Genomic DNA, 54530 nt, shown 5'->3' with positions numbered 1-54530 from the left:
CGCCACGCGCTGGTAGTCGAACATCAGCTTCGCCCGCTGTTTGGCTTTTACTCCGCCCTGACGGTGCCGAGCGCCGTCTATGGCAGTGACAGCGACTTTGCCGACGGCAAGCTCGTAGATTCGCTGGTTCTGGCGCGGGCCGGGCAGGCCGTGGATCAATTCGTTGCCCTGCTTTCAGCGCGCCAGCCGAAGAGCCAACCGGTCCGGGCGGCTTCGGGCTGACGGATAAAGTGCCAAGGCAAGTGCCTGATAGGCGATATATGGCCAAGGCGCGGCCCGTAAGCACTCCGCATTTTGCGCCTGAATAATCCCGCGGGCGACAGCGTGCCGTCTAAATCCGAATTCTTTTTTAAGCGCGAGCTGATTTTAAGAATTCCATTGCTATCTAAGTCTATAATATCAGTGAACTTTAATCCAACGCTCTTTGAATAGGGCGGGCAGTCGAGGGGTTTGCCCTCTGTTCAAAAGGATTAAGGCTCCATGCGAAAACTTATTTCCGCCGCCCTTGTCGGGCTTGCCATAGCGGCCACATCCGCTGCAGCGCATGCCGACGACAAGAAAGTCGTCATCGCCTACCAGACCGGTGCCAATCCCTACAATCTCGGCATTGCCAATGGCGATCTTGCCAAGAAAACCGGCTGGAACATCGAATACCGCCGCTTCAATTCCGGTGCTGACATCTTTGCTGCCATCGCATCCGGCGACGTCCAGATCGGCGATGTCGGATCAAGCCCGTTCGCCGCAGCCGTCAGCAGGGGCATCGACGTGAAGGCCTTCTACATCTCCTCGGTCTCCCGTGACGGAGAAGCCCTGGTGGTGCGGCCCGATATCAAGTCGCCAGCCGACCTGCGGGGCAAGAAGCTCGCGGCCGCGCCGGTATCGACGGATCATTACCAGCTTCTCGCCGTCCTCAAGCAGGAAGGCATTTCGGAGAAGGAAACCCAGGTCATCGCCATTCCGCAGCCCGAAATCGTCGCTGCCTGGAAGCGCGGCGACATTGACGGGGCCTTCGTCTGGGATCCGGCACTCTCTGAACTCAAAAAGGACGGCAAGGTTCTGCTCACAGCCGGCCAGGTCGCCGACCGTGGAGCGCCGACCTTCAGCGCGCTGGTCGTGACCGGCGATTTCGCCAAGGCCAATCCCGACTTCCTCGGCCAGTATGTCCGGCTGATCGACGGCTACAACACCGCCTACCTGAGCAACCCGGCCGCATGGGGACCGGACTCCGAGAGCGCCAAGCTGATCGCCAAATTGCAGGGCGGCACGGCGGCCGAGAATTCGGAGCAGTTGAAGACAACAGTGGTTCCGCCGCTCGACGAGCAGGTGTCCGACAAATGGCTGGGCGGTGGTGAGAAGAGCGCCGTTGCGAAAATCCTCAAGGACACTGCGGGCTTCCTGAAGGACCAGCACAAGATCACCGCCATCAAGGACAGCTACGCCGCGTTCGCCGATCCGGAATACGCAGACGCTGCCAAGGCCTCCAACTAGAAATCACCTGACGACATTCAGGTTCTGGCTGGCGGAATTCTCGCCAGCCAGACTGCTTGGAGGCCCACCATGCTTCGAATCCGCGATGCCAGCGTGACTTTTCCGGCCTCGGATGGCCAGGACGTACACGCGCTTGATCACGTCTCGCTCGATATCGCTCCAGATTCCATCGTTGTCGCGGTTGGTGCTTCCGGATGCGGCAAGTCGACATTGCTCAACGCGATCGCCGGCTTCCTGCCGCTCACCGAAGGCACGATCACACTGGACGGAAAAGAAATTGTCGCGCCCGGCGGCGATCGTGGCGTCGTCTTCCAGAAAGATACCTTGCTGCCCTGGGCCAATGTGCTGGACAATGTCGCTCTCGGCCTGAAATACCGGGGCGTGCGGCGCGGCGAACGCCATGAGCGATCGAGGCGTCTGCTGGAACTGGTCGGGCTCGCCGATTTCGCCGAAAAGCCGCCCTATGAACTGTCCGGCGGCATGCGCCAGCGAGTCGGCATCGCGCGGGCGCTGGCCACCGATCCGAAGATCCTGCTGATGGACGAGCCGTTCGGCGCCCTCGACAGCCTGACGCGCGAGACGATGCAGCAGCTTCTGGCCTCGGTCTGGGCCAAGACCGGCAAGCAGATCCTGTTCATTACCCATTCGATCGAGGAAGCCCTCACGCTCGGCACCACCATCGTTGTGATGTCGCCTCGACCAGGCCGCATCGTTGCCCGGTTCGACGCCGACTTCGTTCGCGACTTCGCTGAGAGCGGCGACATCGGGCCGATCCAGTCCCACCCGCGTTTCATCGAACTGCGGCAGGAAATCCGCTCGCTCATCCACCAGCCGGAAGGCGCCCGCACAGGAACCTTGCAATGACGCTCGCCGCCAATTCCGGAACCTCTTTTTCGTCTTCGATAGCTCAGCGCGCGCCGTCTCCCAAGACACGCCGGTCCGCTTCGACAAGCACGCTCGGCATCAGCCTGGTCACCCTGGCGTCGCTCATCGCCTTGTGGTTTTTGGCCACGCGCTTCGGCTGGGCGTCGCCGCTGTTCCTGCCGTCGCCCGCCGAGGTACTGACCCAGTTCAGCGCCGTCTGGGCCGATGGGTATGCCAACGGTACGCTCCTCGAGCACACACTCGCCAGCCTCGGCCGCATCGCCGCGGCGCTCGGTGTCGGCATTTTCCTGGGCATTCCGCTCGGCCTGCTGATGGGACTCAATCGCTGGGTCAAGGGCATCTTCAGCGTTCCGATCGATCTCTACTGGGGTCTGCCGCCTTTGGCCTACCTGCCGCTGCTGATCATCTGGCTGGGCATCGGCGAAACGTCCAAGATCGTGCTCCTGTCGCTGTCGACCTTCGCCCCGATCTGTTTTGCCGCACAGGCCGGCGTCCGGTCGGTGCCGGCCGAACGCATTAATGCCGCGCTGTCGCTCGGTGCGAGCCGGCTGCAACTTTTCACCAGCATCATCCTGCCGTCCGCGTTGCCGGAAATCATGACCGGCCTGAAGATTGCCATCGGCGCCGGATTGTCCACGCTGGTAGCGGCCGAGCTGATCGCGGCCCAGTCGGGCCTCGGCTACATGATCATGTCGGCGGCCAATTTCCTCGCCACCGACGTCGTCTTCGTCGGCCTCATCGTCATCGCCATTCTTGCCTTCGCCTTTACCAGCGGCATGCGCTGGCTGGAGCATCGCCTCATCCCCTGGAAGGGCAAGATCTGACGCTTGCCTAGACATTCCGCAATCGCTGAAGGAAACAATCCGATGTCCAGCAACACCCGTCCGCTCGACCTCTACTGGTATCTGCCGACCCATGGCGATGGACCGTATCTCGGCACGGACGAGCGGCACCGCCCGGCAACCTTCGGCTATCTCAGGGAGATCGCCCAGGCTGCGGACCGGCTTGGCTTCAAGGGCGTGCTCCTGCCGACAGGAACGCATTGCGAAGACGCCTGGATCGTGGCGGCCGGGCTGATCCCGCTCACCGAACGGCTGAGGTTCCTCGTGGCACTTCGGCCGGGCAGCGGAACACCGGCGCTGTTTGCGCGTCATGCGGCCACTCTGGACCGCATTTCCGGTGGTCGTGTCCTGCTCAATGTCGTCACTGGAGCCGACCCGGCCGATCTCGCCGGCGACGGCAACAAGCTCAGTCATGACGAGCGCTATGCACAGACCGACGAGTTCCTGACGATCTGGCGGCGGATCCTTTCGGGTGAGCCGGCGGATTTCGACGGCAAATATCTTTCCGCCCACGGCACCGACATTTCCTTCCCGCCGGTTCAGCGGCCGCATCCGCCACTCTGGTTCGGAGGCTCTTCGGATGCCGGCATCGCGATCGCCGCCAAGCACGTGGATACCTATCTGAGCTGGGGTGAACCGGTGGACCAGCTTGCCGAAAAGATCGCCCGCGTCAGGGAAGCCGCAGCGGCGCAAGGCCGCATGATGCGCTTCGGGCTTCGCGTTCACCTGATCGTACGCGAAACGGAGGATGAGGCGTGGGCGGCGGCCGACCGGCTGATCAGCCACGTCACCGACGACCTGATCGCCGAAGCCCAGAAGGGATTTGTCCACATTTCGGAATCCGTCGGCCAAAAGCGCATGTCGGCGCTCCATCAGGGCCGACGCGACCGGCTGGTCGTCGGCCCGAACCTGTGGGCGGGACCGGGGCTGGTGCGCGGCGGTGCGGGGACGGCCCTGGTCGGCAATCCCGACAATGTTGCCGCGCGCATTCGCGAGTATCAGGAGATCGGCATCGAAACCATCATCGCGTCCGGCTATCCGCATCTGGAAGAGGCGTTCAACGTCGCTGAATTGCTTTTCCCCAAACTCGGCCTGAATGGCGAAGCCGCACCCCAGGAGCGCAGCTGGGACGTCGAGTTCGGACGCCCCAAAGTCACCGCGTCCGCTTCGTGACGACCTGCCGACAGCGTCGGCCAGGGCGATGTCATGTGGCTTCGCGGCGGCGATCGGAGCGAGGCTGCGGCCAGGTCCAATGACACGGCTTTCGGGAAGTCGACCGAGAGCAAGTAGCGTCCTGGCTAACCGCCGGATAAAGTTAGGATAGGCCATATCCGGCCGCTCAAGCGAGCTCGGCTGGCGTTATCCCAGGGAGCCCTCCTGGGATAACTGCTATTGGGGCCGCGGCCGGCCCTCCGACGGCCTCAGGCGGTAACGAGATCGCTCACATCGGCCCCGGCACCATCTTGGTCGGCTGCTCCGGCATCGGGAATGCATAATTGTCGCATTTCACGTCCGGGTTCGTCGGGCTGAACATTCCGAGCGGGTTGTCCTTGAACAGCCAGGCGTGAAGGTCGTAGTGGTGGAACTCCTTCGGGATGAGCGGATAATGCCCCTCCATCGGCCCCTGGAATGTCTGGCCGAAGAGCTTCGGCGGCTCCTTGGTGTCGGGCGTCAAGGGCACGAGCCATTCCGCGCCGACCAGGCGCAATTCGCCGCCGACCGGCTCATAGATCAGCACATTGGGGCGCGTCGGATCCGCGGTCGGGCCGACAGTCGTGACGTTGACGAAATGGATGCCCATCGCGCCCTTCGGGTAGTCCATCGCCCCCTCTACCTTTTCGCCGCTGTAGAAGACGCATCCTACCGTCGATAGATAAAGCTCGCGAATGGCAACCTTGTAGTCTTCATACCTGGACAGCGATTTACGCAGGGCATCGATCTCGGCTTTGTCGGGTTCGGCCGCCCGAGGAGTGGCGGCGTTCAGACACGCGCCAACGAGACCTGCCAAGGTGAGGATACCGACACGCCTGAGGTGAGTTGTTTTCATCATGCATTCCTCCCAGATTTTTTTCTTCTGGCCGTGCAGGACCGAGGCGGCAGTGATGCTGGACGCGCGGCCGTAATTGATCGCCTCATCCCGGTTGGGACTGCGCCGATGCTAATCCTTTCCGCTGATCGGGAGAATTAACCCTGACGACCTAGGCCCGAGAGAGCCGACGGTGCGGAGACGGACGGTCGGGCCCACTTTGGACCCCATGCACTAGCGCCGGCGCAGCAGGCTCCTCATCCGGTTGCGCAGCAGGCGCGCCATGTTGCGGGTTTCGCGGTAGAGGTGAAGCTGCGACGCCGCCTGGCGGGCGGGGCGGTCGGCGTCCGGCGTCAGCCCGATCACCAGCGTGCCCATCGGCTTGCGTTCGCTCCACAGCCGGCTCATCACCGGATGGTCGGGCACCGCGCAGGAATCGGTCATCATGATGTTGGGGTCGTCGAGATGCTGCCTGGTCACCTCGATCATCAGCAGCGTGCCCGGCGAATAGGCAGCGAGCGTCTCGTCATAGGCGGTCTTCCAGGTGTAGGCGACGCCGGCCTCGACGAAGACGACCAGGCAGGCGATGGTGCGGCCGTCGAGCGTCAGCGAATGGATGCGGCAGAGATCCTGCTCGGCCAGCCGGTGCACCGCCTCGCGGGCGAAGGCGGCGCGGTAGCGGTCGATGGCCATGGCGGTGCGTTCGCGGCCTTTCCAGCCGGCAGCCTCCAGCGTCAGGAAATTTTCGATGGCGTGGCGGATCTCGTCAGGCCCGCGCGCCACGACATGCTCCAGCCGGCCGAGGTCGGCGAGGCGGCGTTTCAGGCGGCGGAACTCGCGATAATGGTGCGCGCGCAGCGAAGCTTTCAAATATTCCTCGCCATCGAGCTCGCTTTCGAGCACCTGGCGCTCGGCCTTGCCGGTGGTGACCAGCGTTAGGCCGCGCATTTCGGCGACGCTGGCGAGCAGGCTCGCCACCGGGCCATCCAGCCTTATGTCGGGCAGGACGAAGACCTTCGGCAGCTTGAGATGAGGCCTCGACAGCATCGCGAAGAAATCCTCGATGACGCCGATCGGATCGTCGCGGTCGACCAGGGGCGTGCCGATCGGGCCGAACGGGCTCGACCAGGTGCGCATGACTGGAACCCCGAGCGGCACCACCGGCCGCTCGACCGAGAACGGCACCAGCAGGCGCAGCCGGTTGCGATACTGGTCACCGTCGCGGATGACGGCCAGCCGCACCTCGCGGTCCTCCAGCCTGGGCATGGCCGGCGCCAGGAAGCGCGGATTGAAGAAGACGTTGGGCTCGATCGTGCGGGTGCAGAGATAGTCGAGCTCCTCGACCAGGTCGAAGCCGGCGGAGGCCGGATAGATGGCAAGCTTGCGCTCGGGCCGGTTGTTGGCGAGGATCTCGACATGGGCGGGGTCGGCTTCGCGGGCAAGCCCGGCAAGGCCGGACACCATGGCGCCGGCCGGGCCGCCGCTGGTTTCCTCGAGCAAGGGGACGGCAGCCATCAGGCGGCTCCTTTGGCGGGCACGAAAATGACCATGACGATGCCGAGCTTGCGCCAGACCGTGAAGGACAGCGCGCCGGCCTCGAAGATCATGGCGAAGACGGTGGCCATCGCTGCGCCCCACAGACCGAAAAGCGGGATCAGCACGACGCTAAGCGCGATGTTGAAGGCCAGCGTCATGGCATAGACAGCGGCACAGATATTCTGGTTGCCGCTCATGGTGAGCAGGCTTTCGCAAGGGCCGACGGCGGCCCGCGCGACGACGCCGAGCACCAGCAGGAACAGCAGCGGATAGCCGGCGGAAAATTCCGGGCCGAACAGGGTCAGCATCGGCTCGCCCAAGGCCAGCACCAGCAGCGCCATCGCCAGCGACGGCCAGAAAGTCCACGACACGGTTTCGCGGGCGAAGGCGGCGAGCTTTTGCGGCTCGCCATGGGTGAACTGCGCATAGCGCTGGGCGACGCCGGCCTTGACCGCGAAATAGACGAAATGCACCAGCGCCAGCGTCTTGACCGTGGCGAAATAGACGGCGACGTCGTTGGGATCGAGATAGGCGCCGACCATCAGCACGTCGGCATTGGTGAGCAGGAAGAAGAAGCTCTCGACCAGGAAGATCGGCAGCGAGACGATGAACCATTGGCCGAAATGCAATTTCATCGGTCCGGCTGGAATTCTTTTGTCGATGCGCGACGTCACGCCGATAAGCTGGCCGAGCGTGGTGGCGTAGGTGGCGGCGATGGCGGCGAAGATCGCCGTTCTGGCGTCCGGCGCATAGCCCGCCAGCAGCATCAGCGCCATGAACGCCAGGATCAGCAGCGGCCGCACCAGAAAGGTCGGCGACAGCGCAAACAGCGCCCAGGAATTGGCCCGCGCCAGCCCTTGCAGAAGGTCGGACATGGCGATCATCGGCAGGCAGATGATGCCGAGGATGAATGGCACGACATAGTAGTCTTCGATAAAGGGCGACAGTAGCCAGACGCCGAGCGCGCCGAGGCCGGCGATCAGCGTCGAGGCAACCAGCACGAACAGCCGGCTGGCCCGCACGATGCCGCGCAGTTCGGCCAGCATGCCGCGCTCGCGATATTCGGGAATGAAGCGGATGATCGAGGTGTGGAAGCCGAGGCAGGCGAGATTGCCGACGATGACCATCGTCACCCACACGAGCACGAAAATGCCGTATTCGAACGACCCCATCCAGCGCGCCATCAAAACCTGGCTGACGAAGGCGATGACGGCGCTGACGATGCGGACCGAAAAGGCGATCAGCGACATGCGACCGGCCTCGCCGCGCGCGCCGGCGCTGAACAGGACGGCATCGATCAGGCCAAGCAGCGGCCTGATGCGCAGCGCAAGGCGCTGCGGCAGGAACCGCCCGGCTGTCGTCGCCGCGGAAAAGCGCACCCCGATCAAACTCCGTTTTCCGCCAATTTACAGGATGTTGGTGTAGCGGAGACACATTAAGAAACGGTTGGGTGAGCTTTCCTTCGCCCCGTCTCTATACGGGGAGAAGGTGCCGGCAGGCGGATGAGGGGCGGCGCGCTGCTCATATTCATCATTCGCGCAACCCTTTACCCCGCTCGGTAGTGTCTCAGTTTGAAATACGCGGAAGCGCCTATCCCGTTTGCCCCATATGCGAAAACGCCTATATGCTTAGCGGAAAGCATGGCAGCAACAATGGTCTACACTGTCATCTGGTATGGAAGACAGGGCATCGTCGACAAGGTGATCTTCGACGACGAGAAGGCCGCGAAAGATCATGCAACCTCCATGTTCCAAACCCGAAAGGGTGACGATGGAATCGTGTCCGTTGAAGTTCGTAAGGACAACGGCGCTGTCGTTTTTAGCCATGCGGAGAACTAGGAGTGCCCACCGGACCTAAGGCCAGAAGCGCCCCGCCGACGTGATCGGCAACGCCGTCCGCGTCCTGCGCATTGCGACAGGCGAGAAAGCTGACGATGTGATTGACGACGGCAAGGACCCCACTGCCAAGGCCCTTGGCGCAGAGCGGAAAGAAGCGGCCGAGAATATGACGCCAGAGCGTCGCGCTGAGATCGCCAAAAAGGCTGCGGAAAAGCGTTGGGCAATCAGAAATAGCGCTTGCGTGTTAATAATTTAAACCATACGGTATGGTAAGATTCGTTAACACGGAGCTATCCACATGCCCCAAATGATTCCGACGCGCGTTCTCCGGGAAGAATGGGAGGTTCTACCGCGCCTTGAGTACCTGCAGCTTGAAAGGGCCAAGCTTCTCGTTGCTCGGAACATAGCCGTCGGCCCGGCGGCTGATGCGACCCTATTTTTCCCAGCCAATGCAGCCGGGACGTTCTCTTATCACTATGGCACCTTCTCGCTTCGGAATGAGTTTGTCGGAGCCGATTGGGTTCTTGACCGGACAAATGGTGTCGAAACAATCCGGAATGAGGCAAGGCGCATCAAGATCGTCTTTGCGAACGTCGACATCGCCTGCAGCGATCACCATGACCCGAAGCCGCGTTCCAGCAAGGGAGCTGGCGCGGAGCGCCTTTGCGCGGGCAATGACCTGTTTGGTGGCCTGCCTAGCTATGCTCCGGTCCATCAAGCCGACGAGAAAGGCTGGACTGTATACTACTTGATGGTTGCTCCGGACGGGGCGGCCGAATTGAGTTGTCCCGTTGTGAAGGGCGGTCGATTTACGCATTTTGTGGAGCGGCTTTTCCTCTCGGATGGCAGTGATCTGGATGCAGAGCCGAAGCTGTCGTTTGATAGCGATGATGTCGCCGATGATTTCGACCCGAAGGTTGCTCGCAAGAAGTAATCGTCATGGCATTCAATCCGAAAAGGCTCGTCCTCGCTCGGAAACGACGGCGGATGACAGGTAAAGGACTCGCTGAAGCTGCGGGGTTGTCCCCGATTACCGTTTCGCGCATCGAAAACGGAGAAAACGAACCCGACGAGATGAGCATCGGCAAGCTTGCCACCGCGCTGGACTACCCGGCAACCTTTTTCCACCTGGATGACCCTGACGAGCTTGATACGACAGCCGTTAGCTTTCGCAGTCTTTCAAAAATGAGCGCGAAGGAACGGGATGCGGCGATCAACGCAGGACGCCTGGGTTTGGAACTTAGTGATTGGCTTGAAGAGCAATTCAGCCTGCCCGACACCAACCTTCTCGACTTAAGCTATGAAACAGACCCGGAAGTGGCCGCCCGCGCTCTGCGCGGGTATTGGAATCTCGGCGAGAAACCAATCGGCAATATGCTTGGCCTGCTAGAGGTCCACGGCGTGAGGGTTTTCTCTCTGTCGGAAGCAACTAGCTCTGTCGATGCCTTTTCGTTCTGGCGCGACGAGAGGCCTTATATCTTTTTGAACAATTACAAGACGCCAGAGCATAGCATTTTCGATTCTGCCCATGAGCTATGTCATCTGGTGATGCACAGGCACGCTGGTGCGCAACGGTCACGTCTTGCCGAACGCGAGGCAAACCAATTCGCTTCGGCATTCTTGATGCCGGAACACGACGTGCGTTCACGTGTGCCCCGATTCATTACCGTAGATATTATCCTCCGTGCGAAAGCCCGCTGGCGCGTATCTGCGATGGCGATGGCGTATAGGCTTCATTCATTGAGCCTGCTCACGGAGTGGCAATACAAATCAGCCTGCATTGAACTAGGCCGCCGTGGCTATCGAACCGGTGAGCCGAACGGCATCGAGCGCGAAACGTCGGCGGTTTGGCGAAAGATTCTCGCTCATCTTTGGAGCGAGCGCATGACGAAACATGAGATCGCAGCATTGCTGCATCTGCCGCCAGACGAACTAGAGGGATTGATTTGGGGTTTGGCAGGACCGGTCGTTCGACCAGACCGCGACGATATTCTCGCGCCGCTGCGCATCATATGATGTGAGCGCCCGGCGCGAGGCTGTGCGCGACGAAACTCCCGGCCATCGACCTGATCGATGGCGACGGACTATGCGACCTGCTGAAGGACCAGAAGATCGGCGTGCAGGTGAAGATGGTTGAGGAAATGACTGTGGACGAAGCCGCCTTCGCGGGATTTTGGCGGGTCAAGCCTGCGGGACAGCGCCCCCTCTCTGGCCTGGCCTTCGAAGCCCTACAAGCCAAGCAATTGGCTTTTTGTCCGCTGCGCGGACCGCTTCTCACTCCGCTCGGGTGGGTAGGGAGATTGGCCAACCGCGGACGTCCCCGCTGCCCCTCATCCGCCCGTCGGGCACCTTCTCCCCGTAGAACGGGGAGAAGGAAGAGCCCCGTTTACATCCCCTTCATCGCATCACATGAAACATTCGGGTTCATGTCCGCGAACGCGCCGGTCGGGTTGCCCTTCCAGGCCCAGACATGCAGCTCGTAGAACGGGCCGAGGCCATAGCGGTTGGGCGCGCTGTTGAAGTTGAACAGATGTCCGTCGAGCGAGGCCGGGCCTTTCGAGGTGATGTATTCGACCGCCACCAGCTGCAATTTGCCGTCGGCCATCGGCTCGTACATCACGGCTTCGGGCTTGGCGACATCGACCACGTCATCCTTGAGGTAGCCGGGATTGACGTAGTGGATGCCCATGGCGCCGCCGGTGATGCCGCTGGCGCAGGGAATGGGCGCATAGCCCTCGGCGGTTGCCGCCGCCACATTCTCGAAGCGGCTGTTGGCCGCGCGTACCATGTCGGCCACGGATTGCCGTCCTTTGCCTGGGCCGCGGTGGCGGCGATCGACAGGATGGCCAGGGCGGCAAGGCGCCCGGTGCAAAGATTGATGTTCATGTTCTCTCCGGTTGTTTGAGGACGCGCACCGATCGGGTCTGCTCAACGCTGCGGCGTCCGTTGGAATTTTGCGAAACAGGTCGCTCGTCCTGTTTTCATGTCGGCCGCAATGATGCGGCCGGTTGCACGGCTTGTTTCAGCCCGTCCAAACGGCGCGGCGGCCTAATGGTCCCACCAATAATATTCCCAGTATTCGCGCCGCTGCTCACGGTCCGGCAGTCCCATGTCCTGCCTCAGATAATCGTCTTGCGGGGGCAGCCGGCGCCGCCTGCCCAGCAGACGCGAAGGCAGCGCCGCGGCGATCCGCCATAGACGGCCAAGCAGGGAACCGCCGGGGTTTCCCACGACAGGCGCCGGTTCGCCGACCGGCATGCTATCAGGCATGTCGCAATTGCCGCGGATGGCAGTTTGATACTCACCCTTTTGTCCGCCACTTGGGGTTTGCCTGCCATCAACGGTAAAAGTAGGGGTCAAGAACCCGCACCTCCGTGATCTTGTCGACAGGCAGCGAATTCTTCTGGGCGGTGCTGCGGATCGCCTCGGGCGAGGGCGCGTCGTAGATGCAGAAGCTGCGCTTCTTGTCCGGCGACACGTAGGACTGCAGCCAGGTAACGCCCTTTTCGGCATTGCGCATGATGACACCGCCCAGCGCGTCGGCGCCGGCTTCGTTCATCGGCACGTTGAGGCCGTCCGGGAATGTGCGTTCAATCAGATAGCGAGGCATGGAAGCCTTCCTTTCTCCAGTGGGTCACGCCCGGTTTGAGCGCGGCTCGACATTGATCACGCCCGGCAAGAGCGCACATCGGAGCCTTTCCCCATTTTTGGCGGGACGATTCCCTATGTTGGCAGCGTTATGAGCGGGGGATATGTTGGCGGGTCCATCGCGGGTCCGCCTTTTCGGCGAACTCGATCTGCGTGAGCGAATGATGCTTCTGGAACGGCAGAAACAGCTGGAGCGACTCGACGGGCTGCTGGCCGATGCCGGGCGCGGCCGTGGCTGCGTCGCGGTGCTTGCTGGCGAGGCCGGGGCCGGCAAGACCGCGCTTGTAGAGGCCTTCATCGACCGGACTGCGCAAGCCACGCGCATATTCCGCAGCGCCTGCGAGGATCTGTCGATACCCGATCCGCTCGGGCCGCTTTACGATCTGGCGCGGGACGCGCAATGGGCGCTGCCGCAGGCGATCGATCATCGGCAAGGACAGAGGCTGCCGCTGTTTTCGGATGCACTCGACATCTTCGAGACAAAGGCGCAGCCGACCCTGCTGGTGATCGAGGACTTGCACTGGGCCGATGATGCGACGCTCGATTTCGTCCGCTTTCTCGGCCGGCGCATCGCCAACAGGCATCTCTTGCTGCTGCTGACGGCGCGCACCGATCGCAGCGAGGGACAGATGCGGGTGCGCCGCGCGCTCGGCGAGATACCGGCAGGCAGCGTCGCGCGCATCGACGTGCCGCTGCTCAGCGAGTCGGCGGTGCTGTCGCTGGCCGAGGCGGCGGGGCGCGATGGCGATGCCATCTACCGGGCGACGGCGGGCAACGCCTTTTTCGTCACCGAACTGTTGTGCAGCGGATGCGAGGAAAAAACGGCGCTGCCGGCAAGCGTGCGCGACGCGGTTCTGGCGCGGGCCGAGCGCCTGTCGGCCGGCGCCCGCGCGATGCTCGACGCGGTGTCGGTGTTTCCACGCCGGGCCGATGCCTGGGCGTTGCAGGGCCTGTGCGGCGTCGCCAGCGCCGGCCAGCTTGCCGAATGCGTCGCCAACGGCTTGCTGGAGGATCAGGGCGATGGCTATGCGTTCCGGCACGAGATCGCCCGCCGCGCCATCGAGGCGATGCTGACGACGAGCCACCGGCGGCAGTTCAACCAGCGCGCCCTGGCCGCCCTGCTCGAAAACAATGAGGTCTCCACCGGCCGCCTGGTGCATCACGCGGTGGAGGCGCACAATCTGCAGGCAGTGCGCGAGCTGGCCCCGGTTGCGGCGCGCGAGGCCTCCCGCGTCGGCGCCCATCGCGATGCGGCCGGCTTCTATGAAGCCGTGTTGCGGCAGGCCGACGGCCTGCCGGTGGAGGAGCGCACGGCGCTCCATGAGAAATATGCCTTCGAGTGCCACCTCATCGGCAAGATCGACGAGGCCATCGCCGCGCAGGACCAGGCGCGCCGGCTGCATCAGGCCCAGGGGAATACGGCGAAGGAAGGGGATTGCCTCAGATGGCTGTCGCGCTTTGCTTACCTGCTTGGCGACCGCATGGCTGCCGATGCCCTTGGCGAGCAGGCGGTTCAGCTGCTGGAGACCGCGCCGGCCGGGCCGGAGCTCGCCATGGCCTATTCCAACCTCTCGCAACTGGCGATGCTGGCCGAAAGGCTCGACGACACGCTGCGGCTCGGCAACAAGGCGATTGCGCTCGCCGAACAACTGAACCGGCCCGACATCGTCTGCCACGCGCTCAACAATGTCGGCAGCGCCGAGCAGTGGCTGGATCTGGGAAACGGACGGCTGCACCTTGCTCGCAGCCTGGAGATCGCGCTGGAGCAGAATTTTCAGGAACATGCGGCGCGCGCCTTCACCAACAGCGCCTGCAGCGAGATGAACCAGCTCGGCTTCGCTGAGGCGCGGTCGTTCCTCGATCGCGGCATCAACTATTGCGTCGAAAACGACCTCGTCACCTGGCGCGACTATATGCGCGGCGTGCTGGCCCAGTTGCTGCTGCGCCAGGGGCAATGGGAAGAGGCTGCCGGCGAGGCGCTCGAGGTGATCGCCAACGACCAGGCGACGATGCTGGTCCGCTATCCCGCCGTGGTGGCCCTGGCAAAGCTGCGGATACGGCGCGGCGACCCGTCCGCCGAGCCGCTTTTTGCCGAAATGACGCAGTTCCTGGACAAGGGATTGGAATTGCAGCGGCTGGCGCCCTATGCGGCGCTGATGGCCGAACGGGCGTGGCTCGGCCAGGCTGACAAGGATGAGGCGCTCGGCCTGATCGCACTGGCTGAGAGCTTGTCGACGACGCGGGCGGTTTTCGGCGAGCTGGCGACGTGGCGGCAGAAGCTGGCGCCGGACATGGATCCAGGCGATACCGTCGGCATGGCTGCGCCCTACCGGCTGTTGCTCGCCGGCGACTGGCGGGCGGCGGCAGAACTATGGGCCGAGATGAACGCGCCCTACGAACGCGGGCTGGCGTTGGCAGAGGGCGACGAGACCGCGCAGCGCCTGGCGCTGGAGATTTTCGAAAGCCTCGGCGCCAGGCCGGTCGCCGTTCACCTGCGCGATATCATGCGCCGCAACGGCGTCAACGGCATCGCAAGGGGGCCGCGCCAAACCACGCGCGCCAATCGCGCCGGCCTGACCCAGCGCCAGATGGAGGTGCTGCAACTGATCGAGCGCGGCTTTTCCAACAAGCGGATCGCCGAGCACCTGACCATCTCGCCGAAGACGGTCGATCACCACGTCTCGGCGGTTCTGGGCAAGCTGGACGCGGTTTCGCGGGGTGAGGCGACGGCCGCGGCGCGCGATTCGGGGTTGATTTGAGCCTGTCTTCTTCGGGTCGCGATCCTTCGCGCCCCCCTCTGGCCTGCCGGCCATCTCCCCCTCAGGTGGGGAGATTGGCTAATCGCAAACGCTGGCTCTGCCCTTCGGGCACCTACTCCCCGTGAACGGGGCGAAGGAAAGCAGTGCCTTACGCAAACGCCCCATGACAATGCTTGTATTTTTTCCCTGACCCGCACGGGCAAGCCTCGTTGCGGCCGACCTTGCCCCAGGTGGCCGGGTTCTTCGGGTCGCGGTCTTCGGGGGCGACGACGGCGTTGGTCTCCTGGCGGACCAGCACGGCCGTCTCGCCACCTTCGAAATCGTCCTCGCCGGTGAAGCCGTCGATGTGGCTGCCGAACATGTCGGGGGCCTCGGGCGGCGGCGCTTCCGCCGCCTGGCGGACCAGCTCGACGCGCATCAATTGCGCGGTGACGGCCTGGCGCAGATTGCCCAGCATCGCCTGGAACAGCTCGAACGCTTCGCCCTTGTACTCCTGCAGCGGATCGCGCTGCGCATAGCCGCGGAAGCCGACGACCGAGCGCAGATGGTCGAGATTGACGATGTGCTCGCGCCACAGATGATCGAGCGTCTGCAGCACCACGGAGCGTTCGACATAGGTCATCACGTCGGGACCGAAGCGCTCGGCGCGTTCCTTGGCGGCGGCCTCGGCTGCCTGGCTGACGCGCTCGCGGATGTCGTCCTCGGCGATGCCTTCTTCCTTGACCCAGTCCTCGACCGGCAGATCGAGATTGAGGAATTCGGCGATCTCGGCCTTGAGGCCGGCGACGTTCCACTGCTCGGCATAGGCGTTTTCGGGAATGTTCTTGGCGACGATCTCCTCGATGACGCCTTCGCGCATCTCTGTGATGGTCTCGGACAGGCCCTCGCCGTCCATCAGCTCGATGCGCTGCTCGAACACCACCTTGCGCTGGTCGTTCGAGACGTCATCGTATTTCAAGAGGTTCTTGCGGATGTCGAAGTTGCGCGCCTCGACCTTCTTCTGCGCCTTTTCCAGCGCCTTGTTGATCCACGGATGGATGATCGCCTCGTCTTCCTTGAGGCCGAGCTTCTGCAGCATGCCGTCCATGCGCTCGGAACCGAAGATGCGCATCAAATCGTCCTGCAGCGACAGGAAGAATTTCGACCGGCCGGGATCGCCCTGGCGGCCCGAGCGGCCGCGCAACTGGTTGTCGATGCGGCGCGATTCATGGCGTTCGGTGGCCAGCACGTAGAGGCCGCCGGCGGCGAGCGCCTTTTCCTTCAGCCGGGCGATGTCGTCGCGGATTTCCTTTTCCCTGGCTTCGCGCTCGGGGCCGGCCGGCATGTCGCCAAGCTCCTCGGCGATGCGCATGTCGGCATTGCCGCCGAGCTGGATGTCGGTGCCGCGGCCGGCCATGTTGGTGGCGATGGTGATGGCGCCGGGCTTGCCGGCCTGGGCGACGATCGCCGCCTCGCGCTCGTGGTGGCGGGCGTTCAGCACCTCGAAATCCTTGAAACCTTCCTTGCGCAGGCGTTCGGCCAGCTGCTCGGACTTCTCGATGGAAGTCGTGCCGACCAGCGTCGGCTGGCCCTTGGCGCGGGCTTCCTTGATCTCCTTGACGATCGCCTTGTATTTCTCCTCGACCGTCCGGTAGACCTCGTCGTCTTCGTCAATGCGGATGACCGGCAGGTTGGTCGGGATCTCGGTGACGTCGAGATTGTAGATGTTGGCGAATTCCTCGGCCTCGGTCAGCGCCGTGCCGGTCATGCCGGCGAGCTTCTTGTAGAGGCGGAAATAGTTCTGGAAGGTGACCGAGGCGAGCGTCTGGTTTTCCGGCTGGATCGCCACATGCTCCTTGGCTTCGAGCGCCTGGTGGAGGCCCTCCGAATAACGGCGGCCGGGCATCATGCGGCCGGTGAACTCGTCGATGATGACGATCTCGCCGTTGCGCACGATATAGTCCTTGTCCCGCTGGAACAGCCGGTGCGCCTTCAGCGCGTTGTTGACGTGGTGGACGATGGCGACGTTCTCGACGTCATAGAGCGCCTCGCCCTTGAGCAGGCCGGCATCGCGCAGCATGTTCTCCAGCTTCTCGGTGCCTTCCTCGGTGAAGATCGAGGTCTTCTGCTTCTCGTCGATCTCGTAGTCCTGCGGCTGCAGCTGGATGATGAAGGTGTCGATGGTGTTGTACATTTCCGAACGGTCCTCGAGCGGACCGGAAATGATCAGCGGCGTGCGCGCTTCGTCGACCAGGATGGAATCGACCTCGTCGACGATGGCGTAGCTGTGACCGCGCTGCACCATCTGGGCGCGCTCGTATTTCATGTTGTCGCGCAGATAGTCGAAGCCGAGCTCGTTGTTGGTGGCGTAGGTGACGTCGGCGGCGTAGGCGACGCGGCGCTCCTCGTCGGACAGGCCGTGGACGATGACGCCGACCTTGAGGCCGAGGAATTTGTAGACGCGGCCCATCCATTCGGAGTCGCGCGTGGCTAGGTAGTCGTTGACGGTGACGACATGGACGCCATTGCCGGCGAGCGCATTGAGGTAGACCGGCAACGTCGCCACCAGCGTCTTGCCTTCGCCGGTGCGCATCTCGGCGATGCCGCCATTGTGCAGCACCATGCCGCCGATCAGCTGCACGTCGAACGGCCGCATGCCGAGCACGCGGCGGGCGGCCTCACGCACGGTGGCGAAGGCCGGCACCAGGAGGTCGTCGAGACTGGCGCCGTTGGCGATGTCCTGGCGGAATTTGTCCGTGCGGGCCTGAAGCTCGGCGTCGGAAAGCGCCTGCATCTCGTTTTCCATGGCATTGATCGCCTCGACGCGCGGCCGGGTCGATTTGACCCGACGATCGTTGGAGGAGCCGAAAACCTTACGGGCGAGACCGCCGAGACTGACCATCCAATGGCCCTTTCGATAGCATTCCAAGTCATTGCGACGGGCGCCGGCTGGCCCCATCAACTCCACGTGAACGCGGACAAATGCAAAAAGCGCCCGGAAAACGGTTCTGGACGCAAAGTCGTTGGACAGATAAGAGGGGGCTCATTCGATGTCAACGCCGCGCTCGCCCTGTCGACCGCGCCAAATTCCGCCACAATCTTGCTGGTCTGGAAGCCATTCCGCTCTAGCTATCCCGCTTTGGAGATAATCGTAATGTCAGTATTGTTCCGCCGCGCGTCGCTCGCCAGCCTTGGTCTGGCATTCGGGCTATCGGCCCTCTCGCTGTCGCCGCTGATGGCACAGGAGGCCGCCCCTGCCCAGCCGGCAGCACCCGCTCCGGCGGCCAAGCCGGTCGATCCGAACGCCGTGGTCGCCACCATCAACGGCCAGACGCTGACCGAGGCAGACCTTGGGCTTGCCGAGGGCGAGCTGTCACAGCAGTTCGCGCAGCTTCCGCCCGAGCAGCGCCGCGCCGCGGCGCTGTCGGCGGCGATCGAAATCCGCGTGATGGCGGCCCAGGCGGTGACCACCGGCCTCGACAAGGATCCCGACTTCCAGCGCCGCATGGCCTTCCTGCAGCAGCGCGCGCTGCATGGCGAAATGGTCGAGAAGGGCGTCGTCGACAAGGTTACCGATGCCGAGGTCCGCGCCCGCTACGACCAGGAAATCGCCAACACGCCGCCCACCAACGAGGTGCACGCCCGTCACATCCTCGTGAAGACGAAGGAAGAGGCAGACGCCATCATCAAGCAGCTCGACGGCGGCGCCGACTTCCAGAAGCTTGCCAACGAGCACACCAGCGATCCGAGCGGCAAGACCAGCGGCGGCGATCTCGGCTGGTTCGGACCTGGCCAGATGGTGCCGGAATTCGACAAGGCGGTGTTTGCGCTGGCGGTCGGCAAATATACCGACCAGCCGGTGCAGTCGCAGTTCGGCTGGCACGTCATCAAGGTCGAGGACAAGCGCACCAAGCAGCCGCCGGCGTTCGACCAGGTCAAGGACCAGGCGCGCCAGGCGGTCATCCGCGACAAGTATTTCGCGCTGGTCAAGTCGCTGCGCGCCAACGCCAAGGTCGACATCCCCGATGCGAACCTGAAGAAGACGGTCGACGCACTGGAAAGCGCCAAATAGGCCAGATTGGGCTACGACAGGGCGCGCTGCCGCCCTGTCGCTTCTATTTGGTAGGGCGAGCGATGATGCGTCGACGCCGCCGCCGGAGCGCCGTGGCGTCGCCGGCATCGTCAGCGACTATGCCTTTCAAGACATAGCCGACCGCCCTGCGCAGCGTCGCTTCGTCCTCGTCCAGGCGGTTCGTCAGAAGATGCGTCCAGGCGAACGAGGCGATCAGGTCGGCGACGACAGTGGCATCGACGTCGGCAGCTATTTCTCCCCTTGCCTTGGCGCGTTCGACCATCTGGCCGGTGTGGATGCGACGCCCTCTTGCATATTCGGCGAGGGCGGCGGCGGCTTTTTCGTCCGACTGCGCCTCGGCAATCAGCGATCTGAACACGCTGCCCGACGACGTGTCGCGCCAATGCGCGAACAAGCTCTTCAGAAAGCCGACGAGATCCTCCGCAAGGTTCCCGGTATCGGGATTGTCGACGCGCTTTTGCCGTTGATAAACGTCGAGCAGCAAGGCGGCCTTGCTTGGCCACCAGCGATAGATCGTCGGTTTTCCGGCGCGTGCGCGGCGCGCCACCGCCTCGATCGAGAAGCCGGAATAGCCAGCTTCGACCAGTACCGCCTCGGCGGCATCGAGAATCGCATCGGCGCTTTCCGGGCTGCGCCGTGCGCCAGCCGACTTGCGCCCGGGATCGGTGATTTCGCCCATCTCTTCTTCCTTACCCGCGATTTCGCCAGCCATCATATACAACTCTTGACGAAACGGAACGATCCGTTTTATATGTAACGGAACGTTCCGTAACGATAAGGAGAGTTTGATGAACTCGACCGCCGTGACCCGCTTTTCGCGCCTGCGCTTCGCCCTGCTGGTGCTGCTCGGCGTGTATCCACTGATCACTGCCATTTTGTACGTGGTTTTTCCGCTGACGCAGGAATGGCAAATCTGGCAGCGTACGCTGGTCATCGCGCCGCTGATGGTCTCGATCATGATCTGGGGACTGATTCCGGGCGTGCAGCGGGCGTTTCGCGGGTTCATCAACCCAGCGGTCCGCTGATGTTCATTCCAGCGCTTGCGACGTTTCCGACGCAACGCGCCACGCGCCATCGGCCAGCACGAGTTGCAGCATGACCCGTGCCTTGCCGGTCAGCCGTGGCGCCGAGTTGTCCTTTGGCACATAATCGTAGGTCATCGCGAAAACCGCATCGGCACGGTCCTTGCCATGCGGCGTCACCTCAAGGCTGCCGGGCTCGAGACCGAACGACCACGATGCCCATTGCGCGAACCAGTCGGTCTTGACCTTGACGATCGCCTCGCTGTCGTAGCGCGTGCCGTAGATGATGGCCGACGAACCGTAAAGCCGCTTGACGGTTTCGCGCATTTTCCCGGCATCAGGCGCCAGATAGTTTTCGCGCAAGAATTTTTCGATGGCACCCTCGTCGCCGACGGAGCGTTCGAGCGCAGCCACCTGCGACGCGGGAGCCGGGCTGACGGCCGGTTTCGGTTGCTGGGCAGTGTCTCCGCCCGGAACGAATTCGAAACGCTCGAGCAGCGACCCCTGCTCCCAGGGACGCTGCGCCTCGCGAGTTGCCGAAACGACGTCGCGGCGCACCGCAATCATCATGTCGTTGATGCTCTGTCCGGGCTCGGCCATATGCCGCAAAAGTGCCGCCGCAAACGGCGAGTTGCGTCCCGTCCCGTCCATTGCGACGGCGCCGGGCGCAGTCGAGAAGGCGATGAATGAGCCGCGTGTCGACTCGAACTGGGCAAGACCGGCGAGAGCCGTCGCCGAGCGCGTCGTGGCGCTGCGGCTGAGACTTCGGGCAAACGGGTTGTTGCGGCAGGCATCGAGGAAGACCAGGCTGACCTTGGTCTGCTGCTCCATGATGTCGAGAACCTCGTCGATCGGCACCGCCTCGAGCTGCAGCTTGACCGGCATGTCCAGCCGGGCGTCGACCGGCACGATGAAGTTGCGCCCGTCGACCTGCAGGCCGTGGCCGGCATAGTAGAACAGCCCGGCACCGGCACCCTGCAGCGCATCGGAGAATTCGCCGATCTTGCGTTCGAGCTCGCGCTTGCCGAGATCGTTGCCTTCGATCACCTCGAAACCGATGGCGCGCAGCTTGTCGGCGATGTCGAGCGCATCGTTGACGGGATTGGCCAGCGTGCCGGCTTCGGCGTAGCTGCCGTTGCCGACCACAAGCGCCACGCGCCGCGCCGTCTGCGCATCGGCGCGCAGCAGCAGAAAGCCCAGAAACGCCAGTGCCAAGACCACAAGCCTGCCCATGGGGCAGGATCATAGCGCTATCGGTCGCAGCGACGCCAACAAATTTGCAACAGCCTGCTTGCTGCATGAGGCGGTGTCAGGCTTCCGGCACCCGTAACGGCTGTGAAACGCCTTGCGCCAGCGCGTGCTATCGGGCAAACCGGCGTTCCTTTCGCGATTTTTCCCGCCCGGGGTCTTCCATGTCCACACAGGTTTCGCCGCTCGCGCCGAAGAAATATCCCAAGATGCCGGTGATCGAGGGCGTGCGCATCGCCACCGCCGAGGCCGGCATAAAATACAAGAACCGCACCGACTTGCTGGCCATGGTGTTCGACGCCGGCACCACCGTCGCCGGCGTGTTCACCAGGTCGAAATGCCCTTCGGCGCCGGTCGATTTCTGCCGGCAGAACCTCGTGGCTGGCAAGGCACGCGTGCTGGTTGTCAATTCCGGCAATGCCAATGCCTTTACCGGCCAGAAGGGCCGCGCCTCGACGGCACTCACGGGCGAGGTGGCGGCGAAAGCGGCCGATTGCACAGCGGGCGAGGTATTCCTGGCCTCGACCGGCGTCATCGGCGAACCGCTCGACGCCGGCAAGTTCAGCCATCTGCTGGCCGGGCTGGTCAAGGACGGCAAGCCGGAATTGTGGACCGAAGCCGCCAAGGCGATCATGACTACCGACACCTATCCCAAACTGGCGACCGCGACGGTCAAGCTCGGCGATGCCGACGTCACCATCAACGGTATCGCCAAGGGCGCCGGGATGATCGCGCCCGACATGGCGACGATGCTTTCCTTCATCGCCACCGATGCGCCGATCGCAGCACCGGTGCTGCAGGACCTCCTGTCGCGCGGCACGGCCAAGACCTTCAACGCGGTTACCGTCGACAGCGACACCTCGACCAGCGACACGCTGCTGATGTTCGCCACGGGTGCTGCCGCCAGGCGCGGCGCGCCGGCAATTTCCGACCCCAAGGATGCGCGCCTCGGCGCCTTCCGCCGTGCCCTCGGCAAGGTGCTGAAATCGCTGGCACTGCAGGTGGTGCGCGACGGCGAGGGCGCCCGCAAGCAGGTCGAGGTCACCGTCACCGGGGCCAAATCGGCCCGCTCGGCCAAGCGCATCGCGCTGTCGATCGCCAATTCGCCGCTGGTCAAGACGGCAGTCGCCGGCGAGGACGCCAATTGGGGCCGCGTCGTCATGGCTGTCGGCAAGGCCGGCGAACCGGCCGACCGCGACCTTCTGTCGATCTGGTTCGGCGACAACCGCCTGGCCTATCAGGGCGAGCGCGACGCCGCCTATTCCGAGGAGGCGACTTCGGCGTATATGAAGCGCGACGAGATCCGCATCCGCGCCGACATCGGCATCGGCCGCGGCAAGGCGACGGTGTGGACCTGCGATCTCACCAAGGAATATGTCGCCATAAACGGCGATTATCGGAGCTGATGGCGTTGGCTTCCAGACATCCGGCAAGCGTGTTGGCGATCGTGCGCCGCTATGAGGCGGCCGGCTTTCGCGCCTGGCCGGCGGCCGCCGTCCATTATGACGGCACCTGGGTGGTGCGGCTGACGGCCGGCCACCCGGCCAAGCGGCTGAACTCGGTCAATCCGCTCGATCCGGGCGACATCCAGCACATTGCCGAGCGCATCGGTCGCGCCAGCCGCCGCTTCGACGCCTATGGCAGGCCGCTGACCTTTCGCATCTCACCGCTGTCGGGGCCTGATCTTTCGAAGTACCTCGACAGCGAAGGCTGGAGTACGTTCGCGGAGTCGCTGGTCATGCGGCTGCCGCTGGCGGACGCCGCGCTCGACGATGCCATGGACCAGATTCCGTTGAAGGACATCAGCCGTTTCATCGGCGCGGCGCTCAAGGTGAGCGGCTCGGATGTGTCGCTGCGTCCGGGCCTGTCGGAGATCATCGGCGCCATCCAGCCGGAGGCCGGGCTGTTTGCGCTGGAGGCCGGCAGCGAACCGCTGGCAACGTTGATCTGCGTGCATGACGGCGACCTTGCCGGCCTGTTCGAGATCGCCACTGACAGGTCGGTGCGCAACCAGGGCCATGGCCGCCATCTCATCCGGTCGGCGCTGAAATGGGCGCGGCTGCGCGGGGCGCGGGAAGCCTGGCTGCAGGTCGAGGCGGACAACGCGCCGGCGCTGGCGCTCTACCGTTCGCTCGGATTCGACGAAGTCTATCGCTATCGCTATCGCCGGCCACCCGGCGCATGAGCGGCTTGGATACGATCGGCAAACGCCTGCTCCTGGTCGCGGCCTGCGCGCTGGTCGATGCCGATGGGCGCGTGCTTTTGGCGCAGCGGCCCGAAGGCAAGCAACTCGCCGGCCTGTGGGAGTTTCCGGGCGGCAAGGTCGAGCCCGGTGAGACGCCGGAACAATGCCTGATCCGCGAATTGTACGAGGAGATCGGCATCGAAACCGACATCCCTTGCCTGGCGCCACTCACCTTCGCCAGCCATTCCTACGATGATTTTCACCTGCTGATGCCGCTGTTCGTCTGCCGTCGGTTCCGCGGCATTGCCCAGCCGAAGGAAGGCCAGGTGCTGAAATGGGTGCGGCCGCGCCAGATGCGCGATTTTCCAATGCCGCCGGCCGATGCCCCGCTGATCCAGTTCCTCATCGATCTGCTGTAGCGGCCGACCTGCCGTAAATGGGGCAGCGCCGCAACGCGCCGGCAGCAGCGTTAATGAAAGATTTATCTGACCGTGAAAAATTGACGCTAGGCGGTTTCGCCGATTCCACCGCTGGGGAGCGATTTGCATGAGCCTTGAAAAGGACTGGGACTCGCCTTGGCCCGACCGCCTTCCTGGCGCCGCCAATGCCGGAATGGGAATATTGCGCATCGCCCTCTTATTCGGCTCGGCCGCGGTGGCTCTGGCCTTGATCGCGACGCCCTATCTCGACAGCCGGACCCGCTCGCAGTTTGCCCGCGACGGGCTTGATACGATGAGCACCGGCTCGATCGGCCAGCGCGACAGCTATACGCTACGCAAGAGCGTGCTGCAGCCGCTGCCCAGTTCGGTCTGCGTTATACGGGCCGATGGCAGAAGCAGCGGCGACTGCTGACCCCTCAACAGATCTTCAGGATTCGGCTGTCTCCTAGAATGCAGCTGGTTCCTAGAATGCAGCTGGTTCACCGCGCGTTAAGCCTGTCGCATTAACCTTTCTTAACGGGTCGGCGCTAGGTTCGGGCAAGAGGGATAGGCGCCCATGAAAATGTTGCTGCAACGATTTTTAGAAGACGAGAGGGGTGCGACGGCTATCGAATATGGTTTGATCGTCGCCGTTCTGTCGCTTGCCATTGTCGCTGGTATTGGCCAGGCTGCCGGCGCCATCCAGTGGTTGTTCAGCGACAACAGCAGCAAGCTTGCCAACGCTTTTGCACAGTGACCTGCTTAGCTTTTGCGTGGGATACGCTTAGCTTTTGCGCAAGGATGCGCTCAGGGGCCGCCGGGGTTTTCCAGGATTGTCTTCAGCGATATTTTTGCGGAGCCCGGCTTCAGCGGCTTTTGCTGAGAGGCATCGGGCGCCCAGCCTGACATCCAGACCATCGAGAAACTCGCCCTGACGCGGCCATCGGCATCCGAAAACCGCTCCGCATAGATTTCGGCGGCGCGCGCGAACAGCGCTCGCGTGCCCGGCCGCCTGCTGCGGTCGACAAGCGCGCTGGTCTCGCCCATGGCGCGCAGATCGGCGATCAGGCCAAATAGCGAATCGTAGCGCACCGTGATCGTCTCGACGTCGGCAACTGGCAGTGCCAGGCCGGCGCGCTGCAGCAGCGCGCCGGCGTCGCGGACGTCGGTGAACGGGATCACACGCGGGCTGGCGCCGCCATAGAGTTCGGTCTCGGCGGCAAGCAGGCTTTCGCGCAGTTCGGAGAGCGTGCCTGTGCCGGCGAAGGCGCCAAGGAAAAGCCCGTCCGGCTTCAGCGCCCGGCGGACCTGCACCAGCATGCCGGGAATGTCGTTCATCGCCTGCAGCGACAGCAGCGAGACTGCGAGGTCGAGGCTTTCCGGCTCGAATGGCACGGTTTCCAACGGCGCCAACAGTCCTGGCTGGCCACCCAGGAAAGCGGCGTCGGCCTCGACGCGCACGTTTTCCGTCACCTTGCCGCTTTCGGCGAGCACCTCTGCTGCTGCCGGCGTCTGGCAAAACAATGAGGCCGCCTTGCCGAACCTGCGTTCGACGGCGCCGAGCCGGTCGGCAAGATCCTCGGCCGCACGCCGCATGAGGAAATCCGCGCTGGCGATGGGGCGGGCCAGTGCCCGGCGCTTGCGCGCCAGCCAGAGCGAGGTGTCAATTACAGGCTGCAATGGGCAGGTCCTTGTGCTTCGCTCTCTGATATAGTGATGCGGAGGACCAACCACGTGGCCGATCCCATGCCAGAGATCAAGCGTATTGCGATCAAGAGCATTGCCCGCAAGGCATTGGGCTGGCCAGCGCGCCTCTTGTTCCCGCCCGTCTGTGCCGGCTGCCGCCGCCATGTCTCGCAGCCCGGCGTGTTGTGCGGCGCCTGCTGGCCGAAACTCAGGCTGCTGGAACGGCCGTGGTGCCCGGTGATGGGCACGCCGTTCACCCACAATATGGGTGAGGGTTTCCTGTCGGCGGAGGCGATAGTCGACCCGCCGCCGTTCGAGCGCGCGCGGGCGGCGGTCGCCTATTCCGGCGTTGCCCGCCAGATGGTGCAAGGGCTGAAATACCAGGACCGCACCGATCTGGCGCCGTGGATGGCGCGCTGGATGCTTCGCGCCGGTGCCGAGCTCATCGCCGAGGCCGATGTGGTCGTGCCGGTGCCGCTGCACTGGCGGCGTTTCTTCAGGCGGCAGTTCAACCAGTCGGCGGAACTGGCGCGGGCGGTGGCGCAACTCGGCGAGCGGCCTTTCGCGCCATCAGCCATCAGGCGCGTCAAACTCACGCGCCAGCAGGTCGGGCTGGAGCGGCGGGAACGCGAGGAAAATGTTCGCGCCGCATTCAAAGTGCCTGATGAGGCGGAGATCGAAATCACCGGCCGCCGGGTGCTGCTGATCGACGATGTCTACACCACCGGCGCCACCGTCCGCGCGGTCGCCAAGGCGTTGAAGAAGGGCGGTGCCGGCGCGGTCGACGTACTGACCTTCGCGCGTGTGCTGCCGGGGGACTTTCGGGCCGACGAATCGGCGCCTATATAGCCTAGGAACGAGGCAGGATTGCTGACCGATGGTCGATGTGACGATCTACACGCGGATGATGTGCGGCTATTGCACCGCGGCCAAGCGGCTGCTCGACAGGAAGGGTGTGACCTACACCGAGCACGACGCCTCCTTCTCGCCGGAGCTGCGCCAGGAGATGATCTCCCGCGCTCACGGCCGTTCCACCTTTCCGCAGATATTCATCGGCGACACGCATGTCGGCGGCTCTGACGATCTCCACGAATTGGAGGCGGAAGGACGGCTGGACAAATTGCTCGCCAACGGCTCGGCCAGATAAGGACATGACGATGGGTGGTTTCAAGGCGGCGGCGATCCAGATGCGTTCGGGAACCAGCCCGGAGCGCAATGCGGTCGATCTGGAACGGCTGGTGCGCGAGGCGGCAGGCCTTGGCGCGACCTATATCCAGACGCCGGAAATGACCGGCGCGCTGATCCGCGACAGCCAAGCGCGGGCCGCCTCGTTCACCTCCGAAGACAAGGACATCGTCGTCTCGACGTCGCGGCGGCTGGCCAAGGAGCTCGGCATTTTCCTGCATATCGGCTCGACCGCCATTCTGCGCGCCGACGGCAAGCTTGCCAACCGCGCCCTTCTGTTCGGGCCGGACGGCGCCACGATTGCCACCTACGACAAGATCCACATGTTCGACGTCGATCTCGACAATGGCGAGAGCTGGCGCGAATCCGCCGCCTATGAGCCTGGCACCGAGGCCGTCGTCGCCGAAGTCAATGGCGCGAAGCTCGGCTTTGCCGTCTGCTACGATCTGCGCTTTCCGCAGCTGTTCCGTGCCGAGGCGCTGGCCGGCGCCGATCTGCTTTCGGTGCCCGCCGCCTTCACCCGCCAGACCGGCGAAGCGCATTGGCACGTGCTGCTCAGGGCGCGCGCCATCGAGAACGGCGCCTATGTGGTTGCCGCCGCGCAAGGCGGCGTGCACGAGGACGGCCGCGAAACCTACGGCCATTCGCTGATCGTCGATCCCTGGGGCCGCATCGTCGCCGAAGCTGCGCATGACGAGCCGGCGGTGATCGTCGCCGAGATCGACCCGGCGCAGTCAGTCGCTGCGCGCAAGAAGATACCGAATCTCAAAAACGCACGCGATTTTGCCGTAAACGCCGGTTCGGCGGAGGCAATGCCGCTCAGGGGTGCCGCCTCTTGATCCGCTTTTCCCTGATCTGCGAACACGAGCACGAATTCGAGGCCTGGTTCCGCAGCAACGACGATTTCGACACCCAGAAGAGGCGCGGTTTCGTCGATTGCCCGGCCTGCGGCTCGCACAAGGTCGACAAGGCGCTGATGGCGCCTGCCGTCTCCACCGGGCGCAAGCGCGAAAGCATCGCGCTGGCCATGGGCGAGGCGCAGAAGCAGGCGCTGGCGCAGCTCAAGGCCCTGGCCGACAAGGTGCGCGAGAATGCCGACTATGTCGGCGACAAATTCGCCGAGGAAGCGCGCAAGATCCATTTCGGTGAAAGCGATCCGCGCGGTATCTATGGCGAGGCGACACTGGACGAGGCCAAGAGCCTCGCAGAAGACGGCGTCGAGTTCATGCCTATTCCAAGCTTCCCCGACGACCGCAACTGAGGAAAGTCTTGCCCCATCCGGAGAAGACTGAAAAGCGGCGTGGTTCAGAGGTAGTGATCCGTGTTTTCAGCTGGTTGGCTATAAAGTCGATCGACAAGAGGACGATCGATGGGTTGCCAGTTTTCTATAATGGCGAGAGCGGTGGGAAAGATGCAGATAAGGTTGCCGCCGCGCTGCGGTTGATTCAAGAATTTGACCCTGTTCGATACAGCCGTCTGGTCCGCGATCTCAAACGGATCTGGATTACAATCAATCCAGGTGCCGCTGCGCAATTTGTGAAATCGACTTCGACTTGCGAGCTTGATCGGCGATTTGTTCTAGGCGAGCACACGCTGACCGACCAGATCGCCAGCGCGATAGTGCATGAGGCGACGCATGCGCGTCTCCGTCAGCGAGGCATTGGCTATGAGGAGGAATTGCGCCACCGGGTGGAGTGGGTTTGCATGAGACGTGAACTGGCTTTTGCGGCGAAACTGCCGGACGGGGCGAGTATTCGTCAATGGGTCGAAGCTCGACAAACGGAACCCTCGGATTTTTCCAATGTAGCGATGAATGGTCGGCAAATTGATAGCGCGCGTGATGCCTTGCTCCATCTCAATGCTCCAGGTTGGCTGGCAGACTTGATCGTCTTTTTCGCACGGCAGCGATATCAGAGGCGTATCAGGCGACAAGAAGCTGAAGCGCATTTCGACAAGCGAAAATGATGCTCCGTTTCGCTTGTGGGGATTCGCTTCCGCCCAGAGCGGCGATGCCGCCGCCCCCTGCACAAGCGTCCGCAATTTCAGGCCGAGCAGCAAGGATGGGCCTCGCGGGTAATCGTCTCGCTCCGTCTTTCATGCCCGCCACTTGACGGAGTTGCTTCCGCATAGGCTGCAAACTGGCGTTCAAGCGCCTTGACTGCACTGCTGCGCCAGCCCTCCGCCAGGGATTCCGACATGGGATCGGGGAAGATTTCCTCTTCGCCGTTCTCCACGCCGTCCAGGATCGCGCGCGCGACAGACTCCGGAGAGGCTTTCGCGATGTCCAGGCCCCGGGTCATGTCCGTGTCCACCGGGCCGGGAAGGACCCTGTGGACGCTGACACCCCGTCCGGCCAAAAGGGTGCGCAACGACTGCGACAGCGAGAACGAGGCCGCCTTCGAGACCGAGTAGGCCGGACTGAACGGCACGGCGGCAATCGAGGCCAGCGACAGAATGTTGACGATGGCTCCCCGCGACCGGGCGAGCAACGGCAGCAGAGCCTGGGTAACGTCGTACGAGCCGAAGAGGTTTACGGCGAGCTGTTGTTCGAGCACACGACGGTCGCTGAGGTCATCGATGGGCGATACGCCGGCGTTGTTGATGAGGATATCGAGAGCATCGATCTTCTCGACGGCCTCCCGGATCTGCGCAGCGTTGGTCACATCCATGGTCAGGGGCGTCACACGCCGGTCCGGATGAGCCATCGGTTTGCGGGTTGCGGCATAGACGCGCTTTACGCCTCTGCTCAGGGCTTCCTCGACCAGTGCCCGACCGATGCCCCGATTGGCTCCAGTCACCAGGATGGTTGTACCTTCGATCTTCATTGCGTCTCTCCTAATGCTTATCGTTGTGTTCGAGCGTTGGCGCGCCGCAACTCAGGTTGGCTACAGTCGCCGTTGTCGATACGACTGGTTGGTGAGATGGACTTAGCGCCGGGCATCGAAGCCATGGGAGTGACAAGTGTGACGGGATTCCGATGGACTCGCTGATCACGGCCGCGGCGCATGCGCTTGCGACGGGCGATCCGCTCGGCGCCTTGAAGCGGGTTGCGCTGCGCGACGATGCGCCGGCGCTGGCGTTGCGCGGTATCGCGATGGCGCAGCTTGGCGACCTGGTTCGGGCGAAGGTTCTTCTCAAGAGGGCGGCGCGCGCATTCAGCCCAAGGGAGGCCGTGGCCCGCGCGCGGTGTATCGTCGCCGAGGCCGAGATCGCGCTCGTCTCGCGCGACCTTACCTGGCCGGCCAAGGCACTCGACGCCGCACGGGCGACGCTCGAAAAGCATGGCGACCGCGTCAACGCCGCGCATGCGCGCAACCTCGACGTTCGGCGCCTGCTGCTGATCGGCCATCTCGACGAAGCCGAGCGCAGGCTGGACGGCTTCGATCCGTCGCCGCTGCCGCCGGCATCGCGGGCCGCCCACGAGCTGGCTGTCGCCGGCATCGCCATCCGCCGCTTGCGGACCGGTCCTGCGCGCGCCGCGCTCGGGCTGGCGGCGCGGGCGGCGCGCGCGGCGGGCATCCCCGCGCTGATCGCGGAGGTGGAGAGCGCATCGCTGGTGCTGGACACGCCGGCCGCGCGCCTTGTCGCGCGTGGCGGGGAACGGCCCCTCCTGCTCGATGAAGTCGAAGCGCTCCTGGCGTCGGGGGCGCTCGTGGTGGATGCATGCCGCAATGTCGTGCGTGTCGCAGACACCGTCGTCTCGCTGGCGACCCGCCCGGTGCTGTTCGCGCTGGCCCGCGCGCTGGCCGAAGCCTGGCCGGGGGACGTGGCAAGAGCGACGCTCATTGCGCGCGCTTTCCGCGGAAAGGACGCGGACGAATCACATCGCGCACGATTGCGCGTCGAAGTCGGGCGGCTTCGCGCGGAGCTTCGGAGCTTGGCGGATGTGAGCGCGACGAAGCGGGGCTTTGCGCTGGCCCCGCGCCGCGCAGGTGAGGTCGTCGTGCTGGCGCCACCCGTCGAAGAAGAGCATGCCGCCGTGCTCGCCTTCCTCGCGGACGGCGAGTCTTGGTCGAGTTCGGCCCTGGCGATTGCGCTTGGAGCCAGTTCGCGTACCGTGCAGCGAGCGCTCGAGCAGCTCGCCCAGGCCGGCAAGGTGCAGTCGTTCGGCCGCGGACGGGCGCGTCGCTGGATGACCCCGCCGCTGACGGGTTTCCCGACAATCTTGTTACTCCCCGGCCCACTGCCGGGCTACTAGGATGGAATTATGGAACGATCCGCAGCCGAAATCCTTCGAGAATATGGACCCTTTCCGGGTGTCGACCACGTGGACGGCGTTACCTTCGACGGTGAGCATGTCTGGTTTGCCTCAGGCGACAGATTGAACGCCTTCGATCCGGCGAGCGGCAAAGTGGTGCGCTCGATCGACGTCGCGGCACACGCCGGAACGGCCTTCGACGGCCAGCACCTCTATCAGATCGCCGAGGATCGCATCCAGAAGATCGATCCGAAGAATGGCCAGGTGCTGGCGACGATCCCGGCGCCCGGCAATGGCGGTGATTCCGGGCTCGCCTGGGCCGAAGGAACACTCTGGGTCGGGCAGCATCGGGGCCGAAAGATTCATCAGGTCGATCCCGAGACAGGGGCAATTCTTCGCACCATCGTTTCCAACCGCGTCGTCACCGGCGTCAGCTGGGTCGACGGCGAGCTGTGGCATGGCACCTGGGAGGGTGAGGAGAGCGATGTCAGACGGATCGATCCTGAAACGGGAAAGGTCCTTGAGAAGCTCGATATGCCGCCGGGAACAGGCGTGTCGGGGCTCGAATCCGATGGCGGCGACCAGTTTTTCTGTGGCGGCGGAAACAGCGGCAAGATCAGAGCTGTTCGCCGGCCCAAACGAGGCTCGGCGACCAGGATCTGAGTTTTTGCCGTCCGTAGCCGTTTGACCATTCGAGCTAACTGGTTTTTGCGGTTTTTAGCCCGGTGGTCCGAACCAGGTGTTCATCGCGTCTTGAAGACCATCCTGCGTCCTGTCGCCTACCCAAGCAACATATCCGTCGGGTCGGATTAAAACTGCGGTTGGAGCGGAGACCAAACCTAGCGCAGGCAACTCCCATGGATCGTCGCATTTGGCGTAAACCAACTTAATGCGGTCTGACCACGGCTTGATGTCGAGGCTGCCCGGCGCGTCGAGATTCAAGAGCACTGGCCGCGCATTTTGGAGGAGCGCAAATACGCGCATGGGACCATCAGGCGTGGCCAGGTCGAGGTCGGGCATGCGGCGGCCGACCAGCGGATGCGCCTGGCCGAGGTCGTAATGGATACCAAGTCCGGACATCTCGGCAGCGATCCGTTTGCGAGGCTCCTCCATCCTAAGGAGCTCTGATACGATTTCACGCAAGGCTTCAGTGCGATCATCAGTACGTTGCAATGCGACCTGTGCCATTGTCGTACGCAACACGCGGGCCGCAACCGGATGCCGCTCGATGTGATAAGTGTCGAGCAAGCGTTCAGGCGATGTTCCTTTCACCACTTGGGCCAACTTCCAACCGAGGTTCACCGCATCCTGCACACCGATATTGAGGCCTTGTCCGCCCACCGGGGAATGCACATGGGCGGCATCGCCCGCTAGGAGAACCCGGCCCTTGCGGTAAGCCGCCGCCTGCCGCGATATGTCCGTGAACCTGGAAATCCAGGTTGGGCTATGGATTCCGTAATCTGTTCCGCATGCGGCGACGAGCGCTTCGCGGAGATCGCGCAGCGTGGGTTCGGTCGTGGCGCCGACATTCTTTTCAGTGACCATGACGCCTATGGGACCTTTACCGGCAAAGACGACCTTGCCGTCACGAATTTCGTACTCTTCCCTGCCGAAGGCATGGATGCCAAGTGCGGTGCGATGAATGCCCAGTGGCGGCTCCTCCGCCATCTCGGCCTCGGCGAGGATGCTGCTGGTCGTCGCATCCCATCCTCGAAACTCAATGCCAGCAGCTTTGCGGACCAGACTGCGGCCTCCATCACACCCGACGAGATAGCTTGCCCGCAGCGACGCACCATCGGACAGTTCGATGGTGACGCCGGCGTCGTCCTGCACGAAACACGTCAATTCACGGGCGCGATAGATCGGCACTGCCAGCTCGCTGACCCATCCAGCGAGAATGCGCTCAATGTGTTTCTGTCTCAGCGCCAGCCCGTAGTTGTGGCGGGTCGGAAAATCGCTGATGTCTAAACGCATCGCCGCGAATCCCGTGACTTGGGCTATTTGTCCTTCGGCGAGGAACCGGTCCGCGATGCCGCGCTGATCGAAAACTTCGAGAGTGCGTGAACTCAGACCTCCAGCACGCGAACCGGCAAGCTCCTGGTTCGGGCGGCGTTCGACAATGGCTACGTCGATGCCTGCCAACGCCAACTCGCCTGCCAGGGTCAGGCCCGTCGGACCTCCTCCGGCAATCACGACTGCATGTTCTGTCATCGGCAAACTCCCCTGGCAGTTACGACTCCCAATCAATGATCGCAGAGTCCCAGTGGTTGCCGTTTGGGTTAGTTCAGGCTCGCTATCAATTTTTCGAGCAGGCGTGCGAGCATGATCTGCTCCGGGCGTGCTAACCCAGAAAGTATCTGGTGCTCGTTGGCGACGTGAGCGGTAACCGCCTCCTCAATCAACGCCAGACCCCTTTTAGTCAGTTGCACGACAATGCCGCGGCGATCGTCGGGGTGCGGCCCGCGCTTGATCAGACCGGATTTCTCGAGCCGATCGAGGCGGTTGGTCATCGCGCCCGACGTTACCATCGTCGCCTCGTAGAGAGCCGTCGGCGTCAGCGCGTATGGCGGCCCGGAACGACGCAGCGTCGCCAGCACATCGAATTCTCCGGATTGCAGCCCGTAACTTGCAAACAGCGGCGCCAGCCGCTCTCGTGCGATCAGCGAGGCGGCCTCGTTCAACCGTCCGAGCACGGCCATCGGCGAGACATCGAGATCCGGCCGTTCCTTTTTCCATTGCCCGATCGCTTTTGCTGCGCGATCCATGTCTCTCACCGTTATGTATCTTGACGTGAAGAATCTTTACCTTATCTTACCTCAGCTTGCGATATTGGCCAAGTGCCGCGAACGGGCGACGGGACGGTGCGATGAAATTTCTCTGGGACTCGGCGCTTGGCCTTCTGGTTGTCACCGGTGGACTGCTCGGCCTGACGCTGCCGTTCGGCAAGATCGCGACGGCGGCCGGCGTGGCCGCCATGGTCTGGGCCTTCGTCATCTCGCTTGGTGCCGGCGGCGTGCTTTTGTGCGCATTGCTGCTCAACGGGAAGCGCATGCGGCTTACGCCGCACAGGCTGCGCTATTTCTTCGTCACCGCGGCCGTCTCATATGCAATCCCCAATCTGCTGATGTTTTCAGCCATTCCGCATCTGGGCGCCGGCTACAGCGGCATCATGTTCACGCTGTCGCCGGTCGTCACGCTGGTGTTCTCGATGCTGCTCGGCGTCAGGCGCCCGACCATGCTGGGCATCGTCGGCATAGTCGTCGGTTTCGTCGGCGCAGTCATGGTGGCGGTGACGCGCGGCGAAGCGGGCCAGCCGGCCGAATTTTTCTGGGTTGCGATGGGCCTGCTCATCCCGGTCAGCCTCGCCGCCGGCAACATTTACCGCACCGTCGACTGGCCCGAAGGCACCGGCCCGATCGAGCTCGCCGTCGGCAGCCACCTGGCAGCAGCCTTGATGCTGTTTGCCGGCATTCTGGTCCTGCTTGGCGGCAATGCATTCGGCTCGCTCGGCGGCGTGCCGCTGGTCGCAGCGGCACAGGTGGCATCAGCCTCGGCGATGTTCGCCTTCTTCTTCCGCCTGCAAGCGGTCGGCGGCCCGGTCTATCTCAGCCAGATCGGCTATGTCGCGGCGGCGGTCGGGCTGTTTGCCGGGACCCTCTTCCTCGGCGAGCGCTATCAACTGCTGACCTGGGCCGGTGCCGTCATCATCACCGCCGGCGTGTTCATCACCACCAAGGCGCAAAGCCAGAGGCCATAGCGGCCAGAAGGCGTAAGCTTCAGACGGATGCCTTCTCCGCCAGCACCATGTAGTTGACGTCCATGTCCTTCGAGCGCTGCCAGCGGTCGGCGAGCGGGTTGTAGGTGACGCCGGTGCGGTCGATGACGGTCAGGCCGGCGCCGGCAAGCGCCTTTTCCAGTTCCTCGGGGCGCACCAGCTTGCCGAACTGGTGGGTGCCGCGTGGCAGCCAACGCAGCACATATTCGGCGCCGATGATGGCCAAGCCCAGGGCCTTCAGCGTGCGGTTGATGGTGGCGACGAACATGATGCCGCCAGGCTTGACCATCTCGCCGCATTTGGCCAGAAACAGATCGACATTGGCGACATGCTCGACCACTTCCATGTTGAGGATGACGTCGAATTTTTCGCCGGCATCGGCAAGGTCTTCCGCGGTCGTGGCGCGATAATCCACGCTCACGCCGACTTCCGCCGCATGCAGCTTGGCCACTTCGATGTTGGTGGCGGAGGCATCGGCGCCGACCACTTCGGCGCCAAGCCGCGCCATCGGCTCGCACAAAAGCCCGCCGCCGCAGCCGATGTCAAGGAAGCGCAGGCCTTCGAACGGCCGTGCCGCACGCGGATCGCGGCCGAAGCGGGCCGCCACCTGGTCGCGGATATAGGCAAGCCGGATCGGGTTGAACTTGTGCAACGGGCGGAACTTGCCGTTCGGGTTCCACCATTCGGCGGCAAGGGCGGAAAATCGTTCCACCTCTCCGGCATCGATCGTCGATCGTCGGGGCTCAGGCATGGCGTGGTCTCCTCGGACGCTAGGAAGTCGGGCGCGAGGCTGCGAATGTCAAGGCGCGAAATTCACCGCCGGCGGTGCGATGCGCGCGATGCCTTCCGGCGCCGCCTTTTGCCGGCTGCATTTGTGTCAGCACGTGTCAGTTGATGGTGTGCCGGAAGGAAACGCCTAGGCTTTGGCGGACGAAGCAGAGACATCGGGTTCGGAGGAGTGCGCAATGATGCGAGCGGTTGCTTCCATTCTTTGGCGCCGGCTTGACCAGGAAGGCCACGACGCTTGCCTTCTGTCGGAAGCGAGTTCCGGGTGGAACCTCAGGGGACACGCGCTTTTCGTCCAGGACGGCGAGCCGTGCAGCATCGCCTACGAGGCGGACTGCGACGCCGATTGGCATACACGATCGGCGCGCGCCGACGGCTTTCTCGGCACGCAACAGCTGCATTACAGGATCGACCGGCTGACCGAGCGCCAATGGACGCTGAACGGCGAGCATCAAGCGGAAGTCGACGGTCTCATCGATGTCGATCTCGGCTTCACGCCCGCCACAAACCTTTTGGCGCTTCGCCGCTTTGCCCTCGATGTCGGTATGGCGACGCCCGCGCCGGCAGCCTATCTGACATTTCCCGAACTCAGGCTCGTTCGCCTCGAGCAAACCTATCAGCGCGTCGATGCTGCACATTACGCCTATGCCGCCCCGATGTTCGGCTGCCACGAGACACTGGAGGTCTCGCCGCTCGGTTTCGTCCTCGACTATCCGCGCCTGTGGCAGGCCATCGTGCGGACGGGCTGAACCGCCCGCGTTGGGAGTGCAGCTGGCCGGTGTGGCTTAACGGCAAATTTACGATATTGGCGGTTTCTTAACGTTGGGTCAGTGTTTGGCATTTAGATTGCTGTCCGAGTAGGGGCAGCCCGGTGCGCATAAGAACCCAGATAGTCGCGACATTGTTCAGCGCCGTGGCCTTGATCGGCCTGGTCGGCGGCGTTGCGATCGTCTCGCAGATATCGCTGACCAAATCCGTGGCGCTGGCCGAGGCGACAAGCGTCGCACGGCAGTTGGCCGAAACTATTGCCTTCAGGGCATCGGACGCGCCGCGTTCATTATTCGAGAGACCCGATGCGCTCCGCGAATTCGTGACTTTGCAGCACGGCCGCTCGAAACGCGATCTCGTCATCGTAGACAAAAACAAGGTTATTTTCGCCGACGTTCCGGGAGAAGAGCAAAATATCGGCACGACGTTCGACTACGATCCCGGCAATGAAATCGCCCGGACGATTGACGACGGCGTGCCGCGCAACTTCGTCGAGGCCAGTGCCGACGTGGCCGATCCGATTGACCTGGTTGCGGTGCCGATCGAGGATGCACCCGGCAAGATCGTCGGCGCCGTCCTGTTCGAGTATACGCCGCTGCTGCGTGCCGCGCAGCAGCGCACGAACGATATGCTGTGGCTTGTGGGCCTGTGTACCGCGGCAGCCGTGCTGATCGCGGCGGCCTCCGCCTTCCTGTTGTTGCGAGGCTTCAGTAAAGGCCTTGCTGGTCTCAACCGCGGCATCGAATCGCTGGCGCGCGGCGACGCCGGGGCCCGTATCGGCCGCACCTCCGATGACGAGTTCGGACAGTTGGCGCAAGGGTTCGACACTATGGCCTCCGAAATCGAAGCCTCGCGCGCTCAACTTGTCGATCAGAAGGCCTACATCGAAGACATCGTCCAGACCGTTGCCGAAGGCATCGCCGTCATCGACGGCAAGGGTCAGGTCGTGTCCGTCAATCCGGCGGCAGCCGAGATCATCGGGCGGCGCAGCGACAAGGTCGTAGGGCAGGACTGGCAGTCGGCCCTGGATATCCGGGGGCCGTCGGGAGACAAGCCCGCGTCGGGAACATCTCCGGTCGAACTGGCCATGACCACCGGCCGCCGCCACCAGAATGAGGTGAGGCTGGCAAAACCGGATGGCACGTCCTTGCCCGTGGTCGTCAGCTGCAATCCGCTCAACCGCGCCGATGGCGGCATCGTGCTGACGCTCAGCGACATCAGCGACCTGCGCAGTGCCGAGCGGGCGGTGCACGATCGTGCCGAAGAACTGGCGAGGCTCAATCGTGAACTGAAAGAGACATCGGAGGCCACGACCCGCCTGGTCAAGCTCGGCGAACTGCTTCAGGCCTGCGTCACTTTTCACGAGGCATTTTCCGTCGTCGGCTCCGCCATGCCTGATTTCTTCGGCGGATTGAGCGGAACCGTTCATCTGACCAGTGCGTCGCGCAACCTGGTGGAGGAGATGGCGCATTGGGGCACCATCCGGTCGAGCGTCGGCCAGTTCGGACCGGAAGATTGTTGGGCGCTGCGGCGCGGCCAGGAGCACGTCGCCGGTCCAGGCATGCTGACGCCGCGCTGCAACCACATCACCGAAAATGGCGGTCGCGGCTATGTCTGCATGCCTCTAGCAGCGCAGGGAGAGACGCTCGGCATCCTGCATCTGTGCGAGCCGGACGCCGCCGCCAAACCGGAATGGCTGGCCGAACGGCAGCAGATACTGCGCGGCGTCGTCGATACGCTGGCGTTGGCGCTTGCCAATCTGCGTCTGCGCGAAACGTTGCGTCAGCAGTCGATCCGGGATCCCAACACCGGGCTCTACAATCGCCGCTACCTTGAGGAGACCAGCAGCCGCGAGCTCAGGCGCCTGGAACGTGCCGAGCAGCCGCTGACGTTGATCATGCTCGACGTCGATCATTTCAAGCAGTTCAACGATACGTTCGGTCACGAAGCGGGGGATCTCGTCCTCAAGCAGGTGGCCGCCACGCTGGTCGACCATGTCAGGGAAAGCGACGTGGTTTCGCGCTACGGCGGCGAGGAATTTGCCTTGATGATGCCTGGAACGTCATTGGCCGATGGCGCTGATCGCGCCGAAGCTCTGCGAAAGGCGATCAAGCAGCTGCATGTCACGCACCGCGGCCGCACGCTCGGCACCATCACCGCGTCGTTCGGGGTCGCCGCCTTCCCGGAGCTCGGCGCCTCATGGGCGGAGATCGTCAATGCCGCGGATCGCGCTTTGTATCAGGCAAAGGCTGAGGGCCGTGACCGCGTCATCGCCGGAGCGGGTCTCGCCCGTGTCGAGCAGCAAAAGCCAAAACTCACCAAGAGCGTGGCTTGAAATCTGGTTGATCGACGGGGCAAGGCGACGGAATCCTCACCGCCTTGCGAAACCGCGATCATTTGGCTAAGGAGGCCGCGCATCGAGCGCCCGGCCACAGCTTGGCGCATTTTTCCGCTTTTCGGCCTCCGGTCCGGCATCCAGTCAAAGGCATTTCGCTTCTATGGCGCGCATCGTGATGAAATTCGGCGGAACCTCCGTCGCCGACATCGCCCGCATCCGCAATGTGGCGCGTCATGTCAAACGCGAGGTCGACGCCGGCCATGAGGTCGCCGTCGTGGTCTCGGCGATGTCCGGCAAGACCAACGAGCTCGTGCAATGGACGCGCGAGGCCTCGCCGATGCACGATGCGCGTGAATATGACGCCGTGGTCGCGTCCGGCGAGCAGGTCACTGCCGGCTTGCTGGCGATCGCGCTGCAGAATATCGGCGTGCATGCCCGCTCCTGGCAAGGCTGGCAGATCCCGATCAAGACCGACAACGCGCATGGCGCGGCGCGCATTCTCGATATCGACGGCGGATTCCTGATCAAGCGCTTCGGCGAAGGCCAGGTGGCGGTGGTCGCCGGTTTCCAAGGCATCGGGCCGGACAACCGGATCGCAACGCTCGGCCGCGGCGGTTCCGATACCAGCGCTGTCGCCATCGCGGCGGCGGTCAAGGCCGACCGCTGCGATATCTACACAGATGTCGACGGGGTCTACACGACCGATCCGCGCATCGAGCCGAAGGCGCGGCGGCTGGCCAAGATTTCCTTCGAGGAAATGCTCGAAATGGCCTCGCTCGGGGCCAAGGTCCTGCAGGTGCGCTCGGTCGAGCTTGCCATGGTGCACAGGGTGCGTACGTTTGTGCGGTCGTCCTTCGACGATCCCGATGCACCCGGAATGGGGGATTTGCTCAATCCGCCGGGAACGCTTATTTGCGACGAGGAAGAGATCGTGGAACAGCAGGTCGTCACCGGAATTGCCTATGCCAAGGACGAAGCGCAGATTTCGCTGCGCCGCGTCGGCGACCGGCCGGGCGTCGCCGCCGGCATTTTCGGGCCGCTGGCCGAGGCCAACATCAACGTCGACATGATCGTCCAGAACATTTCCGAGGACGGCAAGTTCACTGACATGACCTTCACCGTGCCATCCGGCGACGTCGACAAGGCGCTCGCCGTGCTCGAGCGGCTGAAGGCGACGATCGGCTACGACGTGGTGCAGTCGGAAGCCGGCATGTCGAAGGTCTCGGTCATCGGCATCGGCATGCGCAGCCATGCCGGTGTCGCCGCTACCGCCTTCAAGGCGCTGGCCGACCGCGCGATCAACATCCGCGCCATCACGACGTCCGAAATCAAGATTTCGATCCTGATCGACGGTCCCTATACGGAACTAGCAGTTCGCACTTTGCATTCCGTGTACGGTCTGGATAAGCAGTAGCAGACTGCATCGGCCCGAAAATCGGAATCGATTTTCGGAAGGCAGGATGCAACGGATCGAAAATCTTGGAGCGGTCTTTATGCGTCCAATTGGACGATGGCGCTCTAATTGAGTTGTTGCGTTTGTGCCGCTGTGCAGGGCAACCTGCACCGGTTGAAATGCTATTGGAGGAAGAAGCCGCGATGCGTGATTCGGCCAGTGGCCCGCGCGTTTTGCTGAAACGGCTCCGCGAGCTCATGCAAGAGCCGCTGGAGCCGCAGGAGCGGCTTGACCGAATCGTGCGCGACATCGCCTCCAACATGGTTGCCGAGGTCTGCTCGCTCTATGTGCTGCGCGCCGATTCGGTGCTCGAACTCTACGCCACCGAAGGCCTGAACCCGAACGCCGTCCACCTGGCGCAGCTCAGGCTGGGCCAAGGTCTGGTCGGCACGATCGCGGCCTCGGCGCGGCCGCTCAACCTCTCCAATGCGCAGGAGCATCCTGCCTTCGCCTACCTGCCGGAGACAGGGGAAGAGATATACAATTCCTTCCTCGGCGTGCCGATGCTGCGGGCAGGGCGGACACTCGGCGTCCTGGTCGTGCAGAACAAGACCATGCGCCATTATCGCGACGACGAGGTCGAGGCGCTGGAAACAACGGCGATGGTGATCGCCGAGATGATCGCCACCGGCGATCTGGAGCGGCTGACAAGGCCCGGCCTCGAGCTCGATCTGCGCCGCCCGGTAAGCTTTACCGGCCTGTCCTTCAACGAAGGCGTCGGTCTCGGCCATGTGGTGCTGCACGAGCCGCGCATCGTCGTCACCAATCTTTTCAACGAGGACAGCGAGGAAGAGGTCAGGCGGCTCGACGCGTCGCTCGGCTCGCTCAGGCTCTCCATCGACGACATGCTGGAGCGCCGCGACGTCGCCTTCGAGGGCGAGCATCGCCAGGTGCTCGAAGCCTATCGCATGTTCGCCAACGACCGCGGCTGGGTGCGCCGGCTCGAGGAGGCGATCCGCAACGGCCTGACGGCCGAAGCGGCGGTCGAAAAGGTGCAGAGCGACATGCGTGCCCGCATGCTGCACATGACCGATCCGTATCTGCGCGAACGGATGAGCGATTTCGACGATCTCGCCAATCGGCTGCTGCGGCAGCTGATGGGGCGCGGACCGGAGGACGTCGCGGCCTCGCTGCCCAAGGACGCCATCATCGTCGCCCGCTCCATGGGTGCTGCGGAGCTGCTCGATTATCCCAGGGACAAGCTGCGCGGGCTGGTGCTGGAGGACGGCGCCGCGACCAGCCATGTCGTCATCGTGGCGCGGGCCATGGGCATACCGGTCGCCGGCCAGATGAAGGGCGCCGTTTCCATGGCGGAAAACGGCGATGCCATCATCGTCGACGGCGAGGAAGGCGCGATCCATCTGCGCCCGCAGCCCGACCTCGAGGCGGCCTATGCCGAGAAAGTGCGTTTCCGGGCGCGGCGGCAGGAGGTCTACCGCGAGCTGCGCAAGAAGCCGTCGGTGACCAAGGACGGTGTCCAGGTCGACCTTCTGATGAATGCCGGGCTGGCGGTCGATCTGCCGCAACTGGCCGAAGCGGGTGCGGCCGGCATCGGCCTGTTCCGCACAGAGCTGCAATTCATGGTCGCTTCGACCTTTCCGCGCGCCGAAGCCCAAGAGCGGCTCTATCGTGACGTGCTCGAGGCGGCGCGCGGCAAACCGGTGACGTTCCGCACCATCGATATCGGCGGCGATAAGGTGCTGCCCTATTTCAAGGGCTCGATCCAGGAAGAGAACCCGGCGCTCGGCTGGCGCGCCATCCGCCTGACGCTCGACAGGCCCGGATTGCTGCGCACCCAGATCCGCGCGCTGCTCAAGGCGTGCGGCGGGCGCGAACTGAAGCTGATGCTGCCAATGGTGACGGAACTCGGCGAGATCGCGCAGGCGCGCGAGATCATCGACCGCGAGGTCCGGCATTTGTCGCGCTTTGCCCATCATTTGCCGACCAGCCTGAAGGTTGGGGCGATGCTGGAGGTGCCGTCGCTGCTGTTCCAACTCGACGAACTGATGAAGGCGGTCGATTTCGTCTCGGTCGGCTCGAACGACCTGTTCCAGTTCGTCATGGCGGTGGATCGCGGCAACACCCAATTGTCCGACCGCTTCGACCCGCTGTCGACGCCGTTCCTGCGTGTTTTGAAGCAAATTGCCGATGCCGGGGCGCGCAACCAGACGCCGGTGACCTTGTGCGGCGAACTTGCCGGCAAGCCGATCTCGGCGATGGCGCTGATCGGCCTTGGCTACCGCTCGATCTCGATGTCGCCGGCATCGATCGGCCCGGTCAAGGCGATGCTGACGGAACTGCCGCTCAGCGAGTTGGAAGCGTTCTTCGACGACAATCTGATGGCGCCGGCGCATGGCCTGCCGATGCGGGCGCTGCTGCAAGCCTTTGCCGACGACCGCTCTATACCGCTATAGACTTCGCCATGATCAACCTGCCCCGCGACCGTATGGATCAAGTCGTAAAGCGTTTCGACATGCTCGAAGCACAGATGTCGGCCGGGCCAGCGCCGGACGCCTATGTCAGGATGGCCTCCGAATATGCCGACATCCAGGAGATGGTGGCAAAGATCAGGGCACTGCGCGCCGCGGAGCACGAACAGGGCGATCTGGAGGCGATGCTCGCCGACAAGGGCACCGACGCCGAGATGCGGGCCTTGGCCGAGGCCGACCTGCCGGAGGTCAAGCATCGCATCGAGGCGCTGCAGAAGGACATCCAGATACTGCTGTTGCCCAAGGATGCCGCCGACGACAAGAATGCCATCCTCGAGATCCGTGCCGGCACCGGCGGCGACGAGGCGGCGCTTTTCGCCGGCGACCTGTTTCGCATGTACGAGCGCTATGCCGCGGCGCATGGCTGGCGTTTCGAGACGGTGTCGGCCAGCGAGGGTGAGGTCGGCGGCTACAAGGAAATCATCGCCACCGTTTCGGGCAAGGGCGTCTTTGCCCATCTGAAGTTCGAATCCGGCGTGCACCGGGTGCAGCGCGTGCCGACGACCGAGGCGGGCGGACGCATTCATACCTCGGCGGCGACGGTCGCGGTGCTGCCGGAAGCCGAAGAAGTCGACATCGACATCAGGGCCGAAGACATCCGCATCGACACGATGCGCGCCTCGGGTTCCGGCGGCCAGCACGTCAACACCACCGATTCGGCCGTGCGCATCACCCATCTTCCGACCGGCATCATGGTGGTTCAGGCGGAAAAGTCGCAGCACCAGAACCGGGCGAAGGCCATGCAGATCCTGCGCGCCAGACTCTACGACCTCGAGCGCAGCAAGGCGGACGAGGAACGTTCCGAATCGCGCAAGTCGCAGGTCGGCTCGGGCGACCGCTCGGAACGCATCCGCACCTATAATTTTCCGCAGGGTCGCGTCACCGATCATCGTATCAACCTGACGCTCTATAAGCTCGACCGGGTGATGATGGGCGAACTCGACGAGATCATCGACGCGCTGATCGCCGATCACCAGTCGAAGCTGCTCGCCGATATCGGCATCGATGGCTGACAGCCTGCCCGCCACGCTGGCGCCGCTGCTGCGGGAGGCGCGAAACCGGCTCACCGCAGCCGGGATCGCGGATCCGGCGCTCGATGCCAGGCTGATCGTCGAGCATTTTTCCGGCACCAGTCGCACGCAGGCCATCGCCGATCCCGGGCGCGCTGTCGATACGGACGTGACGGCGGTAATCGAAGCCGCCTTGCGGCGGCGCATCGCCGGCGAGCCGGTACACCGAATCCTTGGCTACCGCGAATTCTACGGCTTGCGCCTTTCGCTTTCGCCGCAAACGCTGGAGCCGCGGCCGGATACCGAAACGCTGGTCGAGGCTATACTGCCCTTCGTCAAGGCAATGGCGGCACGCGAGGGCTGCTGCCGCATCCTCGATCTAGGGACCGGTACCGGTGCCATCGCGCTGGCGCTGCTCAGCGCCGTTCCGGCCGCGACCGCCACCGGCGTTGACATTTCGCAGGAGGCGCTGGCCACAGCCATGCGTAATGCCGGGGAATTGGGGCTCGCCGGCCGGTTCACGCCGCTCAAATCCGACTGGTTTGATAAAGTTTCTGGCCGGTACCATGTAATTGTCGCAAACCCTCCCTATATACCCTCAGACGACATTGGAAATCTGCAGGACGAGGTCCGCGGTTTCGATCCACGCCAGGCCCTCGATGGCGGTGTGGACGGTCTGAGCCCCTACAGGAAGATCGCCGCGGGAGCGGCAGCGTATTTGGAAGTCCAAGGCAGGATTGCGGTCGAGATCGGCCATACGCAGCACCAACAGGTTACGGAGATATTCTCCGCGGCCGGGTACCGTTCGGTCGGGGTGTTTCGTGATCTCGGCGGAAACGACAGAGTTCTTGTGTTCGAACGGTGAAAGCCGTGATGCAGTGCGAAAAAAGCGCTTGGCAATACCGGGGAATGCGGCTAGGGTCGCCTTAACCGGATGAGACGAAGCAGGCAGTGCTCTTAGCGATTCGGTTTTCCTTGGAAATAGCTGCCTTCTTGCGCAAACGACGCCCAAGCTTCGTGCGGGAATCGTCCGGCAAGTGAAGTAACCGGAACAGGATGGCACGTGGCGCCAACGCAATTGATGCGGGCGAACGCCGGTGAAGGAACGAAACGGCTGGCCGCATGAGCGCCTCCGTTCGTGAAGAGTTTTTCGAAAATTTCAAAGTGAAGAGAGTCTAATGAGGCCACAACAGCAAAACAGGCGCATGCGCGGTCGCAACAACAATGGCGGCGGCGGCAACAACAATAACAACAACAACCGTAAGGGGCCTAATCCCCTGACGCGCAACTACGAGAGCAACGGCCCGGACGTGAAGATCCGCGGATCGGCTCAGCAGATTGCCGAGAAGTACGCAACCCTTGCCCGTGACGCGCAAAGCTCCGGCGACCGGGTGATGGCGGAAAACTATCTCCAGCATGCAGAGCACTATAACCGCATCATCGCAGCCGCTCAGGCGCAGATGCCGATCCAGAACGCGCAGCAGAATCGCGATGATTTCGACGATGACGGCGACGAGGATCGCGACGAGTTCGACAATGCCGGCAACAACAATGCCAACGAGGCATCGGCTTCGGCCAATCACGGTGCCGGCCCGCAGCCGGTCATCGATGGCACGCCGGCCGAGCTGGCGCTGAACCAGGAAAACAGCCGCGACAATCGGGGCGGCCGCGACAACCGTGACGGCCGCGACAACAATGGCGGACGCCACCGTGACCGTCGCCCCAATGGCGGTTACGGCCAGAACGGCCAGCGCGGCGAGTATGGCGCGCGCGGCGAGCAGCAGGGTGGACAGCGCGTCGAACAGCCACGGCGCGACGAGACGCCGGCGCAGGCGGAGCCCGTACCGGCCGCTGAGCCGGTCTTTGTGAGCGAGCCCGCACCGCAATTCCAAAACCTTTCGCCGGCGGGTCTCGCCGCCCAGGCCGAGATCAACGAAGCCGCGGCCGAAAACAGCCCGGCACGCCGCCCCAGGCGTCCGCGCCGTCCGCGGCTCGATGTCGAACAGGCAAATGGCGGCAACGACAACGCCGGCCCTGACAGTGCCGAGACAAGCAGTGCCGAGACAAGCAATGCCGAGACTGGCAATACCGACGCTGGCAATGTCGATGCAGCGCCGGCTGAAGGCCCCGGCGGTCAAGCTGTGATCGCAGACGTCGAGAATTGATCGGAAAAACGTTCAGCCGATCTTAGCGCATCCTTTACCCTGGACGGCGGAGAGAAATCTCCGCCGTTTTTGTTTTGCGCGCTCGGAATATTATGCGTTCGCCAGTGTCGAGGCGTCTTGAGGGTCCGTGGTTTGCGTCCCATATCTTGCGTGAACAGGATCCGGCTCGAACGGGCGGGTCCGTCACCGCAATCTGATCCGGTGCCGCGAAGCGGGCCGGTGACGGAAGGAGACAGGCATGAATCTTGAAAAATATTCCGAGCGCGTGCGCGGCTTTATCCAGTCCGCGCAAACCATGGCGCTTTCCCGCAATCACCAGCAATTCACCCCCGAGCATATCCTCAAGGTCCTTGTCGATGACGACGAGGGCCTGGCTGCGTCGCTGATCGAGCGCGCCGGCGGCAATGTCCGTGACGTCAAGCTCGGCGTCGAAACGGCACTGGAGGCAATGCCCAAGGTCGAGGGCGGCAATGGCCAGCTCTATCTGGCGCAGCCGCTGGCAAAGGTGTTTTCGACCGCCGAGGAACTGGCCAAGAAGGCCAGTGACAGCTTCGTTACCGTCGAACGGCTATTGCAGGCGCTGGCCATGGAAAAATCGGCCAAGACCGCCGACATCCTGTCCAAGGCGGGTGTCACGCCGCAGGCGCTGAACCAGGTCATCAACGACGTACGCAAGGGTCGCACTGCCGATTCGGCGAGCGCCGAGCAGGGCTACGACGCGCTGAAGAAATACGCGCGCGACCTGACGGCGGACGCCCGCGCGGGCAAGCTCGATCCGGTCATCGGCCGCGACGACGAAATCCGCCGCACCATCCAGGTGCTGTCGCGCCGCACCAAGAACAACCCAGTGCTGATCGGCGAACCCGGCGTCGGCAAGACGGCGATCGCCGAAGGGCTGGCGCTGCGCATCGTCAATGGCGATGTGCCGGAATCGCTCAAGGACAAGCAGCTGATGGCGCTCGACATGGGGTCGCTGATCGCCGGCGCCAAATACCGCGGCGAGTTCGAGGAGCGGCTGAAGGCGGTGCTTTCCGAAGTCACGTCTGCCGCCGGCGGCATCATTCTGTTCATCGACGAGATGCACACGCTTGTCGGTGCCGGCAAGGCGGATGGCGCCATGGACGCGTCGAATCTGCTGAAGCCGGCGCTCGCCCGCGGCGAACTGCATTGTGTCGGCGCAACCACGCTCGACGAATACCGCAAGCATGTCGAGAAGGATGCGGCCCTTGCCCGCCGCTTCCAGCCGGTCTTCGTCAATGAGCCGACGGTCGAAGACACTGTCTCGATCCTGCGCGGCCTGAAAGAGAAATACGAGCAGCACCACAAGGTGCGCATCTCGGATTCGGCACTGGTCGCGGCCGCAACCCTGTCCAACCGCTACATCGCCGACCGCTTCCTGCCGGACAAGGCGATCGACCTGGTCGACGAGGCCGCGTCGCGGCTCCGCATGCAGGTCGATTCGAAGCCCGAGGCGCTGGACGAGATCGACCGCCGCATCATGCAGCTCAAGATCGAGCGCGAGGCGCTGAAGGTCGAGAAGGACGATGCCTCGAAGGACCGGCTCGCGCGGCTCGAGAAGGAGCTCTCGAACCTCGAGGAGGAATCGACCGAGCTGACCTCGAAATGGCAGGCCGAGAAGCAGAAGCTCGGGCTTGCCGCCGACCTCAAGAAGCAGCTCGACGAGGCGCGCAACGAACTTGCCATCGCCCAGCGCCAGGGTGAATTCCAGCGCGCCGGCGAACTTGCTTACGGCAAGATCCCGGAACTCGAAAAGCAGCTGAAGCAGGCTGAAGCCAGGGATGGCAAGGCCGGCATGGTCGAAGAAGTGGTCGGCCCCGATCACGTCGCCCATATCGTCTCGCGCTGGACGGGGATCCCGGTCGACAAGATGCTGGAAGGCGAGCGTGACAAGCTGTTGCGCATGGAAGACGAGATCGGCAAGCGCGTCGTCGGCCAGGGCGAGGCTGTGCAGGCGGTGTCGAAAGCGGTGCGCCGGGCCCGCGCGGGTCTGCAGGACCCGAACCGGCCGCTCGGCTCGTTCATGTTCCTCGGGCCGACGGGCGTCGGCAAGACCGAACTGACGAAGGCGCTGGCCAGCTTCCTGTTCGACGACGAGAGCGCGATGGTGCGCATCGACATGTCGGAGTTCATGGAGAAGCATTCGGTCGCCCGGCTGATCGGCGCGCCTCCCGGCTATGTCGGCTACGAGGAAGGCGGCGCGCTGACCGAAGCGATACGGCGCCGGCCCTATCAGGTCGTGCTGTTCGACGAGATCGAGAAGGCACATCCTGATGTCTTCAACGTGCTGCTGCAGGTGCTGGACGACGGCCGGCTGACCGACGGGCAGGGCCGCACGGTCGACTTCCGCAACACGCTGATCATCATGACGTCCAATCTCGGCGGCGAATATCTGGTCAATCTCGGCGAGGACCAGGATGTCGACGTCGTGCGCGACGAGGTGATGAATGTCGTCAGGGCTTCGTTCCGGCCGGAATTCCTCAACCGCATCGACGAGGTGATCCTGTTCCACCGGCTGCGCCGCCAGGATATGGGCCAGATCGTCCAAATCCAGCTCAAGCGGCTGGAAAACCTGCTTGTTGACCGCAAGATATCGCTTTCGCTCGATCAGGAGGCGATCGACTGGCTGGCGGCCAAGGGTTACGACCCGGCCTATGGCGCGCGGCCGCTGAAGCGGGTGATGCAGAAGGAATTGCAGGACCCGCTGGCGGAAAAGATCCTGCTCGGCGAGATCCTCGACGGCTCAACCGTCAAGGTCACCGCCGGCTCCGACCGCTTGAACTTCCGCTCGAAGCCCGCGGTCGTGGCAACCGAGGCGGCTGCCTGAGCTCAAGCCAAGAGCTTGTTCCATCCCGATCGAATCGGGATGGAATTCCTATCTTCAATCTCGACCATGATCCTTTCCGAAAAACCGGCATACCCTTTTGTTACGCCGGCCTTCGGTTCATGGTCCAACATCACTGGCGGGGCGCAGATGACGCTGGACGACTATAACAGCTTCTGCGCCTCGCTGCCTTCGGCGACCCATGTCGTGCAGTGGGGCGGCGCCCATGTCTGGAAGGTCGGCGGCAAGGTCTTCGCGATCGGCGGCTGGAGTGAGGGCAAGGAGCCGTTCGTTACCTTCAAATGCTCCGACATCGCCTATGACGTGCTGAGGGAGCAGCCGGGCCTTCGGCCTGCGCCCTATCTTGCCTCACGCGGCATGAAATGGATCCAGCGCCAGACCGGCGAAAGCATGGATGATGGCGCGCTGAAGGATTACCTGCGCGAAAGCCACCGTCTTGTCGTGCTGAAGCTGACGAAGCAGGCGCGCAAGGAATTGGGACTCGCTGCCGGTTAATCGGTCAGAAATCCGCCATCTTCATGCCCGGTTCATATTGGAACCTTATCGTTGGCAACTGATTTGCTGGCGAAGGGGTTCGCCTACCACATCGGCCCGAAATCGAGTTTTGATTTTCGCAAAGCACGATGCGGAGATTTAAAGCGTTAGAGCGTCCTTTGCGCGTCGAAAAAGACGCGCGGCGCTTTGAAGAGACAATGCCGGCGGCGGCAATTACGGACCGGAGAATTTGGCCATCATGTTGCGCACCATCTTCACCCTTTCAGCGCTTGCTGCCGGGCTGCTGGCGTCGAATGCGATGGCCTCGCCAATAGTGGATACCGCGCCACGGGTGGTTCGTGCCGCCAATGGCGGCGGCATTCTTGTCGCCCAGAACGGCAATCTCGATATCTACTACGATGCCAGGGGAAACCGCGTCATCGTCGATGCGGAGACCGGCAAGGTCATCGCCATCCAGCCGCCGCAGACCAGGCTCGACCGCCGCGCCTTGCGCCGCGAGCGCTTGCGCAACCTCGGACCGGTCGAGGACGACCGCTATTATCTCGACGACCCGCAGGACATGGCGCGCTATCGCCGCAGGCAATTGGAAGACGAGGGCAGGATCATCGTGCCGCCGGCCGACGACTACGACCTTAATGGCGACAATTCGGTGGAAGCCTTCCCCGAAGCGCCACGGGATGACGGCTACGGCAACGATTATCCGGAGGCAGCGCAGCCGGTGAGGCCGCGCACCATCGAGCGCCAGCCGCTCAACGAGGCCTCGATCGAGCCGGTCGAGCCGACGGTGCCGAACGAGCAGGCGGCCTTACCGCCAGACACAGCCCCGCCGCCAAGCACTGGCGGCAAGACGGCGGTCGACCCGTCGCTTGCGCTCGGCGCCCGCGAGGACGTGGCGGCACTGCAGGTGCTGCTCGACCGTGCCGGTGCATCGCCCGGCGTCATCGACGGACGCTTCGGCTCGAATGTCGACAAGGCGCTCGCCGCCTATAATGAGATCACCGGCAGCAATCTGAAATCGACCGACGCAATCGGCATCCAGGCGGCCCTGGCGCAATCCGGCGGCGATGCCTTCGCCTCATATACGATCACGCCCGAGGATGCGGCCGGTCCCTATGTCGCCTCGATACCGGAGGACTACAGCCAAAAGGCCCAGCTCGATCGGATGGGCTACACGTCGGTACCCGAAGCGCTGGCCGAGCGCTTCCATATGGATGAAACCTATCTGAACAAGCTCAATCCGGACGCCAATTTCAATCGTCCGGGCACCATCATCAAGGTCGCCAATTTCGGCAGGCTGGTGGCGACGCCGGTGGCGCGCATCATCGCCGATAAGTCCAATAAGCAGGTCCGCGCCTATGATGCGGCGGGCAAGCTGGTCGCAGCCTATCCGGCGACTATCGGCTCGTCCGACACGCCGTCGCCGTCCGGCACGCATGCGGTGTCGCGTGTCGCATTGGACCCGAACTACACCTACAACCCGAACATCAATTTCAAGCAGGGCGAAAACGACAGGATCCTGACCATCCCGCCGGGGCCGAACGGCCCGGTCGGCTCGGTCTGGATTGCGCTGGACAAGCCGACCTACGGCATTCACGGCACGCCGGATCCGTCCAAGATCGGCAAGACCGAAAGCCATGGCTGCGTGCGGCTGACCAATTGGGACGCGCGCGAGCTTGCCAAGATCGTGACGCCCGGCGTTACGGTGGAGTTCGTCGAGTAGGGCATGTTGATATTCAGGTGATGCCGGCCAGCAAACGGCGGCTTCCTCCGCTTCCGGTGCTCACGTACCCAAAAGTACGCTCCGCTCCGGTTCTCGGAAGCCACCATTTTCGGCTCGGCCTGACCTGAATCTCAACACACCTAAAGCGGACAGGCGTCGCTCCATTCACCCGATGACCTTGCGCAGCAGTGGCGCGCGCAGCGCTGCGGCATAGATCAGCTGCACCACCAGGATGAAGCCGACGCTGAGCAACGGGCTGATCAGGCAGAGTGCAGCGCCGACGGCCCACAGGATCTGTGCCTTGACGATGCGCAGATAGACCGTTCGGGTGGTCTCCGCGTCGACACCTTCGGCCAGAAATCCGTTTTTGTCCGCGTAGCGCCAACTGGCGAGCAGCGTCAGTCCGAGCATCAAAAGATTGAACCAGTAGACGAGCACCGCAGTCCTGAATTCGAGGAAGTCGGCGAGAAGGTCGGTCGAGAACGGCAGCAAGGCGATAAAGCCAAGGAAGCAGAGGTTCAGCGTGGCAAGCCGCCGGTCGGATTTTGCAATCAGCCCGTGTTGCGCCTGCTGGCCGAACCAGAAGATGGTCAGCGTCAGGAAGCTGAGCGCATAGGTCAGGAAGCGCGGCGCCAGTGCTGTGATCGCTGTGATTAACTCGCGTTCGGAATGCACCGTTTCATGCGCCGGCACCCTGATCTCGAGAACGATCAGGGTGAGCGCGATGGCGAACACGCCGTCGGTGATGCCGACGACGCGCCCGCGTCCTTCCGCCGAGGGTTCGAGCGGTCGTTTCATGCGGTATTTCCCCCTTGCCTGTAGCGCTGCGAGAAGCTTAGCACGGCACTTGCCGTTTGCACCCTGAGCGGCGTGATCCTGCCTGTGTGGCCAGGTTGGACCTGGTTTCAACGAGAACAGTCTGCTGGCCGGTTGTCGCCGGCGCGCCGGCGATCTAGGTAAGGCGGCATGCACACGCCAACCAAAGTCGGTACCGGCGCCGTTCCCCTGACCGGCTCACTTCCCGCCGATACGTTCTGTCCGCTGGCGCAGCGGCGGTTCGTGCTGATCGCCGCGATCCTGGCTTCTGCGCTCGGCTTCATCGACGGGTCGGTCCTGGCCATTGCGACGCCGGCGATCCGCGTCGACCTCGGCGCCAGCCTCGCCGAGGCACAATGGATTTCCAATGCCTACGCATTGACACTCTCAGCCCTCATTCTCGTCGGCGGCGCCGCCGGTGATCGCTTCGGCCTGCGCCACTCCTTCGTCGCCGGCATCGTCCTGTTCATTGCCGCCTCGCTTGCCTGCGCGCTGGCGCCTGACCCGGCGGTGCTTATTGCGTTTCGGGCTATCCAGGGTGTCGGAGCGGCCATCATGGTGCCGGGCAGCCTGGCCATTATCGCCAAAGCCTATCCGAAAAAGGAACGCGGCCGGGCGATCGGCATCTGGGCCGCAGCATCAGCACTGACGACGGCGCTCGGCCCGGTGCTGGGCGGCTTCGTGCTGTCGGCGTTCGGCGACGGCATCTGGCGGGCGATCTTCGCCATCAATCTGCCGCTCGGCCTTATCTCGGTCTATCTTCTGCTGGCCAAGGTCCCTGCCGACGCGCCGGCGGAAAAGCGCAGCCTCGATCTCGGCGGCGCTGCACTCGCCATATTGGCGTTCGGAGCTCTCGCTTACGGTCTGACCTCGATGAGCGGCGACGGGGAGGGGCTGATGTCCGGCCCGAGTATTGCCGCCGGTGCGGTTTTGCTCGTCGTGTTCATCGTCTTCGAGCGCCGGCGGCGCGAGCCGATGATCGATCTGTCGTTGTTTCGGATCGGCGCGTTCGCGGGCGCCAATGTGGCGACCTTCTTCCTTTATTTCGCGCTGTCGGCCAATCTGTTCTATCTGCCGATGCTCATGATCGCCGGATGGGGGCTGAGCGCGGCCGAGGTCGGTTTCATCTTCTTGCCGCTTTCGGCATTGATCGCAGTGTTGTCCGGACCGGTCGGCCAGTGGTCCGACCGCATCGGGCCTCGCTTTCCGATCTCCAGCGGCAGTCTGGTTGTGGCTCTTGCCTTTGCCGGACTTGCCTTGCTGGCCTATTGGGGCATCCACAATTTCTGGATCGGGGTATTCCCGCTGATGGCATTGATGGGGCTCGGCATGGCGCTGGTGGTATCGCCGCTGTCGACCGCCGTCATGACGGCGGTCGAGGACAAGGATACGGGTGCGGCCTCGGGCATCAACAACGCCGTCTCGCGCATCGGCGGCCTGATTGCCGTGGCGGCGATGGGATCGCTGGCGGCCTGGGTCTATGCTGGCGTGCTCGGCACCGCTGCCGGCTCCGGCATTCCGGGTTTCGGCGAACCGCCGCCAGCCGGCCTGGCGCCCGGCCTCGATGCGGCACGACTTGCCGCCAGCGACGCGGCATTCGCCGCCGTTGCCGCGGTGACCGCGGTGCTTTGCCTGCTTTCGGCAATCGCCGCGTGGACGACGGTTTCCGGCGAGCGGCTGCCATGGGCGCGCGACACGGCGAATCAGCACGGCTGACGACGAAAAACGTCGGCTCAGCCTTCGATCTTGGCGCTCGCGACCTTCAACTGATTGCTGTCTTCCTGCTTGAGCAGGTCGTCGATGCGTTCGCGCTCGCGCTTGAAGGCGACGAGGTCGTCGCCCTTCAGCGTCTTGCCGACCGGTAGGCGGACGCGCATCGAATCGACCTTTGTGCCGTTGACGATCAGTTCGTAATGAAGATGCGGACCGGTGGAGAGGCCGGTTGAGCCGAGATAGCCGATAACCTGACCCTGGCGAACGCGAACACCCGGCTCGATGCCTTTGGCAAAGGCGCTCTGGTGATTGTAGGACGTCTCGTAGCCATTGGCGTGACGCAAGATGATCTGCTTGCCATAGCCACCGGCCCAGCCGGCTTTTTCGACGACGCCATTGCCCGCGGCAATGATCGGCGATCCCACGGGAGCTGCCCAGTCGGTGCCGGTATGCATTTTCACATACCCCAAAATGGGGTGGCGCCTGGCACCGAACCCTGACGTAAATCGGCCATTGGGCAACGGATTGCGCAGCAGAAACTGCTCGGCGCTGCTACCATTTTCGTCGAAGTAGTCGGTGCTGCCGTCCTGCATCTGGAAACGGTAGAAATTTCGCGTCGTGCCGCCGAAAGTCGCGGAGACGTAAAGCAGCTCGGATTCGTCAGACGCCTGGTCGTCGCCATCGGGCTGCGAGAACAGCACTTCGATGCGGTCCGTGGGATTGAGGCGCGACTGAAAGTCGACACTGGATGCCAGCAACTTGATCAGTCGTTGCGTCATCGCCTTGGACATGCCGTAGGAATAGGCGGTGCGGTAGATGCCGTCATAGACGTTCGGCAGATTGCCGCGCACTACGGGCGCAGGCGAATCGTCGAACGCCGTCAGCAATTCGGGATTTGGCTCCGGCTCCTGCGCCGGCACGTACTGGTCGTGGTCGTCGAGTGCGATGGTGACGATGTGCTGGGTCCTGTCGTACACGCTGGTGCGAACGATCTTGGCGGCGTCGCCATGGACCTCAAGCCCAACGCGCAGCACGGTTCCTGCCTTGAGGGCCGTCGCATTCAGCAATTTGGCGATCGCCTCGGCCATTCCGGTGGCATCCT

At 63.5% G+C, this 54530-nt stretch carries 51 protein-coding genes and 1 pseudogene (1 of these 52 cut by a window edge); 36 read left to right on the top strand and 16 right to left on the bottom strand.

Annotation, left to right across the window (positions count from 1 at the left end):
* The 5 genes from NKH30_RS24955 to ssuD form a co-directional block, all read left to right on the top strand.
* Nucleotides 1-222: NADPH-dependent FMN reductase family protein (locus NKH30_RS24955; protein ID WP_502911515.1), on the top strand; the 222-nt coding region annotated here is incomplete at its 5' end.
* A gap of 258 nt (nt 223-480) precedes the next feature.
* On the top strand, nt 481-1488 hold the full coding sequence (gene tauA, locus NKH30_RS24950) for a taurine ABC transporter substrate-binding protein (RefSeq protein ID WP_352542464.1): 1008 nt from the start codon (nt 481-483) through the stop codon (nt 1486-1488).
* A gap of 69 nt (nt 1489-1557) precedes the next feature.
* Nucleotides 1558-2352 (top strand): taurine ABC transporter ATP-binding protein, encoded by a 795-nt coding sequence (locus NKH30_RS24945; protein ID WP_352471351.1) that lies wholly within the window; start codon nt 1558-1560, stop codon nt 2350-2352.
* Nucleotides 2349-3197, top strand: a complete 849-nt coding sequence (locus NKH30_RS24940) for an ABC transporter permease subunit (protein ID WP_352542466.1) — start codon at nt 2349-2351, stop codon at nt 3195-3197. The genes NKH30_RS24945 and NKH30_RS24940 overlap by 4 nt, the downstream gene beginning before the upstream one ends.
* 42 nt (nt 3198-3239) lie before the next feature.
* A complete protein-coding gene (ssuD, locus tag NKH30_RS24935; RefSeq protein WP_352997415.1) occupies nt 3240-4388 on the top strand; it encodes an FMNH2-dependent alkanesulfonate monooxygenase in 1149 nt (382 codons plus the stop codon).
* Nucleotides 4389-4656: 268 nt separating this feature from the next.
* Here ssuD and NKH30_RS24930 read toward each other — a convergent pair whose 3' ends face one another.
* The 3 genes from NKH30_RS24930 to NKH30_RS24920 form a co-directional block, all read right to left on the bottom strand.
* Nucleotides 4657-5265, bottom strand: coding sequence for a hypothetical protein (locus NKH30_RS24930; RefSeq protein ID WP_352831695.1), 609 nt, complete (start codon nt 5263-5265; stop codon nt 4657-4659).
* A gap of 210 nt (nt 5266-5475) precedes the next feature.
* Nucleotides 5476-6756, bottom strand: coding sequence for a GNAT family N-acetyltransferase (locus NKH30_RS24925; protein ID WP_352768002.1), 1281 nt, complete (start codon nt 6754-6756; stop codon nt 5476-5478).
* Nucleotides 6756-8156 (bottom strand): lipopolysaccharide biosynthesis protein, encoded by a 1401-nt coding sequence (locus NKH30_RS24920; RefSeq protein ID WP_352767999.1) that lies wholly within the window; start codon nt 8154-8156, stop codon nt 6756-6758. The genes NKH30_RS24925 and NKH30_RS24920 overlap by 1 nt, the downstream gene beginning before the upstream one ends.
* Nucleotides 8157-8417: 261 nt before the next feature.
* On the opposite strand from NKH30_RS24920, the gene NKH30_RS24915 reads away from it, so the two are divergent.
* Genes NKH30_RS24915 through NKH30_RS24900 form a run of 4 tightly spaced genes read left to right on the top strand, consistent with a single transcriptional unit; the run spans nt 8418 to nt 10631 of the window.
* Entirely contained in the window at nt 8418-8615 is a 198-nt protein-coding gene (locus NKH30_RS24915) for a hypothetical protein (RefSeq protein WP_352997414.1), read from the top strand.
* Nucleotides 8616-8655: 40 nt separating this feature from the next.
* Nucleotides 8656-8871, top strand: a complete 216-nt coding sequence (locus NKH30_RS24910) for an RNA-binding protein (protein WP_352683016.1) — start codon at nt 8656-8658, stop codon at nt 8869-8871.
* A 42-nt stretch (nt 8872-8913) separates the two neighbouring features.
* Nucleotides 8914-9549 carry a hypothetical protein gene (locus NKH30_RS24905; RefSeq protein WP_352767993.1) on the top strand — a complete coding sequence of 212 codons (636 nt, stop codon included), beginning with the start codon at nt 8914-8916 and terminating at the stop codon, nt 9547-9549.
* A 5-nt stretch (nt 9550-9554) separates the two neighbouring features.
* Nucleotides 9555-10631, top strand: coding sequence for a helix-turn-helix domain-containing protein (locus NKH30_RS24900; RefSeq protein WP_352743845.1), 1077 nt, complete (start codon nt 9555-9557; stop codon nt 10629-10631).
* Nucleotides 10632-11001: 370 nt separating this feature from the next.
* Here NKH30_RS24900 and NKH30_RS24895 read toward each other — a convergent pair.
* The 3 genes and pseudogenes from NKH30_RS24895 to NKH30_RS24885 all read right to left on the bottom strand — a co-directional run bounded on the left by NKH30_RS24895 (nt 11002) and on the right by NKH30_RS24885 (nt 12225).
* Nucleotides 11002-11501: pseudogene (locus NKH30_RS24895) on the bottom strand (hypothetical protein).
* Between the two features lie 162 nt (nt 11502-11663).
* The gene (locus NKH30_RS24890; protein WP_352743846.1) at nt 11664-11885 is read right to left on the bottom strand and encodes a hypothetical protein; all 222 of its coding nucleotides are present in this window, start codon (nt 11883-11885) and stop codon (nt 11664-11666) included.
* Nucleotides 11886-11952: 67 nt separating this feature from the next.
* On the bottom strand, nt 11953-12225 hold the full coding sequence (locus tag NKH30_RS24885; RefSeq protein WP_352767987.1) for a DUF4242 domain-containing protein: 273 nt from the start codon (nt 12223-12225) through the stop codon (nt 11953-11955).
* 142 nt (nt 12226-12367) lie between these two features.
* On the opposite strand from NKH30_RS24885, the gene NKH30_RS24880 reads away from it, so the two are divergent.
* The gene (locus tag NKH30_RS24880; protein ID WP_352767985.1) at nt 12368-15022 is read left to right on the top strand and encodes a helix-turn-helix transcriptional regulator; all 2655 of its coding nucleotides are present in this window, start codon (nt 12368-12370) and stop codon (nt 15020-15022) included.
* 148 nt (nt 15023-15170) lie between these two features.
* Here the strand turns inward: NKH30_RS24880 and secA are convergent, their stop codons facing one another.
* On the bottom strand, nt 15171-17903 hold the full coding sequence (gene secA / locus NKH30_RS24875) for a preprotein translocase subunit SecA (protein WP_352767982.1): 2733 nt from the start codon (nt 17901-17903) through the stop codon (nt 15171-15173).
* A 252-nt stretch (nt 17904-18155) separates the two neighbouring features.
* On the opposite strand from secA, the gene NKH30_RS24870 reads away from it, so the two are divergent.
* The gene (locus NKH30_RS24870) at nt 18156-19073 is read left to right on the top strand and encodes a peptidylprolyl isomerase (protein WP_352456658.1); all 918 of its coding nucleotides are present in this window, start codon (nt 18156-18158) and stop codon (nt 19071-19073) included.
* A 43-nt stretch (nt 19074-19116) separates the two neighbouring features.
* Here NKH30_RS24870 and NKH30_RS24865 read toward each other — a convergent pair whose 3' ends face one another.
* A complete protein-coding gene (locus NKH30_RS24865; protein ID WP_352745514.1) occupies nt 19117-19773 on the bottom strand; it encodes a TetR/AcrR family transcriptional regulator in 657 nt (218 codons plus the stop codon).
* Between the two features lie 109 nt (nt 19774-19882).
* Between NKH30_RS24865 and NKH30_RS24860 the strand changes: the two genes are divergently transcribed.
* Nucleotides 19883-20119: a putative antibiotic biosynthesis monooxygenase gene (locus NKH30_RS24860; RefSeq protein ID WP_352471336.1), complete on the top strand. Its 237-nt coding sequence runs from the start codon at nt 19883-19885 to the stop codon at nt 20117-20119.
* 3 nt (nt 20120-20122) lie between these two features.
* Here NKH30_RS24860 and NKH30_RS24855 read toward each other — a convergent pair whose 3' ends face one another.
* Nucleotides 20123-21349, bottom strand: coding sequence for a caspase family protein (locus NKH30_RS24855; protein ID WP_352997413.1), 1227 nt, complete (start codon nt 21347-21349; stop codon nt 20123-20125).
* Between the two features lie 179 nt (nt 21350-21528).
* Between NKH30_RS24855 and argJ the strand changes: the two genes are divergently transcribed.
* The 5 genes from argJ (at nt 21529) to NKH30_RS24830 (ending at nt 24725) form a co-directional block, all read left to right on the top strand.
* Entirely contained in the window at nt 21529-22770 is a 1242-nt protein-coding gene (gene argJ, locus NKH30_RS24850) for a bifunctional glutamate N-acetyltransferase/amino-acid acetyltransferase ArgJ (RefSeq protein WP_352471333.1), read from the top strand.
* On the top strand, nt 22770-23549 hold the full coding sequence (locus NKH30_RS24845; RefSeq protein ID WP_352471332.1) for a GNAT family N-acetyltransferase: 780 nt from the start codon (nt 22770-22772) through the stop codon (nt 23547-23549). The genes argJ and NKH30_RS24845 overlap by 1 nt, the downstream gene beginning before the upstream one ends.
* Entirely contained in the window at nt 23546-23968 is a 423-nt protein-coding gene (locus NKH30_RS24840) for a (deoxy)nucleoside triphosphate pyrophosphohydrolase (RefSeq protein WP_023677979.1), read from the top strand. The genes NKH30_RS24845 and NKH30_RS24840 overlap by 4 nt, the downstream gene beginning before the upstream one ends.
* A gap of 127 nt (nt 23969-24095) precedes the next feature.
* The gene (locus NKH30_RS24835; protein WP_023677980.1) at nt 24096-24401 is read left to right on the top strand and encodes a hypothetical protein; all 306 of its coding nucleotides are present in this window, start codon (nt 24096-24098) and stop codon (nt 24399-24401) included.
* Between the two features lie 144 nt (nt 24402-24545).
* Nucleotides 24546-24725: a Flp family type IVb pilin gene (locus NKH30_RS24830; RefSeq protein ID WP_023677981.1), complete on the top strand. Its 180-nt coding sequence runs from the start codon at nt 24546-24548 to the stop codon at nt 24723-24725.
* A gap of 50 nt (nt 24726-24775) precedes the next feature.
* On the opposite strand, the gene NKH30_RS24825 is transcribed toward NKH30_RS24830, so the two are convergent.
* Nucleotides 24776-25648 (bottom strand): methyltransferase domain-containing protein, encoded by an 873-nt coding sequence (locus tag NKH30_RS24825; protein WP_352997412.1) that lies wholly within the window; start codon nt 25646-25648, stop codon nt 24776-24778.
* 54 nt (nt 25649-25702) lie between these two features.
* Between NKH30_RS24825 and NKH30_RS24820 the strand changes: the two genes are divergently transcribed.
* Genes NKH30_RS24820 through NKH30_RS24800 form a run of 5 tightly spaced genes read left to right on the top strand, consistent with a single transcriptional unit; the run spans nt 25703 to nt 28804 of the window.
* Nucleotides 25703-26503: a ComF family protein gene (locus NKH30_RS24820; RefSeq protein ID WP_352997411.1), complete on the top strand. Its 801-nt coding sequence runs from the start codon at nt 25703-25705 to the stop codon at nt 26501-26503.
* 28 nt (nt 26504-26531) lie between these two features.
* Nucleotides 26532-26801 carry a glutaredoxin 3 gene (gene grxC / locus NKH30_RS24815; protein ID WP_352491813.1) on the top strand — a complete coding sequence of 90 codons (270 nt, stop codon included), beginning with the start codon at nt 26532-26534 and terminating at the stop codon, nt 26799-26801.
* Between the two features lie 10 nt (nt 26802-26811).
* Entirely contained in the window at nt 26812-27678 is an 867-nt protein-coding gene (locus NKH30_RS24810) for a carbon-nitrogen hydrolase family protein (RefSeq protein WP_352491812.1), read from the top strand.
* On the top strand, nt 27675-28100 hold the full coding sequence (locus NKH30_RS24805) for a DUF1178 family protein (protein ID WP_352471325.1): 426 nt from the start codon (nt 27675-27677) through the stop codon (nt 28098-28100). The genes NKH30_RS24810 and NKH30_RS24805 overlap by 4 nt, the downstream gene beginning before the upstream one ends.
* Nucleotides 28101-28108: 8 nt before the next feature.
* Nucleotides 28109-28804 carry a hypothetical protein gene (locus NKH30_RS24800; protein ID WP_352997410.1) on the top strand — a complete coding sequence of 232 codons (696 nt, stop codon included), beginning with the start codon at nt 28109-28111 and terminating at the stop codon, nt 28802-28804.
* Between the two features lie 77 nt (nt 28805-28881).
* Here the strand turns inward: NKH30_RS24800 and NKH30_RS24795 are convergent, their stop codons facing one another.
* The gene (locus tag NKH30_RS24795) at nt 28882-29664 is read right to left on the bottom strand and encodes an SDR family NAD(P)-dependent oxidoreductase (protein ID WP_352997409.1); all 783 of its coding nucleotides are present in this window, start codon (nt 29662-29664) and stop codon (nt 28882-28884) included.
* A 152-nt stretch (nt 29665-29816) separates the two neighbouring features.
* Here NKH30_RS24795 and NKH30_RS24790 point away from each other — a divergent pair, with 152 nt between their 5' ends.
* Nucleotides 29817-31037, top strand: a complete 1221-nt coding sequence (locus NKH30_RS24790; protein ID WP_352471322.1) for a helix-turn-helix domain-containing protein — start codon at nt 29817-29819, stop codon at nt 31035-31037.
* Between the two features lie 9 nt (nt 31038-31046).
* Nucleotides 31047-31700: a Vgb family protein gene (locus tag NKH30_RS24785; protein WP_352471321.1), complete on the top strand. Its 654-nt coding sequence runs from the start codon at nt 31047-31049 to the stop codon at nt 31698-31700.
* Between the two features lie 54 nt (nt 31701-31754).
* On the opposite strand, the gene NKH30_RS24780 is transcribed toward NKH30_RS24785, so the two are convergent.
* A complete protein-coding gene (locus NKH30_RS24780; RefSeq protein ID WP_352997408.1) occupies nt 31755-33248 on the bottom strand; it encodes an FAD-dependent monooxygenase in 1494 nt (497 codons plus the stop codon).
* A 68-nt stretch (nt 33249-33316) separates the two neighbouring features.
* The gene (locus NKH30_RS24775; RefSeq protein ID WP_352997407.1) at nt 33317-33802 is read right to left on the bottom strand and encodes a MarR family winged helix-turn-helix transcriptional regulator; all 486 of its coding nucleotides are present in this window, start codon (nt 33800-33802) and stop codon (nt 33317-33319) included.
* Nucleotides 33803-33903: 101 nt separating this feature from the next.
* On the opposite strand from NKH30_RS24775, the gene NKH30_RS24770 reads away from it, so the two are divergent.
* The gene (locus NKH30_RS24770) at nt 33904-34794 is read left to right on the top strand and encodes a DMT family transporter (RefSeq protein ID WP_352503215.1); all 891 of its coding nucleotides are present in this window, start codon (nt 33904-33906) and stop codon (nt 34792-34794) included.
* A gap of 19 nt (nt 34795-34813) precedes the next feature.
* Here the strand turns inward: NKH30_RS24770 and ubiG are convergent, their stop codons facing one another.
* Nucleotides 34814-35563 (bottom strand): bifunctional 2-polyprenyl-6-hydroxyphenol methylase/3-demethylubiquinol 3-O-methyltransferase UbiG, encoded by a 750-nt coding sequence (ubiG, locus tag NKH30_RS24765; RefSeq protein WP_023675148.1) that lies wholly within the window; start codon nt 35561-35563, stop codon nt 34814-34816.
* A 214-nt stretch (nt 35564-35777) separates the two neighbouring features.
* Here ubiG and NKH30_RS24760 point away from each other — a divergent pair, with 214 nt between their 5' ends.
* The 10 genes from NKH30_RS24760 (at nt 35778) to NKH30_RS24715 (ending at nt 50899) form a co-directional block, all read left to right on the top strand.
* Nucleotides 35778-36347: a putative glycolipid-binding domain-containing protein gene (locus NKH30_RS24760; RefSeq protein ID WP_352997406.1), complete on the top strand. Its 570-nt coding sequence runs from the start codon at nt 35778-35780 to the stop codon at nt 36345-36347.
* 122 nt (nt 36348-36469) lie between these two features.
* Nucleotides 36470-38701, top strand: coding sequence for a sensor domain-containing diguanylate cyclase (locus NKH30_RS24755; protein ID WP_352997405.1), 2232 nt, complete (start codon nt 36470-36472; stop codon nt 38699-38701).
* Nucleotides 38702-38864: 163 nt separating this feature from the next.
* Nucleotides 38865-40118 carry an aspartate kinase gene (locus NKH30_RS24750; protein ID WP_352471486.1) on the top strand — a complete coding sequence of 418 codons (1254 nt, stop codon included), beginning with the start codon at nt 38865-38867 and terminating at the stop codon, nt 40116-40118.
* Nucleotides 40119-40300: 182 nt separating this feature from the next.
* A complete protein-coding gene (ptsP, locus tag NKH30_RS24745) occupies nt 40301-42571 on the top strand; it encodes a phosphoenolpyruvate--protein phosphotransferase (protein ID WP_352997404.1) in 2271 nt (756 codons plus the stop codon).
* An 8-nt stretch (nt 42572-42579) separates the two neighbouring features.
* Nucleotides 42580-43659 carry a peptide chain release factor 1 gene (gene prfA / locus NKH30_RS24740; RefSeq protein ID WP_352471314.1) on the top strand — a complete coding sequence of 360 codons (1080 nt, stop codon included), beginning with the start codon at nt 42580-42582 and terminating at the stop codon, nt 43657-43659.
* Nucleotides 43652-44521, top strand: a complete 870-nt coding sequence (prmC, locus tag NKH30_RS24735; RefSeq protein ID WP_352997403.1) for a peptide chain release factor N(5)-glutamine methyltransferase — start codon at nt 43652-43654, stop codon at nt 44519-44521. The genes prfA and prmC overlap by 8 nt, the downstream gene beginning before the upstream one ends.
* 340 nt (nt 44522-44861) lie before the next feature.
* Nucleotides 44862-45821 carry a DUF4167 domain-containing protein gene (locus NKH30_RS24730; protein WP_352767952.1) on the top strand — a complete coding sequence of 320 codons (960 nt, stop codon included), beginning with the start codon at nt 44862-44864 and terminating at the stop codon, nt 45819-45821.
* Between the two features lie 238 nt (nt 45822-46059).
* Nucleotides 46060-48666: an ATP-dependent chaperone ClpB gene (clpB, locus tag NKH30_RS24725; protein ID WP_352767951.1), complete on the top strand. Its 2607-nt coding sequence runs from the start codon at nt 46060-46062 to the stop codon at nt 48664-48666.
* Between the two features lie 147 nt (nt 48667-48813).
* Nucleotides 48814-49179 (top strand): MmcQ/YjbR family DNA-binding protein, encoded by a 366-nt coding sequence (locus tag NKH30_RS24720; protein WP_352456638.1) that lies wholly within the window; start codon nt 48814-48816, stop codon nt 49177-49179.
* Between the two features lie 238 nt (nt 49180-49417).
* Nucleotides 49418-50899 carry a L,D-transpeptidase family protein gene (locus NKH30_RS24715; protein ID WP_352767949.1) on the top strand — a complete coding sequence of 494 codons (1482 nt, stop codon included), beginning with the start codon at nt 49418-49420 and terminating at the stop codon, nt 50897-50899.
* Nucleotides 50900-51064: 165 nt separating this feature from the next.
* Here the strand turns inward: NKH30_RS24715 and NKH30_RS24710 are convergent, their stop codons facing one another.
* Entirely contained in the window at nt 51065-51697 is a 633-nt protein-coding gene (locus tag NKH30_RS24710; protein ID WP_023675159.1) for a TMEM175 family protein, read from the bottom strand.
* 168 nt (nt 51698-51865) lie between these two features.
* Here NKH30_RS24710 and NKH30_RS24705 point away from each other — a divergent pair, with 168 nt between their 5' ends.
* Entirely contained in the window at nt 51866-53431 is a 1566-nt protein-coding gene (locus NKH30_RS24705) for an MFS transporter (RefSeq protein ID WP_352997402.1), read from the top strand.
* 17 nt (nt 53432-53448) lie between these two features.
* Here the strand turns inward: NKH30_RS24705 and NKH30_RS24700 are convergent, their stop codons facing one another.
* Nucleotides 53449-54530: the 3' portion of a M23 family metallopeptidase gene (locus NKH30_RS24700; protein ID WP_352475052.1), read on the bottom strand. It continues 877 nt past the right edge of the window; the window shows 1082 of its 1959 coding nt (coding positions 878-1959); its start codon lies beyond the right edge, outside the window; its stop codon occupies nt 53449-53451.

Source organism: Mesorhizobium sp. M1273 (assembly GCF_040318195.1).
In the GTDB taxonomy this organism is placed as follows: domain Bacteria; phylum Pseudomonadota; class Alphaproteobacteria; order Rhizobiales; family Rhizobiaceae; genus Mesorhizobium.
The sequence above is the reverse complement of the archived record's forward strand: the minus strand, read 5'-3'. Positions and strand labels throughout refer to the sequence as shown.

Bases quoted from the DNA above. Each gene is read 5' to 3' on its own strand.
- tauA (WP_352542464.1), top strand. From the start codon at position 481: ATGCGAAAACTTATTTCCGCCGCCCTTGTCGGGCTTGCCATAGCGGCC.
- NKH30_RS24945 (WP_352471351.1), top strand. From the start codon at position 1,558: ATGCTTCGAATCCGCGATGCCAGCGTGACTTTTCCGGCCTCGGATGGC.
- NKH30_RS24940 (WP_352542466.1), top strand. From the start codon at position 2,349: ATGACGCTCGCCGCCAATTCCGGAACCTCTTTTTCGTCTTCGATAGCT.
- ssuD (WP_352997415.1), top strand. From the start codon at position 3,240: ATGTCCAGCAACACCCGTCCGCTCGACCTCTACTGGTATCTGCCGACC.
- NKH30_RS24930 (WP_352831695.1), bottom strand. From the start codon at position 5,265: ATGATGAAAACAACTCACCTCAGGCGTGTCGGTATCCTCACCTTGGCA.
- NKH30_RS24925 (WP_352768002.1), bottom strand. From the start codon at position 6,756: ATGGCTGCCGTCCCCTTGCTCGAGGAAACCAGCGGCGGCCCGGCCGGC.
- NKH30_RS24915 (WP_352997414.1), top strand. From the start codon at position 8,418: ATGGCAGCAACAATGGTCTACACTGTCATCTGGTATGGAAGACAGGGC.
- NKH30_RS24905 (WP_352767993.1), top strand. From the start codon at position 8,914: ATGCCCCAAATGATTCCGACGCGCGTTCTCCGGGAAGAATGGGAGGTT.
- NKH30_RS24900 (WP_352743845.1), top strand. From the start codon at position 9,555: ATGGCATTCAATCCGAAAAGGCTCGTCCTCGCTCGGAAACGACGGCGG.
- NKH30_RS24890 (WP_352743846.1), bottom strand. From the start codon at position 11,885: ATGCCTGATAGCATGCCGGTCGGCGAACCGGCGCCTGTCGTGGGAAAC.
- NKH30_RS24885 (WP_352767987.1), bottom strand. From the start codon at position 12,225: ATGCCTCGCTATCTGATTGAACGCACATTCCCGGACGGCCTCAACGTG.
- NKH30_RS24880 (WP_352767985.1), top strand. From the start codon at position 12,368: ATGTTGGCGGGTCCATCGCGGGTCCGCCTTTTCGGCGAACTCGATCTG.
- secA (WP_352767982.1), bottom strand. From the start codon at position 17,903: ATGGTCAGTCTCGGCGGTCTCGCCCGTAAGGTTTTCGGCTCCTCCAAC.
- NKH30_RS24870 (WP_352456658.1), top strand. From the start codon at position 18,156: ATGTCAGTATTGTTCCGCCGCGCGTCGCTCGCCAGCCTTGGTCTGGCA.
- NKH30_RS24865 (WP_352745514.1), bottom strand. From the start codon at position 19,773: ATGGGCGAAATCACCGATCCCGGGCGCAAGTCGGCTGGCGCACGGCGC.
- NKH30_RS24860 (WP_352471336.1), top strand. From the start codon at position 19,883: ATGAACTCGACCGCCGTGACCCGCTTTTCGCGCCTGCGCTTCGCCCTG.
- NKH30_RS24855 (WP_352997413.1), bottom strand. From the start codon at position 21,349: ATGGGCAGGCTTGTGGTCTTGGCACTGGCGTTTCTGGGCTTTCTGCTG.
- argJ (WP_352471333.1), top strand. From the start codon at position 21,529: ATGTCCACACAGGTTTCGCCGCTCGCGCCGAAGAAATATCCCAAGATG.
- NKH30_RS24845 (WP_352471332.1), top strand. From the start codon at position 22,770: ATGGCGTTGGCTTCCAGACATCCGGCAAGCGTGTTGGCGATCGTGCGC.
- NKH30_RS24840 (WP_023677979.1), top strand. From the start codon at position 23,546: ATGAGCGGCTTGGATACGATCGGCAAACGCCTGCTCCTGGTCGCGGCC.
- NKH30_RS24835 (WP_023677980.1), top strand. From the start codon at position 24,096: ATGAGCCTTGAAAAGGACTGGGACTCGCCTTGGCCCGACCGCCTTCCT.
- NKH30_RS24830 (WP_023677981.1), top strand. From the start codon at position 24,546: ATGAAAATGTTGCTGCAACGATTTTTAGAAGACGAGAGGGGTGCGACG.
- grxC (WP_352491813.1), top strand. From the start codon at position 26,532: ATGGTCGATGTGACGATCTACACGCGGATGATGTGCGGCTATTGCACC.
- NKH30_RS24810 (WP_352491812.1), top strand. From the start codon at position 26,812: ATGGGTGGTTTCAAGGCGGCGGCGATCCAGATGCGTTCGGGAACCAGC.
- NKH30_RS24795 (WP_352997409.1), bottom strand. From the start codon at position 29,664: ATGAAGATCGAAGGTACAACCATCCTGGTGACTGGAGCCAATCGGGGC.
- NKH30_RS24790 (WP_352471322.1), top strand. From the start codon at position 29,817: ATGGACTCGCTGATCACGGCCGCGGCGCATGCGCTTGCGACGGGCGAT.
- NKH30_RS24785 (WP_352471321.1), top strand. From the start codon at position 31,047: ATGGAACGATCCGCAGCCGAAATCCTTCGAGAATATGGACCCTTTCCG.
- NKH30_RS24780 (WP_352997408.1), bottom strand. From the start codon at position 33,248: ATGACAGAACATGCAGTCGTGATTGCCGGAGGAGGTCCGACGGGCCTG.
- NKH30_RS24775 (WP_352997407.1), bottom strand. From the start codon at position 33,802: ATGGATCGCGCAGCAAAAGCGATCGGGCAATGGAAAAAGGAACGGCCG.
- NKH30_RS24770 (WP_352503215.1), top strand. From the start codon at position 33,904: ATGAAATTTCTCTGGGACTCGGCGCTTGGCCTTCTGGTTGTCACCGGT.
- ubiG (WP_023675148.1), bottom strand. From the start codon at position 35,563: ATGCCTGAGCCCCGACGATCGACGATCGATGCCGGAGAGGTGGAACGA.
- NKH30_RS24760 (WP_352997406.1), top strand. From the start codon at position 35,778: ATGATGCGAGCGGTTGCTTCCATTCTTTGGCGCCGGCTTGACCAGGAA.
- NKH30_RS24750 (WP_352471486.1), top strand. From the start codon at position 38,865: ATGGCGCGCATCGTGATGAAATTCGGCGGAACCTCCGTCGCCGACATC.
- ptsP (WP_352997404.1), top strand. From the start codon at position 40,301: ATGCGTGATTCGGCCAGTGGCCCGCGCGTTTTGCTGAAACGGCTCCGC.
- prfA (WP_352471314.1), top strand. From the start codon at position 42,580: ATGATCAACCTGCCCCGCGACCGTATGGATCAAGTCGTAAAGCGTTTC.
- prmC (WP_352997403.1), top strand. From the start codon at position 43,652: ATGGCTGACAGCCTGCCCGCCACGCTGGCGCCGCTGCTGCGGGAGGCG.
- NKH30_RS24730 (WP_352767952.1), top strand. From the start codon at position 44,862: ATGCGCGGTCGCAACAACAATGGCGGCGGCGGCAACAACAATAACAAC.
- clpB (WP_352767951.1), top strand. From the start codon at position 46,060: ATGAATCTTGAAAAATATTCCGAGCGCGTGCGCGGCTTTATCCAGTCC.
- NKH30_RS24720 (WP_352456638.1), top strand. From the start codon at position 48,814: ATGACGCTGGACGACTATAACAGCTTCTGCGCCTCGCTGCCTTCGGCG.
- NKH30_RS24715 (WP_352767949.1), top strand. From the start codon at position 49,418: ATGTTGCGCACCATCTTCACCCTTTCAGCGCTTGCTGCCGGGCTGCTG.
- NKH30_RS24710 (WP_023675159.1), bottom strand. From the start codon at position 51,697: ATGAAACGACCGCTCGAACCCTCGGCGGAAGGACGCGGGCGCGTCGTC.
- NKH30_RS24705 (WP_352997402.1), top strand. From the start codon at position 51,866: ATGCACACGCCAACCAAAGTCGGTACCGGCGCCGTTCCCCTGACCGGC.